This is a genomic window from Pseudohalioglobus lutimaris, from assembly GCF_002866825.1.
GTDB lineage: Bacteria > Pseudomonadota > Gammaproteobacteria > Pseudomonadales > Halieaceae > Halioglobus > Halioglobus lutimaris.
Map to the genome: position 1 here is coordinate 1 of NZ_PKUS01000013.1, position 57,671 is coordinate 57,671.

Sequence of the window (57,671 nt, forward strand, 5' to 3'; positions counted from 1 at the left end):
ATCGACAACACTCCTTCTCTGTACTAAGAGATTAGAATGTTGCGTCGACCGTTTGAATCCGCAGTCCAAATATGGTCCAACTGGTATTAATGTTAGTGCAAACTTACTGGGAAAAGCTTTGTAGAATGGCCCGCCCGAGAGGATTCGAACCTCTGACCTCTGCCTCCGGAGGGCAGCGCTCTATCCAGCTGAGCTACGGGCGGTGAAGGCGGGCGATGTTACCAGCGATGCAGGGTTTCGTCTATTCTGTGACCTTCGGGTTTTCCCACAATACCAGGCTTTTTGCCGGCCCCACGTCCAGCTCTTTTTACAGGGTTCCGTCACATAGTCACAATGGATGGCGTCGTGTAAGCCAGGTGATTGGGTACTACGTGGTACAGAAGAGGGCTCTGGCGTTCAGTTTCGCTGCGCATCGGACAATGCCGGGCGGCGTGTTCTTCGCGGTATTCTATGCTGCCGCGCGACGCCCTGAGATCACCCCTGCGGTGATTGCCCGGATTCGCAGTTTGTCGGGGCAGGTATATAAACGTTAAGGACCTACGCCCAGGGGTCCCCAGTACTGCTCCAGGAAAGCCTCGATGTCGGCATAGGCACGATCGCGTACCGGCTCGTCGAACCCTACGATGTAGCCGAAGCCCACACAATCTTTGAATTTGGGTGCACTGGTGAAACGCGACAGCATTTTCTCCGCGTGACTGGCGTCCGCGGTGTATTCGTTCAGGTACTCGCCGTTGAGCAGTGGCCTGCCGTTGTCGTCATAGACGAGCTCGCAGCCCGCCAGGTAGGGCGAGTCCTCGCTGAAGAACCTGGGCACGGAGGCCTCCCAGGCATGTCCTGCGCCCTCGTAGAGATGGGCGGTGACCTCGGTACCCAGGGCACGTAACGCATCCTCCCGCTGGCGGCATGCCACCAGGTCGTTGGAGGCGTCCTCGGTGCCGCGCAGGGTCAGCAGTGGGGCGTCTCCCACGTTGTCAGACTGCAGGTCCTGGTAGCAGGGGCCGTAGGCGTCTATATGCAGGTTGAACGGATACGCGTCGGGCGCGAGCGCCTGGTGGATGCGCCTGTCCATGGCCAGACGCGCCGCCATGCCGCCGTAAGAAAAGCCGATAATGCCGATGCGCCGGGAATCGATTGACGCGCTGGTCTGCAGCAGTTTAAGCGCCGCGTAGGCGTCGGCAATCAGGTCGAACTCAGTTACCGATGAGGTACGGATCACGTAGTTGGCGTCCCTGCTGAATCCCCGCGGTTCATAGTATTCAACCACGAAAGCGGCGATGCCGCGCTGGTTGAACCAGGCCGCGTACTCATGTTCGCGGCCCGGGGTGATGCCGCCGCTGCCGGGCACAATTACCATGGCGGGAACCGGGTTGTCAGTGCTGGCCTGCTGCGGGTAGCTGAGGAACCCTTTGCCGGTAGTGGGTCGGGACAGCGCCATATTTCCCAAAATGATCTCCAGGTCGTAGGGGCTGGTAGTGGCGTAGTAGACCGGGCCCTCGGTGCCTGGCTGTAATTGATCCTGGGGCGCCGGCCAGTCGGGGTGGTCCGGCAGAGTGAGGGCGATGAGTCTTGCTCGCACCGGCGGCAGCAGCAACAGGCCTATGATGAGCAGGATGACCAGGGCGGCCGTGATCAGGACTCTTTTCATTGGCTTCTCCCACGAGGCCAGGATGCCGCGCGCACCCGCAGCCTGACGCAATAAATAGTACTGCACAGAATAGGCATGGCGCTGTCCTGCGTCCACGGTTAATGCTGCGCCGGCAACCCTGGGCAGCGAGCAACACGGGTTTCAGGACAGGGCGTTATATCAAGCCTATAATGCGATGCAGATGACTTATCTGCTCGCCATGGTGTTTTTTTTCGCTCCCGCGCTGCTGCTTTGGACCGCCCACCATCAGGCCTGGGCGCGCAAGCTGGGCATTATTGCGCTTTGTTATATTGCTGGCTTACTCGTTGGTAATGCGAACGTGTTGCCAGAGGCATTCATTCCCGCGCAACAGATGCTGGTCGATGCGACTGTGCTGCTGGCGTTGCCGCTGCTTCTGTTCACGCTGGATGTGCGCCAGTGGCGCACCGTGGCGGGCAAAGCGATGCTTTCCATGGGCATTGCCACCACCTCCGTGGTCACGCTGGCAACCTGTCTGTTCTTTCTTTTCCGGGGCGGTGGTGCCGAGTCTGCGGCGCACTTTGCGGCGATGTCGGTTGGGGTTTATACCGGAGGTACACCCAACCTGGCGGCGATCAAGTCGGGCCTGGATATTCCCCACAGCGAGTATATTATTTTTCATAGCCTGGATACGCTGATCGGCGCAGCCTATCTGCTCTTCATGTTGACAATGGGCGTGGCCCTGTTTCGACGCTTACTCGGCGCCCCTGCGCCCCCGGTGGAGACCTCCGCCGTGACAGCGCCAGCAATCGGGGAGCCGGACGCACAGGCCAGCCATTACGACAGCGACGATTATTCCTCGTTGCTCACGGCAGGTAATCTGCCCGAGCAGATCAAAGCGCTGGCGCTGGCCGTGCTGGTGGTAGCCGCTGCCCTGGTGCTCGCAGAAGTGCACGCCATGGCGAAGGGTGCAGCGCGCAGCCCCGCTATCGTAATCATGGCGCTTACTACATTTGGAATCCTGCTCTCGCTAGTCCCCCGGGTAAGGCGCATGCACCTTGCCTATAAGCTGGGCATGTATCTTATCTACGTGTTTTGCTTTGCCGTGGCATCCATGGCCAGTCTGCAACGCCTCGCCCAGGTAGACGTTATCATCACGCTGTTTATCGCCGGAACGGTGCTGGGTAGCGTCGTCGTGCACGCGCTGCTATGTCGGCTTGCGCGCATCGACAGCGACACGTTTATGGTGACCTCGGTCGCCGCCGTCTGCAGCCCGCCCTTTGTACCGATGATGGCGCGGGCCCTGGGTAATCCGGGCACTATACTGTCGGGTATGACGGCAGGCATTATTGGCTACGCGCTAGGCAACTACATTGGCATCAGTCTCGGCCTGTACTTGCAGAGCCTGTAAACGAATTACCGGAGGTTTCGCCATGCATAAGGCAATGCCCGAACAGGGTCGTGACAGCGAACAGATATTGAGTGACCTTGACGCATTTAAAGACCAGGATCCCCATTACAAGGATGGCCGCGTCTGGAGCCTTGTTTATTATCTGGATGAGGACCACTCTGATTTTCTCAAACAAAGCTATCACAGCTATGCCTGCGAGAACGGCCTGAACCCGGGCGCTTTCAAGAGCCTTAAAAAAATTGAAACCGAGGTGATCAGCGCTACCGCCGATATTCTCAACGGCACCGAAGAGGTTTGCGGTGTGGTCACTTCCGGCGGCACCGAAAGCTGCCTGATGGCGGTTAAAACCTACCGCGATATGGCGCGAGACCAGCGCGGTGTAAAGAACCCGGAAATGATCATGCCGACCACCGCCCATGTGGCCTGGTTCAAGGCGTCGGAGTACTTTGGCGTAAAGATACGGCTGGTGCCGTTGACCAGGGATTTTACGCCCGACCTGAAAAAGCTGAAGCGGCTGATCAATCGCAACACGGTGATGATTCTGGGCAGCGCGCCGGAGTACCCGCACGGTACCATCGACCCCATCGAAGCGATGGGTGCGATAGCGCAGAAAAAGAAAATTCCACTGCATGTGGATGCCTGCGTGGGCGGTTTTATCCTGCCGTTCATGGCCATGAACGGGGAGCAGATACCGCCATGGGATTACCGCGTGCCCGGCGTGACGTCGATCTCTGCAGATATTCACAAGTACGGCTACGCCGCCAAGGGCGCCTCTACCATCACCTATCGCAACCTGGACTACCTGCGCTACCAGATGTTTGCGTATGAAAACTGGCCGGGTGGGGTGTTTGCATCGTCTGCCCTGCTCGGCACGCGTCCGGGGGGAGCCTATGCGGCTGCCTGGGGGGTGATTCAGTACTTTGGCAAGACGGGATACCGCAAGTTGGCCGAGGATACGCTATCGGCAGTGAACCAGTTGAAAGCGGGTATTGCCGCCATGCCTGAACTGGAGGTCATGGGCAATCCGCAGGGGCCGCTGTTTTCCTACCGCTCGGTCGACGCGGACGTCAATATCTATGCCGTGGGTGACCAGATGGACGCGCGCGGCTGGCAGGTCAACCGCAATCAGCAGCCAGCGGGCTTGCATGCCATGGTCACCGCGCAGCATTTGCGAGTGGTAGACGAATACCTTGAGGACCTGCGCTCGGCTGTGGCCGCGGTAAAGGCTGATCCATCCCTCGCGCAGCAGGGCGGGGCCGCAACCTACGGCATGATGGCCCACGTGCCCTTGCGCGGCATGGTGAAGAAGAAAGTACTGGAGATGTACTCTGAACAGTACCGCGCCGGCGGCGGGGAGCTTGACCTGGCTGCAGGCGCCGGCAATGACAGCAGCCTTGTCGACAGGCTGGTGACGCGCTACGTGAATTACAAGTCACGCAAGGCCGGTTCCTGACGCAGGTGCTCCCTGCCTGCTACTGCATCTCTATACAGATCTTGCCGAAATGCTGCTGTGTCTCCTGGTGGCGGAAGGCGTCGGCCAGCTGTGCCAGCGGGTAACGACTGTCGATGACCGGACGCAGGTCATTGGCTTCTACTGCGGCAATCATGTCGGCCTGGTGCCGTTGGCTGCCCACGGTGATGCCGTGGATGCGGGCGTTCTTCTGGAACAGTTCTGCGGTGGGCACTTCACCGGAGAACCCGGTCAGTACACCGATCATGCTGATGCAGCCGTCAAAAGCCACAGCGCGCACGGACTGCGCCACAGTACCCGAGCCACCCACTTCAACCACCAGGTCAGCGCCATGGCCGCCGGTGAGTTCCAGTACCTTGTCACCCCAATCGGGCGTGTCTTTATAGTTGATCAGGACCTCTGCCCCCAACTCCCCCAGACGTGCAAGCTTGGCGTCAGAAGAGGAGGTGGCGATGACCCGGCACCCCATAGTCCTGGCGAACTGCAGGGCAAAAATGGATACGCCGCCGCTGCCCTGTACCAGGACCCAGTCGCCGGGGCGCAGGTGCGTTTCTACCATCAGCGCCCGCCAGGCGGTCAGGCCCGCGCAGGTCAGTGTCGCCGCTTCGGCGAAGTCGAGGTTGGCGGGCATGCGGCTGAAGGCGTTGGCGGGCATGGTGACGCTGTCGGCGGCAAAGCCGTCCACGTTGTCGCCGGGAACACCCTGGAGGCGCTCGAAGGTAGGGCCACCGTCCTGCCACTGCGGGAAGAAGTGACTGAGTACCCTGTCGCCCACAGCGAACTGGCTGACCCCTTCGCCCACGGCAGTGACCACACCGGCGCCGTCTGACATGGGTATGCGGCCGTCCTCGGTCGGCAGCAGCCCGAGCACCACCACGTAGTCGTGGAAGTTTAACGAGCTGGCCTTGACCTCGACCTGGATTTCACCCGGTCCCGGCGCTTGGGGCTCGATTTCCTTGAGGGTGAGCTGGTCCAGTCCACATGGTGCCTTGAGAGTCATTGCCTGCATGGTGATTCCTTGATGTTTTTTGTTGGCCTTGTACGTCGGGTAGCGGATGCGTAGCCCGATGTCGTTATCGGTGTGTCCCACAGGATACTACGTGTTTTGCAGCGGTGCAGTTCATGCCGTGCCGGTACTGCCGGTACAATACGGCTTGATTGCGCGGCGTGGTCGACGGTAGTGATGCCATTGTGCTCAAGCACATTACCCGCCAGACAAGCTGCGGCTCGGGCTATACTGCTGGCTGCGCGCTGATGACAGCGTGGGCCACCAGTAAGGAGTAAGCCGATGAGTGAATCAAAGAGCGGTCGCGACGACCCGCGTTTTCGCCAGATTGATTCCTTCGACCAGTACCTGGGCACGGACCTGGCACGCACGCACGGCTTTACCCGCAGTGAGCAAGCGGCCGGGCTGGACCCGGCCCTGGTGCAGTCACAACATGAACAACTGATGCGCGACGGCTACATCATTCTCCAGGATATGGTGGACGCGGACACCCTGCAGGCGCTGCGCACAGAGGCCACACCGCAGCTGGAAAAAATGGGCCGCAATTCCTTTGAAGGGGAGCGTACGCAGCGCATCTACGCTGTTCCTGAGAAGCTGCGTTCGGCAGATCCGTTTATCGAGCACCCGCTGGTACTGGCGCACCTGGACCGGCTGTTTCAGCCCAACTACCTGCTGTCCCAGGCTCAGGTCATCAATATCCTGAGTGACTCTCCCGCCCAGCCCCTGCATATTGACGACGGCTTTTACGCCTGGCCACGCCCGCGGCCAGCCCTGTCGGCGGCAACGGTGTTCGCGGTGGATGATTTCACGGCAGAGAATGGCGCCACGGTGGCGATTCCCGGCAGCCACCTGTGGGCGGAGGAGCGTTCACCGCAGCCCGGGGACGCGCGCGTGACGGCGGTGATGCCGGCGGGGTCCTGCATTCTGTTTCTGGGTAACCTCTGGCACGGGGGCGGCGAAAACTTCAGTGGCAGCAGTCGGTTGGCTATCACCGCGCAATATTGCGAGCCCTGGCTGCGCACCCAGGAGAACTATTTCCTTTCCGTGTCAGCAGAGACCGCGGCTGCAGTCTCCGAGGATATCCGCCGCCTGCTGGGTTACTCCATCCATCCGCCGTTTATGGGCATGAGCGATGGCATGCACCCCAAGCGCAGGCTCCCCGGGGGCGACAGCTGAGCGCTACTCGGTGGTGACGCGGCGAATTTTTGCGCCCAGGCCGGCCAGTTTATTTTCCAGGTGCTCATAGCCGCGATCCAGGTGGTAGATACGGCTCACCTCGGTGTCGCCGCTGGCGACCAGTCCGGCCAGCACCAGGCTGGCACTGGCGCGCAGGTCTGTGGCCATGACGGGCGCCCCACTCAGGCCCTTGCGCTTGCCGCGCACCACCGCCACCTGGGTCATGGGCGTAATATCCGCCCCCAGTCGCACCAGTTCCTGTACGTGCATGAAGCGGTTTTCAAAAATGTGTTCGGTCACCACGGAGGTGCCCTCGGCCTGGGTCATCAGCGCCATGAACTGGGCCTGCAGATCTGTCGGGAAGCCGGGGTAGGGCGCGGTGGCAATATCCACGGCCTGCCAGCTATCGGTGCTTTGCACCGTGATCGCGTCGGCAGTGGTATCCACGCGGAAACCGGCGTCACGCATCTTGTCGACCAGTGACTGCAAGTGTTCGGGGATGCAGCAGTCCACCGTAACATTGCCACCGGTAATAGCGCCGGCGATCAGCAGCGTGCCAGCCTCTATGCGATCGGGCACGATACTGTGACGCGCCGGGGTCAACTTCTCGACACCCTCAACGGTAATCACACTGCTGCCTGCACCCTCTATCCGGGCGCCCATGGCGATCAGGTAGTTGGCCAGGTCGACGACCTCCGGCTCCTTGGCTGCGTTCTCAATCACGGTGGTGCCGCTGGCCAGGCTGGCGGCCATTAATGCGTTTTCGGTGCCGCCGACGGTGACTTTCTCAAACAGGATGCGATCACCCACCAGGCGTTGCGCGCGGGCCACCACGTAACCACCCTCGCTGGAAATATCGGCGCCCAGCCGACGCATGGTCTCGATATGCAGATCGATAGGGCGGGAGCCGATAGCGCAGCCCCCGGGCAGGCTGACCCTTGCCTCGCCGTAGCGAGCCAGTAGCGGTCCCAGGCAGAGAATACCCGCGCGCATCTTGCGTACCATGTCGTAGTCCGCAACGTGCGCCGCGGGCGCTTCCACGTCCACCAGCAGCGAGCCGCCCTGGCGTTCGCTGGTCGCGCCAAGGGACGCCAGCAGTTGCTGCGTCGACTCGATGTCCTTGAGCTCCGGCACATTGTCGAAGTGGTGACGTCCGTCCGCCAGCAATGAGGCGAACAGAATGGGCAGCGCCGCGTTCTTCGAGCCGCTGGTGCTGACGGTGCCATTGAGGCGCTGACCGCCGCTGACGATGATAGAATCCAAGGTTTACTCCGCTGAGGCCACTGCCGCGCGGGGGCGGCAAGGATTGGAAAGGGCGCTAGGGTACCAGTTCGCACCCTCCGGAGAAATAGTTGCCTCGCGCACAGTTCCCCCGTCGGGGCGCGCGCGGTATCGTGTACTTTCAATCGTACCTACCATGGAATGCTCCCGCCGGATGACAGCCGCAGAAAACCTGACTCTGGAACAGTGCGTCGCCCTGAAGTTGATGCTGGATATCCGCTTCTTCGACACCGGCAGCGGTGCGCAGCCGGTACTGCAGCTACCGCCCACCCTCGCCGAGGGGCTTGCGGCCTTGCAACCGGGCGGCATTATCCTGTTTCGGGAGAACCTGGCATCCGTGGAGCAGATCACCGCACTGACGGCGCAGATTCGCCAGTGCCTGTCACCGATGACGCTGATTGCCATCGACCAGGAAGGGGGCAGGGTGACCCGCCTGCCGCGGGAACAGGTGACCAGTTTCAGTGGCAATATGGCGCTGGCAGCCTGCCCCGCCGATGAGCGTACGGCGCTGGCGCGCGCCATGGGCGCCGCCCAGGGTGAAGAACTCGCTGCACTGGGGATCAACGTCAACTTCGCCCCCACGCTGGACGTCAACAGCAATCCGCAGAACCCGGTCATCAACGTACGCGCGTTCGGTGATGACCCCGTTGCGGTCGCGTCTCTGGGCGCTGAGGTTGTCAGTGGCCTGCAGGGCACCGGGGTGGCGGCCGCGGTAAAGCATTTTCCCGGACACGGTGACACCAGCCAGGACAGCCACACCCATTTACCCTGCGTAATGCGCGACGCGCAGAGCGCCGCGCGCGTTGACCTGGCGCCTTTTGCTGACGTTATTGCTGCGGTTTCCCCGGCCATGGTGATGACCGCGCACATCCAGTATCCGGCGCTGGACGCAGACACGCTTCCCGGTACCGGTATTGTCCGCCCGGCAACGCTCTCACACCGCATTGTCACCGGCCTGTTGCGCGAACAGATGAACTTCAAGGGAGTGGTGATCAGCGACGCGCTGGATATGCGCGCCATCAGTGAACTGATGACGCCGCTGGAGGCGGTACTCGCGTGTTTTCACGCGGGCGTGGACATTGCCCTGATGCCGCTGCTGGTGCGCAGTGGGGATGCTCTGGCGCAACTGCGTTTGCTGGTATCGGCGGTGGCGGAAGCGGTGCGCGCGGGTGAACTCGAGGAGAAACAACTGCGGGTTTCCGCGGAGCGTATTCTACAACTGCAGGCTCGCCACGCAGCCGGCGAACAGGACTGCGCAGCGGTCTCCTGTCTTGGCTGTGCTGCGCATCGCAGCCTCGAAGCGAACATTGCGCGCCACAGCATTACCCTGGTGAGCGGGACGCAACCACGACTGAACCAGGGGAGCGCAGTACATCTGCTGATGCCTGGCCGGGACAGCGCGGCGGCGCTTTGTCAGGCACTGGAATTTCTCGACCCTTCCCTGCGAATCACCTGGCAGAGCCTGGAAGACTTCGACGCTACCCGGGAGCGCGAACTGCTGGCGGCAGCCGATGTGTACCTGGTCGGCGTCAGTGAGCCTGCAGTCAGCGCCGTTGACCTGGGTGGTGCGGAGGACCTGGACGCGCTGGCCGACCACAGCCCGGCCTCGGTGCAGAAATGGTCCCTGGGCCAGGCCGGTGGAGTGCAGCGCGTCGTGGTGATGCTAAATTCACCCTACAGCTGCGCCGACTTCACTTCCCTGGCGGATACCGTGCTGGCGACCTATGACGGCGCTACGGTGGGTTACGGCGGAGAGCCAGGGCCCGCGTACCAGGCCCTGGCCGCAGTGCTCACTGGTATGGCGTCGCTGCGAGGGCAGCTTCCCGTCAGGCTTTCCTTGTAGGAGGACAAAGCAATTTTATAGCCCCCGGCAAGATGTCCACAGTCACCGGGGTTGTGCCCAGGTGTTCACCATCGGCTTCTATCTGGGCGGGGTCACCGTGATGTTCGATTTCCAGCCGTCGCGCCCGGTGGTAAGAAACTGCATGGTGGCGTATAAACTCGCTGCGCCGCAGGGCCCCGAGGTGGCGCAGGAAGTCAGCTGTGCTGGCGTCCGCCACCAGGGTCACCGACAGCTGGCCGTCGTCAATCCTCGCGTGCGGCGCGATGCACAGGCCAGAGCCGAAGTAGCGGCCGTTTGCGGCTACCACCGCGAGTGATCTTCCGCGCCAGCAGAGCCCCTGGTCAGAGCGCACGGTCAATTCCTTTCCGCGGAAGGTGAGAAAGGTGCGGGCGATCGATATCGGGTAGCGCAGGGGCCGTCCTATCACAAGTGGCATGGCCTGCATGCTCGACACCACTGCCGCACCAATCCCTATGTCGGCGGAGTTTAGAAAGTAACGTATGTCGCGTTGGTCTCCGGCACCGCGGTAGCGTATCCGCCCGGCGTCTACATAGCGGCAATCGCCGCTCTTCAATAGCCCGATTAGTTCCGCTGTGTCTCCCCGGAGGCCGACTGTGCGCGCGTAGTCGTTGGCGGTTCCGCGGGCCAGCAGCCCCAGCGCAGGAAGTGCCCGGCGTGCCAGGCCGTGTTGCAGGACGCCGTTCAGAACCTCGTGAAGTGTGCCGTCGCCACCCACTGCAATCAGGTAGTCGCTGCCTTCGCAGGCGCGGTTCGCCAGGTCCACGATAGACCCTGCCTCGCGACTTTCCAGCGCGGTTATCTGCGCCTGCGGCAGTGCCTGTCGCAGGCACTCCACATCCCTCCTGATGTGCTGCAGGTGGCCGAGATTGCCCTTGATAAGCAGTGCTATTTTCAATATCCAGGTGCTTCTGTCTGCTGGCTTGACTACACCTTACTCCGGTAGTGTAAAAATCGGCAGCATAAAAAACCCGGCCGCAGCCGGGTTGCAATTCAGGGCGCGATGATCACAGCGGTGGGAAGGTTCCCAGCACCAGCGCAGCCGCTTCATTGATCTCGCCGGGCTCATCTTCGTGCTTCTTGCCCTTGAGTTTTGACTGGGTCACGCTGCGCCATACGCTCTTGCCTAACTTCGGGTCGATCATATCGATGATGAACGTGCCCTCGGTGTAATTGCTTACGCTGACCTCGGTATTGCTGCAGTTCCAGCAGTTGTACATGCTGTAGCGATTGTAGCCACCGTAGCGCCCGTATCCCATGCCATAGGAAGGTGTCTCGTAGGTGCGCACATCTGTCTTGTGCTGGGTGCCCAGGTGCCAGCTCAGCAGCAGGTCGGCCTCGGCGTCGCTGTCTACTACTTCAAAACCACGATTGCGTAACTCCAGTGCCAGCGCATCATCAATACGTTCTTTCTGGAAGTCGCTGAGCTGCAGCGGGTTGTCGCCGGAGACCTGTCCGGAGCGGTCGTAGAAGCTGATTTTTCGGGCTTTACTGAAGTCGTAGTCCTGCTTGAAGTCGATACTGGGTTTGGGCGTGGTCGAACAGGCCACCATCAATAGCGCGGCGCTGAAGAGGGGAATGCTGGTGCAGAGACGTTTCAGTGTAGCGTTCATTATTAACTCCGGTAAGTAGTGATCGGGCTCGTTGGTCGTTGCTCACGGTTGCCTTCGCCGTGACGCGGGCCCGGCCCGGGGCACAGTGTAGCTAATTTCTCTGACTAATAGCAGGGTCAGGGGTTCCCCTCGCAGCTCTCCAATACTGATTGCAGTTGAATGACGTGTTCACGCGGCGCCTGCCCAAAATCCTGCAGGTCGCTATCGCGGCGAGCCTGCCAGTGTCGGTAGTCAGCTGGTAAAAAGTCTGCCAGCTGTTGTTCCAGCTCCAGCACTGGCGGCATAAGTTCATGCTGGCGCCGGCCTAATATCGCGGCCCGGGGCTGAATGCCGTCGATGAAAAACTTGCGAATCACGTTGGGCAGGATGTCTGCGGCGGCAGGGCGTATGCGTCCGGCGCACAGGGGGCCGCGTGTGGCCTGTGCCTGTAACACGCTGTTTGCGCGCTCCAGCCAGTGTGCCTGGTGGGCGAGTGCCCCCCACAGGGTGCCGCCGTCTCCCAGGCTCACTTCACTGAGCTGTAGTTCAAATGCCAGGTTGTCGGCCTGGTAGTCGCCCTGCAGCCAGCGAGTGGTGCTGGCGTTTATCTGTTCCAGCGCGGTGATCACCCTGCTGGATGTATCGTCGGGGTAACCGTGTTCCAGTGACCCGGGTCGCCACAGGTCGGCGAACTCCGCGCTACCCAGTGTGGCGTTGAAGATCAGTGCGGGTAATTGGCGTTGTTTCAATACCTGCGCGCGCTCAAGATCCCGCACCAGTTCTTCGTTGCCCTCATTCGTCAGCATGTCTACGCAGGCCGGCGCAAGGCGCAGGAATTCCAGCGCCAGCAGCAGGCGCTGGGAGTCGCGGGCCAGCATACCCAGGCTGCTGTTCTGCTTGCCTATGGTGACCTGCAGGTCACAGCCACGCAGGTCCAGGAAATCCAGGGCGCCCAGGCTGTCGCGCTCTATAGTGAGCCGCAACTGGCCCGCCCGTGGCAGCCTGGGTACAGATGCAGGCAGTGTGTTGTTGTTAGCGCTGACTGAGAGAGTGCGTTGCAGACGCTCGATATACGTGGTGAAAGGGGTATCTGCGCCGGTCCCGCCGCATGCGCTCAGCGTCTGTAGCAGCAACAGGGCCAGAAGCAGGTGGCGGACGGGTGTGGGCAGTTTTGCAGGCATTACCGTGTTATAGCGCAGTAAGGCGGGAAATGGATCATCGTTTTTTGCCGTCTCACCCCACCCGGGCGCTGCCTGCGCATCCCATGCCATCTGTGGGGCTTTTTGGTTACACTGATACGATGTAGCTTTGGAGAGTTCCGTATGCGCCAGGTCATTATGCTTTTGGGTCTGCTCTTTACCCTTCAGGCGGTCGCCGACGAGCCGCTCAGCGCCCAGGACATTATCCGTAAGGCCATGGATCACTACCGCGGCCAGACTTCCTATTCAGAGATGACCATGATCATTCATCGCCCCGACTGGGAGCGCAGTATGACCATGCGCGGTTGGAGCGAGGGCGACAAGCAAACCCTGGTGCGGGTAGTGGAGCCGAAAAAAGACGCCGGTAACGGCACGCTGTCCGTGGACGGCAATATGTGGACCTACGCACCGAAGATCAACCGGGTGATAAAGGTGCCATCGTCGATGATGAGCCAGAATTGGATGGGCTCGGACTTTTCCAACAAGGACGTCAGCAAAGACACGGCCATTATCGAGGACTATGAGCACACGCTGCTATCCTCGCGTGAGGAGGACGGCCACACGATATGGGTGATCCAGTCCGTGCCCCATGAAGAGGCTGCCGTGGTATGGGGCAAGGAAGTACTGGAGGTGCGCGATGACTGGGTGTTGCTTGAACAGCAGTTCTGGGACCAGGACGGCGAGTTGGTAAAAACGCTAAAGGCTGGCGAAATCAGGGAAATGGGCGGACGCATGGTGGCCACGGTTCTGCGTATGGGCAAGGTGGATACTCCAGACGAGTGGACCGAGGTGCGCACCGAGGCAGTAGAGTTTGACCTGACGCTCCCCGCCAATCTGTTCACCCTTGCAAACCTGAGAAACCCGCGACAATGAATGTGACCTGGCTGCTGGCCTGGCGCAACCTGTGGCGTCATGGGCGTCGTACCTGGCTGACGGTGGGTGCCATGGTGTTCTGCAACCTGCTGCTGGTATTCATGATTTCCCTGCAGCTGGGCTCCTACCAGATGATGATCAACAACAGCCTCGCCATGGTCAGTGGGCACCTGCAGGTGCAGCACGGTGATTTCATGGCCGACCAGCGCATGCGTGACACCGTGCCGGCGGTGGTCGCGTTGTCTGATTCAGTGCGCGCGGCCCTGGGCGTAGATGCAGTCGCGGCCCGCGGCCAGGCCTTCGCTCTGGCCTCCAGCGACGATCGCTCCTTCGGTGTACTGCTCACCGGCGTGCAGCCCACGCTTGAGCCACAGGTGTCGAGCTTTCCCGGGCTGGTCAATCGCGGCCGCTATCTGCGCGCCGATGACCGCGACGCCATCGTCATCGGTGCTGTGCTGGCCCGCAATCTGCAAGTAGACCTCGGCGGGGAGCTGACTTTTCTGGGCAGTGGCCGCGACGGGTCGTTTGCTGCCGGCATTGCGACCGTCGTCGGTATAGTCGATACCGGTATTGCCGACCTCGATCGCGTTGTCGCCCAGGTACCGCTGACCTGGTTTCAGGATGTGTTCACCATGGGCGATCATGGCCACGCGGTGGTGGTACGTTTGCCGGAACTGGATACCGTTCCCGCGGCGGTAAGCACCGTTCAGGGTCTGGTAGCCGATAACGACTCACTGCGGGTGCTCGACTGGGAAGCGTTGCAGCCGGGTCTGCGCCAGGCTATTCAGTCGGACATGGCGAGTAACTGGTTCATGTACGCTGTGCTGATCGTGCTGGTGGCGTTCAGTGTGCTCAATACCCAACTGATGTCGGTGCTGGAGCGCACCCGGGAGTTTGGTGTGATGCTGGCGCTGGGCATGGGCCCCGGCCGGTTGGCACGCCTGGTCGCCATGGAAACACTGTTAATGGCCGCACTGGGCCTGGGCCTGGGCCTGTTTTTTGGTGCCTTGCTGATCTGGTATCTCAGCGTTGCCGGGTTCACTTACCCGGGCATGGAGGAAATGGCGGCACGCTTCAATATGGGCGACCGTATGTATCCGGAGGTCAGCCTGTTGGCACTGGCCTGGGGGCCGACGACGGTATTTGTATTCACCCTGGTCGCGGCGATTTACCCGGCACTTCGCCTGTTCCGCCTGGAGCCGGTCGCGGCCATGAGGGCGGCCTGATGAGCGGTGCCTCGCGCGTTGTTGCAGTGTTGGCCTGGCGCAACCTGTGGCGCAATTACCGTCGCACGCTGGTGATGCTGCTGGCCATTGGTACCGGCGTGTGGGCGATGATCTTCATGTCATCCCTGATGCGCGGCATGACCGACCAGATGGTGCTCAATGGCCTGGCGGTGCTGCCGGGTGAAGTACAGATTCATCATCCCTCCTACCGCAACGACCCCAGCGTGGTGAACAGCATGTCGGCTCCCGGGGGCGATCTGCTGGCAGCGCTGGAGAAACCACCGGTCACTGCCTGGGCGGCCAGGGTGCGGGTGCCGGCAGTGATTGCCAGCGAGCGCGATAACCGTGGCGTCACGCTGCTGGGCGTGGACCCGTCGGCAGAGCAGCCACTGGGCTCCCTGCCCGATGAGATTGTGGAGGGGCGTTTTCTCGCTGATGCTGGCGACCGTGGGGTGGTGCTGGGTGCCAGCCTTGCCCGTAAACTCGACACCCAACTAGGCAAGCGCGTGGTGATTATGTCGCAGGACCCACAGAACAATGTGGCGGACCGCGGGTCGCGCGTTGTTGGTATCTATCGCGCGCGCCTGGCCAGTAACGAGGAACAGTTTGTCTATGCCGGCCGTGACGTGTTGCAGGAGATGCTCGGTATTGGCGACGCGGTGTCCGAAATCGCAATAAGTGCGGGGGATTATCGTCAGGTTGCCTTGTGGGCACCGGCGATCATCGCGGCCGCAGGGCCGGACCTGGAAGTACTCACCTGGATGGACCTGGATGCCTTTCTGGCCAGCATGCTTAACCTGCAGGACGGCTTTACCCTGATTCTCATGGTGGTTGTTTTTCTGGTGCTGTCATTCGGCCTGGTCAATACCCTGGCGATGGCTGTATTTGAGCGGGTGCGGGAGATCGGTTTGATGCAGGCGCTGGGCATGCGTCCCAGCCTGATCCTCTACCAATTGCTGCTGGAAAGCCTTTACCTGCTGTTGCTGGGCCTGGCTGCCGGCAACCTGCTGGCCTGGGTGACCATCAAGCCACTGGAATCAGGTATCGATATCTCCGGGGTCGCCCAGGGGATGGAGATGATGGGCATGGGCACCACGCTTTATCCGGCACTGGCCTACCAGGACATGCTCATGTCCACAGTGGTAGTCATTGTGCTGGGCCTGCTGGCAAGCCTGCTCCCGGCCTGGCGTGCAGCGCGCCTGGACCCGGTGCGGGCACTGAATAAAACCTGACGGAAGAACTGATGAGCGCGATTATCTGCAAGGACCTGTGCAAGACATTCAGGCAGGGAGAAGAAGTCATCACCGGCCTGGACAAGGTCAGCCTGTCTATCGATGCCGGTGAGTTTGTGTGCCTTTCCGGACCCTCAGGCTCGGGCAAGACAACCTTGCTCAATGCCATGGGCGGGCTGGACAGGCCAGATAGCGGCGAGATTACTGTGGGTGAGCAGCGCCTTGATACGCTGGGCAAGGGCGAGCTGGCGGATATCCGCCTGAACAGTATCGGCTTCGTATTCCAGGCCTACAATCTGATCCCGGTGCTGTCGGCGCGGGAAAACGTGGAATTCATCATGCAGGTACAGGGTGTGCCGGCGGCGCAGCGCCGGTTGTTGGCCGACCAGGTGCTGGCCGAGGTGGGCCTGGCAGGTATGGAAGGCCGGTTGCCCTCGGAGCTTTCCGGTGGTCAGCAGCAGCGGGTCGCCGTGGCCAGAGCCATCGCCAGCAAGCCCCGCCTGGTACTGGCAGACGAGCCCACGGCAAACCTGGATACGCACAGTGCCGCACAGCTTATGGATCTGTTTGTCGCCCTGAACCAGGAGAGGGGCGTGACCTTCGTTATCTCCACGCACGATACGCGGGTGATGGGCTACGCCCGCCGCCTGGTGCGCTTGCAGGATGGGCGCCTGATCAGTGACGAGCCCCAGCAGCCGCACACGATGGCGCAGGGATAGTGTCGTCTGTACGACCTCTGCTGCTTGGGCTGGCCCTGATATCGGCGCAGGCCAGTGGCGAGGTGCCGTTATTGAACGGGGGACATCTCAAAGCGGCCTGGCTGACTGCCGGTTATCCCGAGGACAGTGTTTTTCGCGACGCTGTTGGTGCAGTCACACATGACCAGGCCGCTGAACTGCGTCTGAAATTTCGAGCCCCCCGTCCGGGCCCTTTGCAGTTGCAGGCGGATTACCAGTGGCTCGCCCGGCATGGTGACACCGTCCCCCTGGCGGCGGATTTCGAGAACCTGTTCCTGTTGCCCCCTGTGCTGCCAGATGACGAGCGTCGCTGGTGGGACCTGACGCATGAGATTTCCAGCAGTGATAACTCAGCGGTGGTGCAGAGGTTAGATCGGTTGGCTGTGTCCTGGGCCGGCGAAAAAGCCTTTGCGCGATTCGGTCGCCAGGCCGTCAGTTGGGGTAACGGACTGATTTATAACCCGATGGACTTCTTCAACCCCTTTGACCCGGCGGCGGTGGATACGGAGTACAAGATTGGCGACGACATGTTTTACGGGCAGTACCTGCTGGACTCCGGTAACGACTGGCAGATGGTGAACGTGCAACGCCGTGACGAGGAAGGGGATGTAAGCCGTGCCGTCAGCTCTACGGCCCTGAAGTTTCATGGGTTTGGACTGAACCGTGAATTCGACCTGCTACTGGCGCAACACTTCGAACAGACCCTGGTAGGCGGTGGCGGTTTACTGAACGTCGGCGAGTCGGTGCTGCGCGGTGATGTGTTGTTTACCGATGCCCAGGAGGACTGGGTGGTCAGCGCTGTGGTGAACTGGTCTTACTCCTGGACATGGCGGGGCGTGAACATCAGCGGCGTGGCAGAGTATTTTTTCAACGGCTTTGGACTGCGGGAAGCGGACTACAGCCCGCAAAAAATAGCTGCTGCAGAGGATCTGGTGCAGCGGATTGAGCGGGGGGAACTGTTTACGCTGGGCCGGCACTACCTGGCCGGGTCATTAATGGTGGAAGTGACACCGCTGGTAAATGTCACTCCCAACCTGTTCTATAACATGGGTGACGGCTCCATGCTCGCGCAACTGGTGTTGCAATGGGACCTTGCCCAGAATTGGCAGGTACTGAGTGCGGTAAATGTGCCGATTGGCCCGGCCGGCACGGAATACGGGGGACTGGAGACCGGTGTGGATGATTTGACGCTCGGCTCAGGGCCGGGTTTCTTCGTGCAGGCAGCGTTCTATTTTTAGAGGGTTGGCAGGGGGCTGCTCTGGAAGAGGCGTCACCCCCGGCGATAACCGTGCCCGTCACTCCCACCCGCAGGGGAATGACGGTGGTCTTTGGCAGCGGCAGGGTACCCGTCTGGCTACTAAGCAGCCATCTGGGCCTGCGCGCGCGCCAGGTAGGCTTGCAGGTTGGCCAGTTCTTCTGGCGGGGAGCATTTAACCCAGCCGGAAAATCCGGCACAAACGGCCAGATCGATGTCGGCAAAGGAAAAATTATCCCCGGCGAGCCATTGGCGGCCATCTCCCAGCGCCCTGTCGAACTGCTCCCAGCCCCACATCAGACGTGTCTTGCCGCGCTCGGCCAGCGCCGGAATCTGTTCCACGTCCAGCTCGCCGGGCAGGGCGCGCCCCTTGAAGCCCGGGCTGCTGTTGCGCAGCGCTTCGGCGACGGCCATGAACAGCATGGTGACGACTTTGTAGTCCCAGCTGCTGACCAGCCCTTTCTCCAGCGGGGTGCTGCCGAACAGTGGTTTTTCCGGGTACAGCGCCTCCAGGTAGGTGCAAATGCCGATAACCTCCGCCAGCACGGTGCCGTCGTCCAGCACCAGTGCAGGGAGGGTGCGCTCGGGGACAATGGCCCGGTATTCGTCGCTGAGGTGCTTCCCCGTCATCATGTCTATCTGCTGGGTCTCAATCTCGATACCCTTGTACTTCATAAAGTGCGCCAGGCGCTGGGGGCTGGGGGCTGGATCGTAGGTGTAAAGCTTCATAAGGGCGTCCTTTGGAACGTTATTGAGACGGGAATACTAGGTCGAATTGACGGTGGGGACCAGTATCGGCTGGAGATGGCGAAATAATTCTCCACGTCTTAACGTTTTCCCTCACCCCAGAAGTGGCTATAATGCCCGCCGAACTCGTACAGGATCTCGCCGTTATGACCCGAATTGCATTTAGCCTTGTCGCCCTGGTTTTGGCCTTCAGCGCAGCCGCCGTCGACCTCACCGACGCCCAGCGCGCCGAAATCGAGGAACGTATCCATCCCGTGGGCGAGGTTTGCCTGCAGGGCGACACCGATTGCGGCGGTGCCGCCGCCTCCGTCGCCAGCGGCCCCCGCTCAGGGGAAGATGTTTACAACAGTGCCTGTATGGCCTGCCACGCCACCGGCGCAGGTGGGGCGCCCGTAGTTGGTGATATCGCCGCCTGGGCTGACCGTATCGCCAAGGGCACAGAGGCCCTGCACCTTGCTGGAGTCAACGGTGTTCCCGGCACAGGCATGATTGCCAAGGGTGGTTGTATGTCCTGCTCCGATGAAGAGATTCACGCCGCGGTAGACTACATGGTGGCAGGTAGCCAGTAAGACCCTGCGACCAGGTGAAAGCCGCGACCCGGAAGGTTCGCGGCTTTTTTTGTTTTTGGGTCCTGTTCACGGGAGTCTGCTAAGGTTAGCGGAACCCGCGAAGGAGAGACTATGCTTTTTAAAACAGGGTTATTTATATTCCCTCTGCTGTTGATTGCCTGCAGCGAGGAAGCTGTGCTTCCGCCAATGATAGAAGTCGTTGTAGACCAGGTCGTGCTGGAACCCTATCAGCCCAAGTCCGAGTATGTGGGTCGCCTGCAGGCAAGGGATGACGTGGCCATCCAGGCCAGGGTATCCGGATACGTGGTGAGTCGGGATTTCCGCGAGGGGCAGTTGGTAGAGGAGGGCGACATACTGTATCGCCTGGACGCTTCCGAGTTCGATGCGGCACTTGCCAAGGCCAAGGCTGACCTTGCCGCTGCCCAGGCCAATCAGGCCAACGCCGTGCGCAACTATTCGCGCGGTCGGGAACTGCTGCCCAGAGGGGCGATATCCGAGTCGGAGATGGACGATCTCACGGCAAAGAAACTTGACGCGGATGCGCGTATCGAATCGGCCTGGGCGCAGATGAAAAGTGCCGAGGTAAACTTGAGCTACACGACCATCATCGCCCCTATCACCGGCCGTATCGGTCGCAGTATCGCCAGCGTGGGAGACCTGGTCGGGCCGAATACCGGCAATCTCACCACCCTGGTCAGCATTGACCCGATCGAGGCGCTATTCAACGTCAGCGAGGCGGCCTATGTGGCGGCTATGAAGTCGCGTATGACCGAGGAGCCGGATATCAGCGCGCTGCGTGATGTCGAGGTGACGCTGGAGTTGACGACCGGCATGGTGTATCCCGAGGTAGGCCGCATTGATTATTTTTCCAACCGTGTGGACCAGGAGACGGGGACCCTGGAAGCCAGGGCCGCTATTCCCAACCCTCACTCGATCCTGGTGCCCGGCCAGTATGTGAAGGTGATTCTGCAGGATACCAACCTGCTTGAAGGTCTGTTTGTTCCCCAGGCTGCCGTGCAGGCGGACCAGCAGGGCAGTTTTGTGCTGGTGGTAGACAGTAACAGTACGGTACAGCGGCACAACGTGGAGCTGGACCAGCGTATCGATTTCATGGTCAGGGTGGTCAAGGGCGTTGAAGAGGGAGAGCAGGTTATCGTGCGTGGCCTGCAGCAGGTGCGCCCCGGCATGGTGGTGAAAGTACGCGAGCTGCCTGCGCCAGCCCAAGGGCAGGAGTAGACGGTGTTCAGCGCGTTCTTTATTCACCGGCCCAAACTGGCCATGGTGCTGGCGATTGTGCTCACCCTGATGGGCAGCCTGGCCATCTACAGTCTTCCCGTCAATGAGTACCCGGCGATCTCGCCGCCCAGCATTATCGTCTCCGGAGTCTATCCCGGTGCCAGTGCGGAAGTGGTGGAGACCACCGTGGGCACGCCGATAGAAGATGCCGTGAACGGCGTGGAGGGCATGATCTATATGTCCTCCAAGAGCGCCAATGATGGCAGCTATATGCTTACCGTGACCTTTGAGGTGGGCGCAGATTCGGACATGGCCCTGGTGCGCGTGCAGAACCGTGTGAAGCTGGCGGAGCCTTCATTGCCAACGGAAGTCACTGCGATGGGCCTCAGTATTGCCGAGCGCTCACCTGACATTCTCAAGATCATCAGCTTTACCTCACCGGATAACTCGCTGGACTATAAGTTCATTTCCAACTACGTGAAGATCAACGTGCAGGGTGCGGTTGCCCGCCTGGACGGCATTTCCTCGGCGAATATACTCGGTGAAGCTGCTTATTCCATGCGCCTCTGGCTGTATCCGGACAAGATGGCCAGTCTGGGTCTGTCTGTAAAGGATATCCATGGCGCACTCGGCGAACAGAATGTGCAGGTTGCGGCGGGCAAGATTGGTGCGCCGCCGTTTGACGGCGCCCTACAGACCGAATACACGCTGCAGACCAAGGGGCGGCTGCATGACGTGGACGAGTTCGAGAGCATCGTCTTGCGCGCGCGCTCCGACGGTTCCGCGATCTATCTCAAGGACGTTGCGCGCGTCGAACTTGGGCAGTCCGACTATAACTTCTACGGTGAGACCAACGGCACTCCGGCCGTCAGCATGGCGCTGTACCAGATGGCAGATGCCAATGCCCTGGCTGTGGGTGAAGCGGTGAATGAGTTGGTGGAAACGATGTCCGCCGGTTTTCCGCAAGGTCTGGACTACGTTATCAGTTACGACACCACACGCTATGTATCGACGGCGGTGCAGCAGGTAGTGATCTCATTGTTCCAGGCCGTTGCACTGGTGGTCCTGGTTACCTTTATTTTTCTCGGCAACTGGCGTGCCGCCCTGATACCAACGCTGGCGATACCGGTGTCCCTTATTGCCACCTTCTTCGTGTTGATGACCATGGGTATGAGCATCAATACGGTGACCCTGTTCGGACTCATCCTGGCCATCGGTATCGTTGTCGATGATGCCATCCTGGTTATCGAAAACTGCGACCGGCACTTGCGTGAAGATCCCACCCTGTCGTCCAGAGATGCCGCCCTGGTCACCATGCAGGAAGTGGGCGGTCCAATCATTGCCACCACCCTGGTGCTGTTGGCCGTGTTCATCCCGGTGGCCATGCTGCCGGGTATCAGTGGCGTGATGTACCGGCAGTTTGCGGTGACGATTTGTGTGGCGGTGTGTTTTTCCTCCCTGAACGCGTTAACCCTGAGTCCTGCACTTTGCAGCCTCCTGTTGAAGTCGGGGGAGCAAACGGAGGCAGGCTGGTACCAGCGTTTTCAGCAGGGTTTTAGTCGCCTCACTGGCTTCTATGATAGTGGTGTGCAGTGGGTGCTGCGCTCGCTGCGCCTGGTTGTGTTGATCTTCATTGCGTGGATGGCAGCCTTGGCCTTCAGTTTTATGAACACGCCCACTGGTTTTGTTCCCGATGAGGACAAGGGCATCATGATGGTGAATATGCAGTTGCCGGATGCCTCATCCATTAGCCGGAGCAAGGCCGCCATGGACAAGCTGGCGGGCCTGATCGCGGCTGACCCCGCTGTGGAAACGGTGACGGCAATTACTGGCTTTTCAGTGCTCAGTGGCGCCATGGCGAGTAACAGCGGAACTGTGTTTGTTGTGCTCAAGCACTGGGATGAGCGCGAGGATAAGCAGAACCTGGTCTTCAACGTAGCCCGGCGCATCAACGCACAGGCATTTGCGCAGATTCCAGAGGCCAGTATCTATGCTATTTCGCCACCTGCCGTTCCCGGCATGGGCGCGGTTGGTGGCCTGGAATTGATGTTGCAGGACACACTTTCCAGGCCCGCATCGGAACTGGCCGCGGCAATCAATACGCTGGTGGTGGAAGGTAACCTGCACCCTGATTTGCAGGGGGTTTTCAGCACCTACCGCGCGAACGTGCCCCAGTACTTCGTCGACATCAATCGCCTGAAGGCAAAAAACCTGGGTGTGTCGCTGGATGAAATCTTCATGACCCTGCAGGCGCAAATGGGTTCGCTGTACATCAATGATTTCAATAAATTCGGCCAGACCTACCGTGTGATCATGCAGGCGGCCGCGCCTTACCGGGCCGATCTTACTGATCTCGACCACTTCTACGTGAAGTCCTCCAGCGGCACTATGGTGCCGCTGAGTACCCTGGTGTCCACACGCCCCATACTCGGGCCGGACGTTTCCACCCGGTATAATCTTTACCGGGCCGCAAGCGTGCGCGCGGCAACACCGCCCGGTGTGAGTACCGGGCAGGCGATGACCTCTTTCGAGGAACTCGCCAGGCAAGTGCTGCCGGGCGGCTACACCTTCGAGTGGACCGGTCTCGCCTACCAGGAAAGGGAAGCGGGGCAGACGGCGATCTTTGCCTATGCACTGGCGCTGATCTTCGTCTACCTGTTCCTGGTGGCCCAGTATGAGAGCTGGTCCATTCCCGCCGCCATCATCCTGGTTGTGCCCATGGCCATTGGCGGTGCTATTGCCGCGCTGCTGCTCACAGGCACGGCGCTTAACCTCTATGCCCAGATCGGTGTTGTGCTGCTCATTGGTATGGCTGCGAAGACGGCGATACTGATCGTCGAGTTCGCAAGGCAGCGGCGAGAGCAGCAGGGAGAGGATATTCTGGTCGCCGCCCGGGATGCTGGCCGTCTGCGGTTTCGCGCCGTCTGTATGACGGCGATTTCCTTCATCCTCGGGATTCTGCCGTTGATGCTCGCCAGTGGGGCAGGTGCCTTTGGCCAGCAGTCTCTGGGTATCACCGTATTCGGCGGTATGGTCGCTGCACTGTTGGTGGGTGTGTATTTTGTGCCTGGCTTTTACGCTATCGTGCAGACCCTGCGCGAAAAGTTGAAGGGTGGATCAGGGCTGGCCGCGGTCCAGGAAGAACCCGGCGGTAAATGATGTTCGCCGGCGCAATGCGTCAGGCGAACAGATTCTTCAGTCCGGCCAGGGTTTCCTGCCCGCGCTCCTCGTTCGCTTTCTCATCTTTGATGTCTGCACCCTGCCAGTTGAGGTCGTCGGCCGGCAGTTCGTCGAGAAACCGACTGGGCTCGCAGTTGATGGTTTCACCAAACTGCCTGCGCTTTGCCGCCATGGTCATGGCCAGGGTCTGCTGGGCACGGGTAATGCCCACATAGGCCAGGCGTCGTTCTTCCTCGATATTGCCGTCTTCCACGCTGGCACGGTGCGGCAGCAGGTTTTCCTCCATACCGATAATAAAGACATGGGGGAACTCCAGGCCCTTGGAGGCGTGCATGGTCATCAGCTGCACGTTGTCCGGGCTGGCGTCCTCTTCCTCCTGTTGCTCCATCAGGTCGCGCAACACCAGGCGAGAGATGGCCTCGTCCAGTGCCACACCTTCGTCCGTCATCACCTTGTGCAGGCTGTCGACGAGGAAATGTACGTTGCCCATGCGTCGCTCCGCGACATCCTCGCTTGAGCTCAACTGGTTCAGCCATTCCTCGTATTCCATCTCGCGTATCATCTGGCGCACGGCAGTAATGCCGCCGCCACTTTCTACCTGTCGGCGTATGCGGTCCAGCCACAACCTGAACTCGCGCAATCGCTTCAGGCCAGCCTCGGGGAGGCTGCCACTGCCTATGCGGCCAATGGCCTGGCCAAGGCTGCAGTGTTGTTCGTTGGCGTAGTTGCCCAGGGATTCCAGGGTGGAAGCCCCCAGTTTGCGCCTGGGCACGTTGGCAATGCGCAGGAAGGCGTTGTCGTCATTCTCGTTCACCAACAGGCGCAGGTAAGCCATGATGTCCTTGACCTCGTTGCGGGCGAAGAACGAGGTGCCGCCGGAAAGATGGTAGGGGACTTGCTGCTGCTGCAGGGCGAGCTCGATCAGTCGCGACTGGTGATTGCCGCGGTAAAGGATGGCGTAGTCGCCAAACCGTGTACGTTTGCGCAGCTGGTGGTCAATGATCTCCGCCACCACCTGTTCCGCTTCGTGATTCTCGTCCGCGCAACGAATGACGCGCAGGGGGTCGCCGTAGCCGATCTCGCTCCACAGTTGCTTTTCGAAGACGTGGGCGTTGTTCGCAATCAGCGTATTGGCGGCCTTGAGAATACGCGAGGTGGAACGGTAGTTCTGTTCCAGCTTGACCAGCCTCAGCCCGGGAAAGTCATCCTGCAGCTGTACCAGGTTTTCCGGACGGGCGCCGCGCCAGGCGTAAATGGACTGGTCGTCGTCACCGACCACGGTCAGCGCTCCCCTTACTCCCACGAGTTGCTTGACCAGCAGGTACTGACTGGAGTTGGTGTCCTGGTACTCGTCCACCAAAAGATAGTGAATCTGGTTCTGCCATTTTTCCAGCACGTCCGGGTGGTGCTCGAACAATACGGTGGGCAGCAGGATGAGATCGTCAAAGTCCAGGGCGTTATAGGCTTTGAGTGCACGCTGGTAGCGGCGATAGGCCTGCGCACAGAGTACCTGCGCCGGCCCCTTGGCGCGGGCGATGGCTTCCTCGGGCAGCAGTCGGTCGTTTTTCCAGTTGGAGATCTGGTGCTGGATGGTTTGTGCCTGGTCGCCGTCGGAACCGTGCTCCTGGATCAGCAGGTCCTTGATCAGCGCCTGGCTGTCCTGGCCATCGAAGATGGAAAAGCCGTTCTTCAGGCCCAGCAGCTTGCGCTCGTTGCGGATTATCTTCAGTCCCAGTTGGTGGAAGGTGCTGACCGTGAGCCCCTCTGCCGAGTTGCCCCTGAGCAGCTTGCCCACGCGTTCCTTCATCTCCCGGGCGGCCTTGTTGGTGAACGTTACCGCCGCAATGCGGCTGGCACGAATACCGCAGGTGTCCACGAGATAGGCGATCTTGCTGGTGATCACGCTGGTTTTGCCGGAGCCGGCACCGGCCAGCACCAGCAGGGGGCCGTCGATGTAGCGCACAGCCTCGCGCTGTCGGGGATTGAGTTGGGTCACTGTGGCTCTGTAAGCGGGGGTTTTCCGGAGGCGCAGTCTAGCACTGACGGAGCAGACCGCGCACCCTGCTTTATCGGGTTGCGGCGCTAGGAGGTGGCGATGTCCAGTCTGGGCAGGGCCAGGCGGACCTTGTCATCATCGGCAAAAGCCGAAGACAGGGCTACCCACAGAGCGTCACGGGTGCCGAACCAGTCCTCATTGGCGACCCAGCAGAAGGCCACCATGCTCGCCCGCTCACCGGTCACGCCGGTGACGAAGACCGCCGGTGCCGGTTCTGCCAACACATTGGCATTGAGGTCCATGGTTTCCAGCAGCAGGCTGCGCGCACGCTCTATATCGTCTTCTGCGTAGACGTCCACGTCCATCTGGATTCTGCGGTGCGGTACTGCGCTGAAGTTGCGGATGGGCGATGCCATCACCAGAGCGGTGGGAATGAAGATCGTCTGGCCGTCAAAACTGCGCACCACTACCTGGTAGGCGGTGATCGCATCCACTATTCCCGTCACATCCCTGATCTGCACCATATCGCCGAGAACAAAGGGCAGGCGAGGCAGGAAAGGCACCAGGAAGAAGACAACGACGGAGATAACCATCACGATGAGAATCGCTGGCCCGGCCAGTCCCTGCACGGGCAGGCCGATTCGCTGCGCCGCAATCAATACAGCGATCACCAGTACCATGGCATAGATAGCGCCGAAGAAAACCTTGATTGCTCTTCCGTACTTGCCGCCGGGCTTGACGAACCGGCTGACCAGACGATAGAGCACGACAACGGCGACCATGCCGCCAAACAGCACGACCAGCACAGAGGCGATCAATTGCCCATAGCCGGCGAGCTGGCCTACCAGTGCTTTCATCTCGTTCATCGCAACGCTCCCGGTCTGGAAAATGGCATGGTTAAAAGTTGGTAAAAATAGCCTAGCACGAAAGAGATGGGTCCGCCGCGACGCGTGGCAGGAAATGTCAGCCCGATCTGGCCGAATGTCACAGGCCAAAGCATTGCCCAGTTCAAATCCGTATACAACCTTTCGCTAATGACGACAGCGGCTTGTGGCGTGTCATGCATCGGGTATGTTGTCGGCATCCAACTGCACCCATGATGAGGTTTTACATGAGCACTGACGCGTTTATTTATGACGCCATCCGCACGCCGCGCGGCAAGGGCAGGCCCGGAGGCGGACTCTATGAAGTCAAGCCGATTGACCTGGTGACCAACCTGCTGGAGGAAATGAAATCCCGCCACGATCTGGACACTACCCAGGTAGAGGATTTTATCTGCGCCACCGGTGAACCGGTCAAGGAGCAGGGCCAGGATATTGCCAAGACGGCGCTGGTCTACTCAAGCTGGGATGATGTCACCGTGGGTGCGCAGCTGCATCGCTATTGCGCCGGTGGCCTGGATGCGGTCAATACCGTGGCCATGAAGATTATGTCGGGCATGGAATCCATGGGCATTGCCGGTGGAGTGGAGAGTATGTCCCGCCTGGGCATTGGCGCTTCTGGCGCCGCTGCCGGCGACGCCTGGGTCGCGATGAAGAGTTACGGTATCTCTCAGGGACTGGCTGCCGACCTGATGGCCGGTCTCGATGGGTTCAGCCGCGAAGATGTGGACCGCTATGCTTGTGAGTCGCAGCGCCGGGCAGCCCACGCCCGCGACAACGGCTATTTCGACAGATCCATGGTGCCAGTGAAAGATCTCAATGGCGTTACGGTACTGGACCATGATGAATTGATCCGCCCAACCGACATGGAGGGGCTGGCGAAGCTCAAGCCCGCGTTCACCCTGTTCAACGACTTTGGTCATGGTGATTTTCTCAAGTTCAAGTACCCGCAAGTGGAACAGGTGGAATGCATTCATACCCCGGGCAACTCGTCGGGTGTGGTCGATGGCGCGTCACTGGTGCTACTCGGAAATAAAGCGGCAGGGCAGGCCCAGGGCCTGAAACCTAGAGCCCGTATTCGTGCCTGTGCCGTGACCGGCGCTGAGCCCACTATCATGCTTGCCGGGCCGGCGCCTGCCTCAGAGAAAGCACTGAAGCTGGCCGGTATGAGCAGCAGCGATATTGACCTGTTTGAACTGAACGAGGCGTTCGCCTCTGTGGTGCTGCGCTACCAGCGCTTGATGGACGTCGCCGACGATAAAATCAACGTCAACGGCGGCGCGATCGCCATGGGCCATCCCATCGGTGCCACCGGCGCGATAGTCCTGGGCACCCTGCTGGATGAGCTGGAACGTCGTGACCTCAGCACCGGCCTGGTCACCCTGTGTGCCGGCGGCGGCATCGGCATTGCCACCATCATTGAGCGCGTGTAGCGGATTGGAGAGAGACAGATGAGTTATATCAGACTGGAAAAAGATGCCGATGGCATTGTCGACCTGATCTTCGACCAGGCAGGCAAAGCGGTCAACGTGATGGGCGAGGAATATGCGGAAGCCATGCCCCGGGCGCTGGATGAGCTGGAGGCGATGAAAGATGAGATAAAAGGCGTCTACGTACGCTCCGGCAAGCCCGGCCAGTTCTTCGCCGGCGGGGATATCACCCAGATGCTGGAAATGGACCTCGACCCTGCCCCCGCAGAGCGGGAGGAGATGTACCGGAGCCTGCTGGAGTCAAAAGCGCCCCTGGCGCGACTGGAGCGCCTGGGCGTGCCCGTTGCAGTGGGTATTAACGGGCCTGCGCTGGGTGGCGGTTATGAGATCGCGCTGGCTTGCCACTATCGTATTGCCCTGGACAGCCCCAAAGTAAAAATCGGCCTGCCGGAGGCGATGCTGGGCTTGATGCCCGGCGCCGGGGGTGTGGTGCGCATGGTGCGTATGCTGGGCATGCAGGAGGCCCTGACCCTTGTTTCCCAGGGCAAACAGTTGGTGGCGACCCGGGCGCTGGATGCGGGCCTGGTGCACGCGCTGGCGACTGATGAAGAAGACATGGCGAAGAAGGCGCGGGCCTGGCTGTTGGACAACCCCGATGCGCAGCAGCCCTGGGAGGCGCCAGGTTACAGCATTCCCGGGGGTGGTCCCGAAGACGAGGCCACCCAGGGCCTGACCTATTTTGGCCCGGTGAACGTGATGAACCAGACCAAAGGCAATATGACCGCCCCTCAGGTGATCATCGCCGCGGTGATAGACACGGCCAGGGTCGATTATGATACTGCCCACAAGATTGAGGCGCGCTACTTCCAGCGTCTGCTGCTGGACCAGGTCTCGCGCAACATGATGACCACCTTCTTTGTGCAGATGAACCAGCTGGACGCCGGGGCCTCCCGTCCTGATGGCATCGACAAAACCGACGTAAAGAAGCTGGGTATTCTCGGTGCAGGGGTCATGGGTGCGGGAATCGCCTTTACCGCTGCCAAGGTTGGTATCGAGGTGATCCTCAAGGACATCAACCAGGAGAACGCCGAGCGGGGCAAGGCCTACGCCGCTGCGGCCTGCGAGAAGAACCGCCGCATTGACGCGCAGCAGGCAGAGCAAATCCTGGCGCGCATCCATCCCACTGCCGACGTGAATGACCTCGCCGGTTGTGACCTGGTCATCGAGGCGGTTTTCGAGAATCGCGATGTGAAGGCGACTGTCACCCGGGAAACCGAGGTTGTGCTTGGCGACAGTGCGATCTTTGCCAGTAACACCTCGGCCCTGCCGATCACCGACCTGGCGCGCGCCTCCGTGCGCCCGCAGAACTTCATTGGTATGCATTTTTTCTCTCCCGCTGAGCGCATGCCGCTGGTGGAGATCATCACTGGCGAGCATACCTCGGACGAATCCCTGGCCTGGGCATTCGACCTGGCACAGAAGCTTGGCAAGAAGCCCATTGTGGTCAGGGATGCCCCCGGCTTTTTCACCACACGGGTCATTGGCCAGACCATCACCCAGGGCCAGCGCATGCTTGCAGAAGGGGTTAATCCGGCCCTGATTGAGAACGGTGCGGCGTTCAACGGTTCCCCCATGGGTCCGCTGGAAACGCTGGACACCATTTCTCTGGAGACGGCCTACCATGGCGCTCAACAGCGCCAGGCGGATGCTGAAGCCGCGGGAGAGAAGTGGGAGCCCAGTCCCGAATCCGAGGTGATCCGGTATATGGTGGAAGACGCCAAACGGGTGGGCCAGGCCAAAGGTGCTGGCTTTTATGACTATGATGAAAAAGGCAAAAAGGTGCGTACCTGGGCCGGTCTCAAGGATAAATTCGCAGCGGGTGGCTATGTGGATTTGCCTTACCAGGATGTCAAAGACCGTTTGTTGTTCTCCCAGGTGCTAGAAGCCATCCGCATTATGGAAGAAGGGGTCCTGACCTCAGTGCCGGACGGTAATATCGGCTCAATTATGGGAATCGGATTCCCGCCTCACACCGGGGGTGTTTACCAGTGCGTTAATGCCTATGGCGTGCAGGCATTTGCCGAGCGCGCCGCAGAGCTGGAGGCGAAATACGGCGAGGAGTTCAAGCCGCCGCAGTTGCTGCTGGATATGGCTGCCCAGGGAAGTACGTTCGGCTAGGGACCAGCGGATGACCCATTGCGCCGGTCTCAATCATGTATTGAGACTGGCGCAGCTTTTTTCAGTTAGAATGTCCCCTCTCTCAGCTGACAAGGCCTGATACATCACCATGACCCTGCTGGTCATCTACCTCACGATTGCCATTGGCATTTCTTTCATGTGCTCGATACTCGAGGCCGTGCTGTTGTCGGTGACACCCGCATTCGTAGAGAGTGAGCTCAAGGATAAGCCGCGTCGGGCGCAGGTGCTGAAAAACGTGCGTGACGACCTGGATCAATCCATTTCCAGTATTCTCATACTCAATACCTTTGCCCATACCATGGGTGCGGCCGGTGTGGGGGCGCAGGCTGTTCGCGTATTTGGTGCGCAGTACGAAACGCTGGTGGCATTCGTATTGACCCTGGCCATTCTTTACTTTTCCGAGATTATTCCCAAGACGCTGGGTGCAACCTTCTGGAAGCAACTTGCTCTGCCCTCGGCCCTTGTTATCCGTGTCCTGATAAAGTTGCTGTACCCCTTCGTCTGGCTTTCGGCGTTGATCACACGCTCCTTTTCCAAAGGCGAGGCCGCCAGTATCAGCCGTGACGAACTGGCCGCCCTCGCTCGACTGGGCCGCAGGGAAGGCGCATTGGGAACACATGAGAGTGAATTGCTAGAGAATATCCTGTTACTGCGCGAGACCACCACCGGTGTGATTCTCACCCCGCGTACGGTGGTAACGGCGCTCGATGGCTCCCTGAGCCTGGCACAGGCCCTTGATCTTTTAGGGGACTCTCCTTTTACCCGCATCCCGGTGTTTGAGGGTGATATTGATAACGTCATCGGGCTGGTACTGCGGCATCGCATGCTTGCTGCGGAGTACGAGGGGCGCAAAGACGAACCCCTGCGTGAATTCACCTCGCCAATCTACCGGGTGCGTCAGGAATTGCCCGTGTTGCAGTTGCTGGACCAGTTTATCAAGCGCCGCGAGCATTTGTTCCTGGTGGAAGATGAATATGGACAGACCGCCGGAATTGTCACCCTGGAGGACGCGGTGGAAACCATGCTGGGTCGTGAAATTATGGACGAAAGTGACACGGTTGAAGACATGCAGCAACTTGCCCGCAGCCGCTATCGGGGGCGCCTGCGCGACTCCAAGGACTGAAAGCGGCGCCTGTGCACCCTAGTCCGGGGTATCCAGCCTGGCCTCGATAACTTTGATCCAGGGTTCGAACAGCTGCAGTCGCGACAGCACCAGTTTGATGCAGACCAGCAACGGGACCGCAATCAGTACACCGGCCGCCCCCCATAGCCAGCCCCACAGCATCAGCCAGAGCATGGTGAACAGAGGATTGATGCTGACCGTGCGACCCAGCACCACGGGCGTGACCAGTTGTGACTCGATAGCGTTGATGGCGAAGTAAACCGCCGCCGGAACCAGCGAAGCCCAGGCAAACCCATACTGGTCCAGGCCTGCCACGGCGATGGCCGTGGCACTCAGCACTGGACCCACATAGGGTGCGAAGTTGAGCAGCGCGACCACTGCGCCCCAGAATAGTGGATCTTCGAACTGCATTGCCCATAGCGCTGCCGTGGTAACCACGCCAAGGCCAAGGTTGATTATGGAAACCGTGAAAATGTAGCGCGACAGCTCCCGCTGCGTCTCAACGACCAGGGCCCTTGCGTCCTCCTTATCTTTGATCCGGGGTAGTGCCTCAATAGCGGTGTAATAGATGCCCGGGCCGTAAACCAGGAGGAACAGCACCAGGATGATCACCGCCACACCCTGGGCGAGAAACACCGGCATCTCGGCGACGATATCCAGCAGCACTTGCAGTCCACGGAGGCCGATCTGCCGGGAGAGTTCATTGTTGGGCTGCTCAGCGCTGGCCTTTACCACCTCCTGTTCATCGCTGTCGCCAAACCAACTGAATAGCCGCCCCAGTGTTGATTGCTCTTCCTTCAACTGTGCCGCCTGCGCTGTGTTTTCTGTGGCAGTCGGTGCCAGGGCGTCGGTGATGCTGTCCAGTTTCTCGTTGACCTTCAGGGTGATCTCGGGAACCCGGTCAAGCCAGCGCTTTGCCGGCTCTGCCAGTTCCATGCCCAGTAATGTGAACGGCACACCCAGCGCGATCAGCAGTGCCACGCCGGAGACTGCACGCGGGATGTAGAACCGGCGTAAATACTGCACCAAGGGATACAGCGGCAGGGCGAGCATCGCTGCCAGAACCAGCGGTATCAGCAGTGAAGAGGCAAAATAAAGGGTATAGATCACGGCGAGGAACAGCAGCGCGATCACCGCTCTTTGCATGGCGCGGCTGCGGTTGTCGCCTGGTTGTTCTGTTGAGTCCACATTGCTCCCCTGTCGTTTCGCAGCAGGGCGCTATGGTCTCCCACTCGCGCCACTGTGTACAGGTTTGGCCTGAAGGGTTGCACCTGCCGCCAGCGGACGTTGCTGCGCTAGCGTACGCCTGCGCGGGCCATTCCCTTGGGGGTGAAATACTGGCCGCTGCTGTCGAACCCATGCCGGTACTTCCCCGGTTTGGGCTTGCCGTTGAGGTTGTAGATATCCTGCAGCAGGTCATATACGCCATTGGCGCCGGCACTGGCGTGGCCGTCGTAAAGCCGCGCGCTGTAATTGAATTGAACGCGCCACAGGTTCCCACGCGCGTCATAGGTTTCTCCGGCAACCGCTGACCAACTGTCCTCGTCTATATAGAGGCGGCGCTTGCCGTAGAGGTGACGCTGTCCCGGTTTCAGTGTGGCCTCGATCACCCAAACCCGGTGCTTCTCCCAGCGCACGAATTCAGGTTTCAGGAAGCGTTCGCCCAGCATGTTCTCCACCTCATGCTTGAAAATGAAGTCGTAGTTGGAATAGGGGACGATCATCTCTCGCTTGCCCAGTAGTTTCCAATCGAAGCGCTCGGGAGAGCCGTTAAAAATGAATGCGTCGTCATACGTAGAGGTGCCGGCCACCGCCGGATTGGGCGTATCAAAGGCCACCGCCGGTGCCAGCCGCACCCGGCGCTGGCCGGTGAGGTATTGCCATGCCCGCCGGCCCTGCCCGGCGCTGTAGTCAGCGCCCGGCTCATGCACCAGCAGGATTTCCCCGGCGCGTCGGGCGGGTGCCTTGTAGTTTATGCGCAGTTTCAGCCAGGCCTTGTCGCCCACCGGCTCATCGGGTGTTTCGTACATGGGATAGACGAGTGCGGAGGTGGCGGTGGTAGACAGAATCGGCTTGCCATTGGAATTAACATAGTAGACGTCGTAGTCCTGGGTCGAGGGCTCCGCGTAGCGAATCATGTGATTCCACAGGACTTCCAGCGCCGACTGTGGAATAGGGAAGGGCGTGCCCGGGAGGCTATTCTCAATTTTCTGGCCGCCGGCGACCAGCTTGGCGTTAACCGCATTCTTCAGCGTGTTGGCGTAGAACCAGTCCGGGGCACTGTGGGAACGTTTGCTCGGGTAGACTCGCAGCATGAAACCATCATGCCCCAGCTTCTCGAGCATGGCCTTGCTGCCCTCGGTCAGCTGCTGTGCATGATCCTGCCAGTTGCCGGCGTCGATGGTGCACAGGGGCTTTTCGTTGGGGAAGGGATTGATATAGTTGTTGGAGCCGGGCTCGTAGTCTTCGGGTATTGGTGTCATGGCCGGGTCCCATGGCGGGATGCTGCCATCGGCATTGCCTGCTCTCTCTGCTCCCAGTGGCGTCAGCTCTGTACCCAGGCGGGATGCCTCCTCAGGGCTGGCGGCAGCAACTGCTTCGGTAAAAACGGGATGCAGCCCCGCGACCAGGCAAAGCCATATCAGGTGTCGTGCAGGCATGTTCTGTCCCCGTTTGAAGGTGAGTGCCGACATCGCGGCGCCAGCAACGCATTATGACGCCGCTGTTGTCACCCTGGCAACGTGGGGCTGGCCCACTCAGTGTCTACCCCTGTTCCTGCGGCTCAGGCAGCGTCGGTGTCCTGTGCTGCCGGGTCAAAGCGGATATTCATTTCCTTCATGGCGTTGACGAAGAAAGAGCGAACGTACTTTGGCTGGTCCACAAACCGGGGTTGTCGCAGGCGGGGAATGATCTCGTCGAACATCACATTCAGTTCCAGGCGGGCGAGGTGGGTGCCAATGCAGAAGTGCTGGCCGATGCCGAAGGAGCGGAGCTGGTTGTACAGGTCGGGCATGCGCTCTGCGCGGGTAACGTCGAATTCCATGGCGTCGTCACCGAACACGTCTTCGTCGTGATTGGCGGTATGGTAGTGCAAAATAACCTTGTCGCCAGCTTTAATCAGCTGGCCACCCACTTCCACGTCCTCCGTGGCGGTGCGGCGCATGGAGATGAAAGCGGTGTTGTAGCGCAGCATCTCTTCCACTGCATTGGATATCTTGTCCGGGTTGTCGACCAGATACTGCAGCTGCTCAGGGTTCTCCATTAGCAGGCGCATGCCCTGCGCCATTACCGTGCGGGTGGACTCGTTGCCGCCGACCAGGATGAGGATAAACATCCAGCCAAACATTTCGGGTGACACCGGCTCCCCTTCCAGCTCGGCGTCCAGCAATGCGCCGGTGATGTTGTCCATGGGCTCATCGCGGTGTTTCTCAGCGAGCTGCATGGCATAGCCAATCACCTCCATCGCCGCCAGCTGTGCTTCTTCCTCGGAGACGGCCATATCAGGGTCGTCGGCAAAGATCATGGTGTTGGTCCAGGTGAAAAATTGTTTCCGGTCCTCCAGCGGCACCCCCAGCAGTTCAAGTATGGAAATCAGTGGCAGTTCCGCCGCAACCTCCTCAACAAATTCACACTCTCCTTTTGCTGCGACCGCGTCGACGATACGCCGGGCGTGTTCGCGAAACGATGGCTCATAGGAGTCAACCCGCTTGGGGGTGAAGGCATTGCGCACAATACGGCGTACCTTCTGGTGGCGTGGTGGGTCCATGTTGATAATGGTGTTCTGCTGCATCTCCACAGTGAATTCATCCATTTCCATGGGAAAGGCCGAGCGCGCTGCGGAAGAGAACAGTTTGGGGTTCTTGGATACAAAGTCCATTTCCTTGATCCGGGTGACTACCCAATACGGTATGCCGGTCAGCGGGTCATCCATTTTTACCACGGGGCCTGCGTGCCGGATCTCGCGCAACATTTCGTAGGGCATGCCCTCTTTGTAGGTGTCGGGATCCAACAGGTTGGAAAAGGGGCACTGGCTCATGTTTATCTCCTGCTTGCCGCTGCCGGACCGGCATCAGACTAATGGTTGTTAGTTAACGTCTGATTCTGGCACGGAGGGCATAGCGGGTAAAGCCGTCGCGGTATTGCCAGTTGCACCGGGTCCTGCCCGATCAACCAGGACGGTAGGCGAGTGCTTCACTGAGGTGGTTTTCTTCCACCACATCTGCGCAGTCCAGGTCGGCGATGCTGCGGGCTACCCGCAAGGTACGGTGCAGTGCTCGACCGGACAAATGCAGGCGCTGCGCCGCGGTTTCCAGCAGTTGGCGTTGTGCTTCGCCCAGTTGGCAGACGTCAAGCAGGGGCTCGCTATGTAAATTAGCGTTGGTGCACTGCTGTCTCGCCAGCTGGCGCGCCCGGCACTGGATAACCCGGCTTCTCACGGCAGCGGAGGGTTCACCTCCGGCGCCTTTTTCCAGCAGCATGGCCGCGGGGAGCCGGGGCACGGGAACGTGCATGTCGATACGGTCCAGCAATGGCCCGGAAACCCGACCTGCATAGCGCTGCACTTGCTCAGGTGTGCAACGACAGGCTCGTTCGGCGTCGCCTAGATAGCCGCAAGGGCAGGGGTTCATGGCGGCGACCAGCTGGAAACTGGCGGGGTAAGTGAGCTTGTGCCGGGCGCGCGACAGGGTGACCTGGCCGGATTCCAGTGGCTCCCTCAGGGCCTCCAGGCAGTGTCGATTGAACTCTGGTAACTCGTCGAGAAACAGTACACCGCCGTGGGCGAGGGAGACTTCCCCCGGCCGCGGATGGCTGCCTCCGCCGATCAACGCCGCTGCGCTGGCACTGTGGTGCGGCGAGCGGAAGGGACGGCGCAGTGCACTGTCCGTGGTCTGTGCATCCTGAAAGTCGCGCAGGGCCAGGGCAACCAGGGCTTCTTCTTTGGAGGGCGGAGGCAGTATCCCGGGCAGGCGACTGGCGAGTAGTGTCTTGCCGGTGCCGGGTGGCCCGCTCAGAAGCAGGTTATGTGCGCCGCAGGCGGCGACCTCCAGTGCCCGGCGAGCGGATGTCTGTCCCACCACGTCGCTCAGGTCCGGGTAGCTCGCCGGGACCCGGTGTTCGGCGGTTCTGCTGGGAGGCAGCGCAGCGGAGCCATTGATGTGGGCACACAGGGTGAGCAGGTCGGGGGCCGCGAGGATGTTGGCGTCGGGCACCTGGCTCGCATTGTGCTCGCAGGCGGTTGGTACGAACAGGGTGTTGCCGCAGGCACTGGCCGCCAGTGCAGCACAAACCACGCCGGGTACCGCTCTGAGGCTGCCATCCAGGGCAAGTTCGCCGAGGAATTCGTCATGTTCACCCCGCCGGTTTTCCAGCTGTCCGGAAGCAATGAGGATGCCCAGGGCAATGGGAAGGTCAAAGCGACCCCCGACTTTGGGCAGGTCTGCGGGTGCCAGGTTGATGGTGATGCGCCGGTCGGGAAACTCAAAGTGGGAGTTGAGCAGGGCGCTGCGGACTCTTTCCTTGCTCTCGCGAACAGCGGTTTCAGGCAGGCCGACTATATTGAAGGCGGGAAGCCCATTGGAGAGATGGGCCTCAACGCGCACCATTGGCGCAGACAGGCCGGACAGTGCCCGGCTGTGTATAACAGACAGTTCCATGGCTCTTCCCTGAGCGCTGTAGCCGATGTCCTGTGGGGCACCGGGCTTTACATGGCTAGTTTGAGAGGGTTTCCAGTTCCCTCGTCAGTGTCTCCAGTTCCGCCTCCAGGGCGACAACGCGTTCCCGGGTGCGCTTGAGGATTTCAGTCTGCGCATCAAATTCCTCCCGGCTCACCACGTCCAGTCGTGTCAGCGCAGACTGGGCTAATGCGCGCACGCCCTTGTCCACTTCGCCCTTGAGGCCGGAGCTGCCAACCATCTCGTTTACTTGCTGCAGTACTTCCCAGGGAGGAGGGGGTGGTTTGATTGCCATTTCTTGCGGCCTTATGCCTGGAGGATTCGCATAAATTCTAGTCTATTTGCGATGCCGAACACAGATCATAAATCACCACCGTGGTGAACAAATGAGCGCCATAGCGCTCACTTCGGTGCCCTGTTTCGGTGCGCCACGCCAGTGCACAGGCGATCGATGGTGCGAATCCGTGAGCGCTTTTGGTGCGCGGCACTCGGCTTCGTCCCCTGCTTAATGCGCTAACTTATTGAAAAAAAAGATAAATCCCGGGCCTGGCACATGCTCTGCAATCTACCGGGCAGATTGGTAGAGCGCACAGTGTGCCCGAGAACGAGATGACGCATACACAATCTGAAACCTGGACACATCCCTTTTGGAGAATGAAACATGTTGAAAAAATTACTTCCCGCTGCAATCGCCGCTTCAGTTCTGGCCGGTGCTACCGCAACCACCGCACAGGCTGCTGAAATCAGCGCTAACGTTGCCCTGGTGAGTGACTACCGCTTCCGCGGTATTTCCCAGTCGGACGAAGACATCGCAATCCAGGGCGGTTTCGACCTGGGTTTTGATAACGGCATCTACATCGGTACTTGGGGCTCGTCGGTCGACTTCGACAGTATTGACGGCTTCGACGGTTCTCTGGAACTGGACTACTACGTCGGCTGGGGTATGGACGTGGGTGAGAACTCCGCCATCGATGTGGGCTATCTGTACTACGACTACCCCGGCGATGATGGTGATGCCGGTGACTACCAGGAAATCTACGGGAGTTTCTCCTGGCACGACCTGACACTGGGCATGGCCTACTCCGACGACTACTACGGTGACACCGACAAGTTCTTCTATTACTACGCGGACTACAGCTGGGGCTTCGCCGAGAACTGGTCGCTGGACTTCCACGTTGGCTATAACGACCTCGACGAGGACGGCGGCTTCCTGTCGGATGACGAGGACACCTACACAGACTACTCCGTGGGCGTGACCTGGTCCGTGCTGGGCGTGGACCTGGGAGCAACCTACGTTGGCACAACCCTGGACGAGGACGAAGTGTTTGGCACCGATTGGGGTGATGACACAGTCGTGGTTTCCATCTCCAAGAGCATGTAAGCGCGGCTTATCCGTTACACAGGCGCCTCGCGGCGCCTTGATCCAAACACCAGGAGAGAAACATGAAATTAATCACGGCTGTAGTGAAGCCCTTCAAGCTGGACGACGTGCGTGAGGCGCTGTCAGAAATCGGCGTGCAGGGCATCACCGTGACAGAAGTAAAAGGTTTTGGCCGGCAGAAAGGCCACACCGAGTTGTACCGCGGTGCTGAGTACGTTGTCGACTTCCTGCCCAAGGTGAAAATCGACGTTGCGGTAGCCGATAGCCTGGTCGACCAGACCATTGAGGCCATCACCACGGCTGCCAACACCGGCAAGATCGGTGACGGCAAGGTGTTTGTCGCGCAACTGGAGCAAGTGGTTCGCATCCGCACCGGTGAGACTGGCGAAGACGCTATCTAAACCCTGAACTGATCACGAGAGAGCTTTTCCAATGGAAGACAATATATTTCAACTGCAGTACGCGCTGGACACTTTCTATTTCTTGATTTGTGGCGCGCTGGTAATGTGGATGGCTGCCGGGTTCGCAATGCTCGAAGCCGGTCTGGTCCGCTCCAAAAACACGACAGAGATCCTCTTGAAGAACGTCGCGCTGTATGCGGTGGCGTGCACCATGTATATGATTTGCGGGTACATGATCATGTATGGCGGGGACATGTTCCTTTCAACTATCACGGGTGACGGCGTGGCCGGCGCAGAAGAAGCGGCTACCTATGCGCCTTCCGCCGACTTCTTCTTCCAGGTGGTGTTCGTGGCGACTGCCATGTCCATTGTCTCGGGTGCTGTTGCCGAGCGCATGAAGCTGTGGGCCTTCCTGGCCTTCGCTGTGGTCATGACCGGGTTTATCTATCCGATGGAAGGCTCCTGGACATGGGGTGGCAATGCGGTATTTGGCATGTATACCCTCAGTGACCTTGGCTTCTCTGACTTTGCCGGCTCCGGTATTGTGCACATGGCAGGCGCCGCAGCGGCCCTGGCGGGTGTGCTGCTGCTGGGCGCTCGCAAGGGCAAATACGGACCCAACGGCCAGATCAACGCCATCCCCGGCTCGAATCTGCCGCTGGCGACGCTGGGCACCTTTATCCTCTGGATGGGCTGGTTCGGCTTTAACGGTGGCTCGGTACTGGCAACCGCCAGCGTCGAAAGCGCCAATAGCGTGGCTATCGTGTTTATGAACACCAACGCAGCGGCGGCCGGTGGCCTGATTGTTGCGCTGATTGTCGCCAGAACCCTGTTTGGCAAGGCTGACCTGACCATGGCGCTCAATGGCGCATTGGCTGGCCTGGTTGCCATTACTGCTGAGCCCTCCACACCCACAGCCCTGCAGGCAACCCTGTTTGGCGGGGTTGGCGGCGCGCTGGTCGTGTTCTCCATCATTGCTCTGGACAAGATGAAGATCGACGATCCCGTCGGCGCCATCTCTGTTCACGGTGTTGTGGGTCTGCTCGGCCTGTTGCTGGTGCCTGTTACCAACGACGCATCATCCTTCAGCGGCCAGATTATTGGCGCAGCCACTATCTTCGCCTGGGTCTTCGTCTGCAGCTTGATCGTCTGGGGCGCCCTGAAGGCTGTTATGGGTATCCGCGTCAGCCAGGAAGAAGAGTATGAGGGTGTGGACGTTGCCGAATGCGGCATGGAAGCTTACCCGGAATTCGTTGGCGCCAAAGGCAGCGGAATCTAAACATCTGCTGGCGCATGTGGATAATGCGTGCACCCGGGGGCCTTCGCGCCCCCTTTTTTATGTACAGGATGTACGGTACGTCCGCGAGAGGCAGGACGCCGGAGCGGACGCGGCCGGGATAAAGCCCCGGATCTGCCGTGGCCGTCCGCGAGAGGCAGGTACGCCTCCACTTGACCCGCCTCAATTTACAGGCGCCCCTATAGCACCTATCATTGCCGCGTCTACTTCAATGAGGTTTAGCGCATGAAACTGATCACCGCCGTCATCAAGCCGTTCAAATTGGACGATGTGCGCGCCGCGCTATCGCAGATTGGCGTACAAGGGATTACTGTTACCGATGTAAAGGGCTTCGGCCGCCAGAAGGGGCACACCGAACTCTATCGCGGTGCAGAATATGTGGTGGATTTTCTACCCAAAGTGAAACTGGAAATAGCGCTTGCCGATGACGAGGTCGAGAAGGCCGTCGAGGCGATAACCAGTACCGCTAACAGCGGCAAAATTGGCGACGGCAAGATTTTCGTTTCGCCGCTGGAGCAGGTCATCCGAATCCGCACCGGCGAAACCGGTGAGGATGCTATCTAGGCCACATCCGCATTCCCGGGCGGTTGCTATCAGGACCGCTCCCCTGGCGCTTCGGTGGCAATGCTGTCAATCGCCGCCGGGAGATCCTTGAGGCTGATCACTTCACGGTGCGCTCGCTCCCCTCCTGGCCACTTCTGTCCCAGCGTGTTCACCCATACCGTATACATACCCACCGCCCGTGCGCCCTGGATGTCGTGCTCGGGATTATCACCCACGTGGATGATATTTGTAGCGGTGGCACCTGAGCTCGCCATTGCAGCGTGAAACATATCGGGCGCAGGCTTGCTTGCACCTACGTCTTCTGCCAAAAAGGCGAAGTCGAAATATTCACCGGCATCGGTTTTGAAGATATCCGCGTTGCCGTTGGTGAGTGCGCCAAGGGTGAAGTCACGGGAGAGCGCCTCCAGTATCTCCAGGGCTTCCTCGTAAAGTTCAACCTGGTGACGCTGCTGCAAAAATACAGCAAATGCCTGCTCAGCCCCGACACGTGCTTCTTTCTCGGCATAGCCGGCCGCCAATTGCAGTTCCAGCAGCATCTGTTCGCGCATTGCACTGACGTTGTGCAGTAGCTCCGGGTGGCGTTGCCAAACGCGCTTCTTGAACTCCCAGAGTCTGGCGTGATCATATTGTTCCATCGTCCCCGGGCGATGCTCCAGAAGCCATGCACGCTGTGCCTCTTCGGCGCGAATCAGGGCGGGCTCCACATCCCACAGGGTGTTGTCCAGGTCGAAGGTGATGACTTTAATCGGCAAGTGGTCAGTCCCGCTTGCGTCGTTTCGCCCTTGGGTGGGCGGCATCATAAACTTTGGCCAGGTGTTGAAAGTCCAGATGGGTGTAGATCTGCGTTGTGGAAATATTGGCATGACCCAGTAGTTCCTGAACCGCGCGCAGGTCGCCGGATGACTCCAGCATATGGCTGGCGAAGGAGTGCCGCAGCATGTGTGGGTGCACGTCCTGTCGCATCCCCGCCTTGCGACCCTGCAACTTCAATCGCGCCTGGATATTACGCACGCTGATGCGCTGACCCCGATTGCTGGTGAACAGCGCGCGGGCCGCGTCGGCATCTGTTGCGGTGTGTGGGCGTGTTTCCAGCCAGTGATCAATGGCGGCAATGGCCGCGCTGCCCACGGGTACGGTGCGGGTCTTGTTGCCCTTGCCTGTTACCGTAAGCAGGCGCGAATGGCGGTCGATGTCGTCAATGTTCACAGCCACCAGTTCTGCCAGTCGCAGGCCCGAAGAATAGAACAGTTCGGCAATGGCGCGGTCGCGTCGGGCCGTGGCACCGTCGTCCTCGAATGACAGGTAGTGGTCTACCTGGTCCGCGTCCAGCGTCTTTGGCAGGCGTCGTGGTTTTCGCGGTGCCTGCACACTGGCCGCCGGATTGCGCGGAAAACCGTTGACCCGTCCCAGGTAGTTGAACAGGGAGCGCGCTGCAGAAAGACTGCGCTGGATGCTGCTGCCCGCGAGTCCGCGACGGTGCATCTGGCTTACCCAGGCGCGAATGTCAGCTTCTTGCAGGTCCTGGGCACTGTGCTTTTCATGGCTGGCGCAATAGCCCTGCAGGGAATCGAGATCGCGGCTGTAGTTGCTCAGGGTGTGGGGCGAGAGCTGGCGTACGTCCCGCAGGTAGTCGATGAACTGCCCGCAGCTGTCAGCCAGGGAAGTGTTCAAGCGCGGCTACCGCAGCCCGGGCAGCAGGCGCACAATCACGTCGGCAATATGGGTCAGGAACAGTGTGCCCATGTTGCCAGCGTAGCGATTGGCATCGGCGCTACCGACGGCGATGAGCCCCAGTTCCTCGCCGTTGGCCAGAGGCATTAGCGCCGCAGAGCCCACTGCGCCGGCTTCCGGGAACAGGTAGGCCAGTTCTTCCTTGCGTAAAACACCGCATACGGGTTTGTTGCTCTTGAGCAATGCCCCTATCTCCCGCTCTGCCGCTGCGGCGTCCTCAACGCGACACGCGCCTTCGTGGGCGGCTTCACCGAACAGGATCATGCTGGCGTAGTCGACCTTGAAATCCTTGCTCATCGCGTCCATGAATGCAGTGTAGAGCGCGTCCACGTTGTCGGCTTCCAACAGGGACAGTACCAGCTTGCGGGTTCGCTCATAAATCTGGTCGTTGTCGCGGGCATTGGCGGTAAGCGCCTTGAGCCGGTGGCGCATTTCGATATTGCGCTCGCGCAGGATGCCCACCTGTTTTTCCACCAGCGACACAGCGCTGCCGGAGGCGTGGGAAATGTGCAGGTGGTCCAGCATATCAGGGTTGCGCTGCAGAAAGTCTCCATTCTCCTGCAGGTACTGCCGTACCAGCTCATCGTTCAATGCTATTTCCGGTGTCGTATTCTGTGCCGGTTTATTCCCTGCTGCCATTGCTGGTCCCCTGGTTGGTGAGGCGCGGTATAGCGCGGCCTCAAAGTCTTATGGTGCCTTCAAAGACGACCGCTGTCGGGCCGGTCATGATCACGGGCTGGCCCGGTCCTTGCCAGGACACAGACAGCTTACCGCCCGGGAGATTTACTGTCACGGTATCCTGCAGCCAGTTGCGCGTTATGCCGTAGACCACGGCAGCACAGGCCCCGGTGCCACAGGCCAGGGTCTCGCCCACGCCCCGTTCGTAAACCCGCAGGTTGATTTCGCTGTCGGATAACACCTGCATGAAGCCGGCGTTCACACGCTGGGGAAACTCCGGGTGGTTTTCTACTAGTGGTCCCAGGTGCGCCAGATCGACCGCTTGCACATCTTCTTCCACCCGGTGTACTGCGTGCGGGTTGCCCATGGACAGAGCGCCGATTTCCAGGCTCCCCCCTTCTATTTCCAGCGAGTAGCTCTGGGCTGCTTCTGTGCGCTCAAAAGGTATCTTACCCGGTTCAAATACCGGAGCCCCCATGTCGACCTCTACACGGTGATTATCGCGCACCCGTAAGACGATCATGCCTGACGCGGTCTCTACCGTAATGACGCGCTTGCTGGTCAGCCGCCTGTCGCGGACGAAACGGGCAAAGCAGCGCGCACCGTTGCCGCACTGCTCCACCTCACCGCCATCTGCATTGAAGATGCGGTAGCGAAAGTCGGCCTCGGGGTTGCCCGGTGCCTCGACCAGCAAAACCTGGTCACAGCCCACGCCAAAGCGGCGGTCCGCCAGCTTGCGAATATCCCGCGGGCGCAGCTTGCAGCGTTGACTGATCAGGTCAACAACCACAAAGTCATTCCCTGCGCCGTGCATTTTAGTGAACTTCAGAAGCATGCGTTAGGCCTGTTGGTAACCGTCATTCAGCCCTGGTCGGGCAGGCGGTGTTCGCCACGAATGATATCAGCAAAGCGCTCCCGTTCACGCACCAGGTGAACGCTGTCGCCGTCGACCATGACTTCTGCTGCCCGCGGCCGACTGTTGTAATTGGAGCTCATGGTGAAGCCGTAGGCGCCTGCGCCAAAAATGGCCAGCAGGTCCCCCTGGTGCAGTGTCAGGTCGCGGTCCTTGCCGAGAAAGTCGCCGGTTTCGCAAACCGGCCCGACAATGTCCCAGCTGGCGCGATGCCCGTCGCTGCGCTCGTTGACGTTGCGAATATCCAGCCAGGCCTGGTAGAGCGCCGGGCGGATCATATCGTTCATTGCCGCGTCCACCAGGGCAAAGTTGTGCTCTGACGTGGGTTTCAGGTACTCCACCCGGGTGATCAGCAGGCCTGCGTTGGCGACGATAGAACGCCCGGGCTCGAATACCAGCTGCAATGGGCGGTCACCCAGAACCTCGCGCACGGCACCGATGTAGTCCCCGATAGAGGGGGGCTGCTCATCCCGGTAGCACACGCCAAGCCCGCCGCCCAGGTCCAGGTGATGCAGGACAATACCCTCGTCGGCCAGTTGGTCTATGAGGTCAAGCAGGCGCTTGAGGGCGTCGATGAACGGGCTGATCTGGGTGAGTTGGGAGCCGATATGACAATCCACGCCGACGACTTCGATGCTCTGCAGCTCTGCAGCGCGGCGATAAACACGCAGCGCCTCCTCGGTGGTGACGCCGAACTTGTTCTCGCGCAGGCCGGTGGAAATGTAGGGATGGGTCTGCGCATCCACGTCCGGGTTGACGCGCACAGACACTTTCGCGACCCGGCCCGCGCTGGCTGCGACGCTGGCCAGAACCTCCAGTTCCGCGGCGGATTCCAGGTTGAAGCAGGCGATGCCCAGCTCCAGCGCGAGCGCCATCTCCTCGGGCTTCTTGGCCACACCGGAGAAAACGACCCTGGCAGGATCACCGCCGGCGGCGATGACCCGCTCCAGTTCCCCGGCGGACACGATGTCGAAACCGGCACCCAGGCGGGCCAGGGCATCCAGCACCGCCAGGTTGGAATTGGCCTTCACTGCATAGCAGACCATATGATCGCAGCCGGAGAGTGCCTGCTGGTACTCGCGAAACGCGCCTTCCAGTGCCTGGCGTGAGTATATGTAGCAGGGCGTGCCATGGCGCGCGGCAATCTCACTGACCGGCGTATTCTCGGCGTATAGCTGTCCATCCCGATAGGGGAAGTATTTCATCGTCTGTCTCATGTTCCAGGCCTGGGTTTACGGAGCGCTATCTTCCTGCATTATCCCGGTGTTTTCCTGGGGACCCTGCGCAGGTGCTTCTCCCGGCAGGTACAGCGGACCGGTCTGGCCGCAGCCGCCCAGGAAAACCAGTAGTGCCAGTAAAACGAGGTGGCGCATGGGTGCTCCAGCAGTGCAAAAGCGGCGATTATACCTGCCGGTAGTAAGCGGCGCGAGCAGCCCTTATCATGTGCGGGTGTTTAATTTTGAGTAAGCAATAGTGATATCGGAAGCAGAATACGGTGAACTGGTGGATGAGACCTTTGAGGCGGTGGAACTGGCCCTGGATGAGGTGGACTCCGACCTTGATTATGAGGCCGGAGGCGGGGTGCTGACGGTAAAGTTCGAGAATGGCACCACTATGGTATTCAGTCGCCAGCCCCCGGTGCGGCAGTTGTGGCTGGCAGCGCGGTCTGGCGGTTTCCATTTTGAGTTTGACGCTGACGCCGGTGACTGGCGCAATACCCGTGACGGTTCACTGCTGCGACCCTTTGTGGTGGCGCAGATGCGTGAGCAGGGCGAGATCGATTTTGCATGGCTATGAGCACAGCAGCTCGCCCCGTCCTTGCTCAGGCTGGCTGCGCAGCCAGCCCCGGGCATCGTCGTCTGTCTCGGCACGCGTTGACGGTGCTCGCGGCCGCGATACTGTCCAGCGGCGCGCAGGCGCAGGAGCCGCTCTATGTGAAAAACTTGAGTCCCGTTGCCGGCTTGTTCGGCCTGCCTTCACAGCGCAACGCAGACATTGGCCCGGCGGGCAGTTTCGGCCTGGCGGCGCATACCAGTATCGCCAGCCATTATGTCTCTGAGGTGCGTGGGAACGAGGCGCTCAACCTGGACGGTGAAACCCTGCGTGTTGCGCTTGAGCTGCGCTACGCCCTGACAGATAACTGGGATCTTCAGCTGGAACTGCCCTGGCTGGATCACAGCGGCGGCGACCTGGACTCGCTGATTGATAACTGGCACGACTTCTGGGGCATGTCAGATGGGGGGCGCTCCAGGGCGGCGCAGGACCTGCTGGACTATCGTTATCAAGGCAGCGATACCTTTGACCTGCGGGATGCAAGCTCAGGTATGGGTGACAGCACGCTCTCGCTGAGCTATCGGCTCTACCATGACAAAGCCGCGTCGGCGGCCCTTGTTGCGGGTTATAAATTCTCCACCGGGGATGAAGATGAGTTCACTGGCAGTGGCAGCGATGACGCGTTTGTCGCCCTGCGCTTTTCGGGAGACCACCTTGCGGACCTGCCCCTGCGCTGGCACGGTCAGATGGGCTACCTGCGCGCGGGGCAAAGTGAGCTGATTGCCCATATGCAGGAGCGCGACCTCTGGTTTGCGGGCCTGACGGTCGACTGGCTGATAACGCCGGCGTGGTCACTGATAGGCCAGCTTGATGCGCATGCCGCGCCAACGGACAGCGGTATCGACGGCCTTGGCGAGGACGCCATCATGCTAACCGTCGGCGGTCGCTGGCGCTTCGCCGAGCGCTGGACGGTCGATATCAGCGTGGTGGAGGACGTGCAGGTGGAAACCGCTCCGGACGTGGCCTTCCAGGCGAGTCTGCGCTACCGCGCAAACTAGCCGGATTTCAGGCAGGGCCCGGGTTTGTTTACTGGCGTTCAGCCAGGCGCTGCTGTGCCCGCTGAGCGGCCGCGGCTACCTGGTTCGGTGCCGTACCGCCAAGATGGTCGCGAGCGCCGATCGAACCCTCCAGCGTGAGCACCTCGAATACGTCGTCGCCGATGTCCGCACAGAAACCCTGCAGGGTGGCCAGCTCCATTTCGGCCAGGTCCATACCCGTCGCTACACCATGGGCTACAGCCTTGCCGACGACCTCATGCGCGTCGCGAAAGGGCAGTCCCAGTCCCACCAGGTAGTCCGCGAGGTCGGTGGCAGTGGAAAAGCCGCTGCGCGCGGCCTCGCGCATCTGCTCCCGGCGCGGCTTGATGGCCGGCAGCATGTCGCCGAACGCGCGCAGGCAGTCCAACACGGTGTCCACGGTGTCAAACAACGGTTCCTTGTCCTCCTGGTTGTCCTTGTTATAGGCCAGGGGCTGGCTCTTCATCAATGTAAGCAGCGCAACCAGGTGTCCGTTTACGCGACCCACTTTGCCGCGCACCAGTTCCGGCACATCGGGATTCTTTTTTTGCGGCATGATAGATGAGCCCGTGCAGAAGCGGTCGGGCAGTTCGATAAAGTTGAACTGTGCTGATGCCCACACCACCAGCTCTTCCGACATGCGCGAGAGGTGCGTCAACAGCAGGGCGGCGAATGAGCAGAACTCAATGGCGAAGTCGCGGTCGGAGACAGAATCCAGCGAGTTCTCCGTGGGTTTATCGAACCCCAGCGCCGCTGCCGTCTGCGCACGATCGATGGGGTAGGTGGTGCCGGCGAGCGCCGCTGCGCCAAGGGGGGACTGGTTCATCCTCGCCCGGCAGTCCATCAGTCGCCCGTAGTCCCGTTCAAGCATTTCATTCCAGGCCAGCAGGTGATGGCCAAAAGAAACCGGCTGTGCTGTTTGCAAATGGGTGAAGCCCGGCATGATGGTGTCTGCGTTGGCAGCCGCCAGGGTAATGGTTCCCGCTTGCAGGCGCGTGAGTTCGCTGGCGATACGGTCGATGGCGCTGCGCAGAAAGAGGCGGATATCTGTAGCAACCTGGTCGTTGCGCGAGCGGCCGGTGTGCAGCTTTTTGCCGGTCACGCCTATCAATTCAGTGAGACGCGCCTCGATGTTCATGTGTACATCTTCCAGCTCTACCGACCACTGGAAGCTGCCTTCATCTATCTCCCGTTGCACCGTGGCCAGACCTTCCTGGATCTGTTGCAACTCTGGCGCAGAGAGCACGCCGACACTGCATAACATCTGCGCGTGGGCGAGGGAGCCGGCGATGTCTTCCGCGGCCATACGTTGATCGAAGTTAACCGACGCGGTGAAGCGCTGCACAAAGCTGTCCGTGGGCTCGCTGAAGCGTCCACCCCAGAGTTTGCTGGTGTCCTGTTCCTTGCTCATCATAAATCCTGTTACTGAACTGACGGTTGCGGCGTGACTTTTTACCTTGTTCGCGCCACAAAGGGATGCAAGTATATCAGCTAAGATCAGGGCTGTTTGGTCCTGTTGGGGCACTAATCGTTGCCGGGGCGGCCAACAGGCCAGCTGCGGTGCCAGGGAGCGAAAGCATGCAGTCAGCCCAGGCTGATCGCGAAAAAGAAACCGTCGCCGCGGAGCTGGGGGAGTTTTTTATTCCTGACCTGTGCGCCTCGCGCCCCGTGCTGATGATGGTGCTGGTCGCTCAGCTGCTGGTGATGGTTTACGCACTCGCCAGTAGCGCCCTGCCTGATTTCGACTGGGAACTGCTGGCGATCTGCTCTCTTTTCGTGCAGTGGGTCGTGCTGGCCAGTGCGTTGCTACTGTGTCTCAGTCGCGGCCCGCTGAGTCGTCTCAGCCTGGTGTTGGCGACAACCATCAGTCTCTCTCTTATTGCCCTGGTTACCGCTGCTTCCAGCGTTCTTGCGCTGACGGCGTTCCCCTGGCTGACGGGTGAAACGCAGGGTGGCTGGTGGGTGCTGCGCAACCTCCTGGTGTCACTGGTGATAGGCGGTATTATCCTGCGCTATTTTTTCCTTCAGCAGCAGTTGTTACGACAGGAGCAAATGGAGCTGCAATCCCGGCTTGACTCCTTGCGAGCACGTATCCGGCCGCACTTCCTGTTCAATACCCTCAATAGCATTGCCAGCCTGATCATGTCGCGCCCGGAGTCAGCGGAGCAGGCCGTGGAGGACCTGGCCGAGCTGTTTCGCGCCAGTCTCAAGGAAAGCCGCGGGGTAACCACGGTGGCGGATGAACTGAGACTTTGCGAGCTCTACCTGGGAATTGAGCAATTGCGCCTGGGTGACCGCCTGCACATCGACTGGCAGGTCGACCCGACGCTGCTGGATGAGCCCATGCCCAGCCTGGTATTGCAGCCATTGGTGGAAAATGCGGTTTACCACGGGATTGCGCGCTTGCCGGAGGGCGGCTCGATTATTGTTGTCCTGGACCGGGAGGGAGAGACGATTCGGGCGATGGTGGAAAACCCGGTCCCGCCCGGCATTCAGAACTCCGGCGGAAACCAGATGGCGCTCACCAATGTGGAGCAGCGGCTGCAAGTGATATATGGCCCCGATGCAGGTTTGCAGGTTGAACCAGCGGCACAGAGCTTCAGGGTCGCGTTGCGCTACAGCCCGGGGCAGTTACGTTGAAGGTCCTGGTTGTTGACGACGAGCAACTGGCTCGCGAACGACTACTGCGTTTGTTGGGGAGTATCCGTCCTGGCGCAGAGTGCTTGCAGGCCGCCGGCGGCGCTGAGGCCATGCAGATAGTCGCCGCCCGGGAGCCTGACGTGGTGTTGCTGGATATTCGGATGCCGGGGATGGACGGCATTGAAGTGGCGGCGGAACTGGATAAGCTGCAGTCCCCACCCGCGGTGATTTTCTGTACCGCTTACGATGAGTATGCTCTGCAGGCCCTGCAGCATCAGGCGATGGCCTACCTGCTTAAACCGGTGCGTGAGGCAGAACTGGACCGCGCGCTAGAGGGCGCCGGGCGCGTCAATCGTGTACAGCTGGCCAGCCTGCAGCAAGGCGAGGGCGCAGCTGCGGCCCGCAGTACAATCAGCAGCCAGACTCATCGTGGTTTTGAGTCCATGCCGGTGACCGAGGTGCGCTGTTTCATTGCCGGGCAAAAGTACGTAACCGCGGTGGCGCCGGAGATGGAGCTGCTTATCCCGGATACGCTGAAGGATCTCGAGCAGGAGTTTGGAGGCCGCTTTCTGCGTGTCCACCGCAATGCGCTGGTGGCGCTTGACCACGTGGAGCGACTCGAGAAAATCGAGGATGGCAGTTGGCGGGTGATTCTACACGATCTGGAGCAGGCTCCAGCCATCAGTCGTCGTCATCTCAGCGAGGTCAAGCAACGGCTATCGCAACGCTGAACGATCGCAGCTGAAATGGTATGATTGCGCGCTTCCAGCAGTACCGTTCATAAGGAACTTACTCCATGTCCACCCGCTCTCTGACTATCGCTACCAGGGAAAGTCCGCTGGCCCTTTGGCAGGCGGAAACCGTACGCGACGCCCTGATGAGTGCCCACCCCGGCCTGGAGGTGAGGTTGCTGGGCATGACGTCGCGTGGAGACCAGTTACTGGATGTACCGCTGGCCAAAGTCGGCGGCAAGGGGCTTTTCGTCAAGGAATTGGAAACCGCACTGCTTGAGGGCAGCGCAGATATTGCGGTGCACTCGATGAAGGACGTGCCCATGGATTTTCCTGATGGCCTCGGTCTGGGTGTGATTTGTGAGCGTGAAGACCCATCTGATGCCTTTGTGAGCAACAATTTCAAGTCGTTGTCAGCGCTGCCGGCCGGCAGCGTGGTGGGAACGTCCAGCCTGCGTCGGGAGTGCCAGTTGCGCGCGCGGCGCCCGGACCTGGAGGTGAAGTTCCTGCGAGGAAATGTGAATACCCGCCTGCGCAAGCTTGACGAGGGCGAGTATGACGCCATCATTCTTGCCAGCGCCGGCCTCATTCGCCTGGGTTTTGCCAGCCGTATCGCTGACAGGATTGCCGTGGAGGACTCGCTGCCAGCGGGCGGCCAGGGCGCTGTGGGTGTTGAATTGCGCAGCGCCGACGAGCAGACCTTGGCTTTGCTGCAGGCGGTGCACCATGAACCGACCGCGCGACGCGTGCTGGCAGAGCGCGCCATGAACCGGCACCTCAATGGTGGTTGCCAGGTGCCTATCGCCTGTTTCGCTGAATACCTGGATGATGGCCGCCTGCACCTGCGTGGTCTTGTGGGTCGACCCGATGGCTCCCAGCTGTTGCGTGCCGAGTCCTGGGCAGAGCCGGCTCAGGCCGAGCAGCTGGGTATCGAGGTGGCACAGGACCTGTTGCAGCAGGGCGCGGGAGAAATTCTGGCCGAGGTTTATGCACAGTAGCCCAACCATCCTGGTGACCCGGCCTGCCGGGCAGGCGGGTGGCCTGCTGGCCTCGCTGGCGCAACACGGCGTGTGCGGTATCCACCAGCCGATGATGGTACTGCAACCACTTGCCGAGCTGCCACCCGGTCTGCGTCAATGCCTCATCGATCTGGATCAGTATCAGCACGTGATCTTTATCAGCGTCAACGCCGTGCGTTTCGGCCTGGACTGTATCGATGATTACTGGCCGCAGCTGCCGACCGGGATTAACTGGTATGCGGTAGGCGTAAGCACTGCGGCGCTGCTGGCGCAGCGTGGGCTGCAGCCGCTGTCTCCGGAAGCACAAATGGACAGTGAAGGTCTGCTTGTCCTGCCGGAGTTAGCTCAGGTGGAGAGCCAGAAGGTACTGATTATCAAGGGAGAAGGCGGCAGGCAGGCGCTGAAAAAGGTACTGACCGCTCGCGGGGCACAGGTGGACGAGCTGGCCTGCTACCAGCGTAGATGCCCGGATCTGGCCCCGGGAAAGCTGGCGCAGATTCTGGAGACCCGACAGGTGGATACGGTGCTGATCAGCAGCGGTGAGGGCTTGAATAATATGCTGACGTTGCTTAGCGACAAAGAAAACACTAAGTTTAGGGATATAGGTTTGGTTGTGCCCTCGTCGCGTGTTGCGACATTGGCGCAGCAGGCGGGTTTTACTGACATCACTACTGCGGCGAATGCTTCGGACGATGCCATGTTGGAAGCCCTGCTAACAAGGCGAGGCGGAGAGTAACGAGTGAGTGAGAAAAATGATAAGCCCAGCGAGGAAAGCGCTGTTGATGCTGTGCAGGAGCCTGCCGGCGAGAAACCCGGTAGCGAGGAGAGCGCTGTGAGCCCGGCTACGCAGCCCGATTCCGGGCCTTCGCGGCCGCCATCGCCGCCACCTCCGGCAGCGGCAAAGAAGGGCGGGTCGTCCATTGTAGGCTGGCTGGCCCTGTTGCTGGTATTAGCGCTGGGTGGCGCCGCTGGCTGGACGGTAATGCAGGGGCTGGAGCGTGAAAAGGCCCTGCAGCAACGTGTTGTCGAGCTGGAATCAGTCACCGGTAGCGAGGGTGATGAACTGCGGGCGCTGGAACGCAAGCTGCAGGCGGAGGTGAACAGCGGTGTGCAGGAAGCCCGGGCAGAGCTTGCCAGCCAGGCCGAAGCCATGGGTTCGCTGCGCTCCCAGATAGAGCGCCAGGGCGAACAGTTAGCCGCTTACAGCGCCAATGATCATGAGAGCTGGTTGCGGGCAGAGGCGCAGTATCTGCTGCGCCTGGCCAGCCAGCGCGTCATTATGGCTCGCGACACCGAATCCGCGTTGGCCTTGCTCAATAGCGCCGACGCTATTCTCCGTGAGCTGGACGACTCCAGCCTGCATGCGGTGCGTGCAGCCATAGCCGCAGAGCAAGCTGCGCTGCGTGCTGTACCCAGTGTCGATGTGGAAGGTATTTACCTGCGCCTGACCGCGCTTATCGAGCAGGCCGGCGAACTGCGAATCTTCCAGCTTCAGGACCAGGTTGCGCAGCCAGAGGCTGAGCCGGCCGACGAATGGCAGGTGCGCCTGGAGCGGGGCTATGAAGAAGCCGCGCGAAAACTTTCGGACTACATCGTTATTCGCCGACGTGATGTGCCCATGCAGGCGCTGATGGACCCACAGTGGGAGGGACTGGTGCGCCAGAATCTGCGTATGCTGTTGGAGCAGGCGCAGGTGGCCCTGCTCTCCGGTAACCAGACACTGTATGTCGAAAGCTTGCAGCGCGCCCAGCACTGGGTGGACCAGTTCCTTGATACGGACGAGGCTGCAGCGCGCGCAATGGCAAGGGAGATTACCCAGCTGGAAGGGCAGATAATCCAGGTGAATATGCCGAATATGGATCGCTCTCTGCAGGCACTGGACGAGGCAATGAAACGACGCCTGCAACAGGGAGGCGCAGAGTAAGCCATGCGCAAGCTATTTATTCTGGTACTCGTCGCCCTGCTGTTGGGGGTGGGCATAGTCGCAGTGATCGAGACCGATCCCGGCTACGTGTTGGTGGCCTATGGCAATTACACTGTTGAGACCAGCCTCTGGGTAGGCGTACTGTTGCTTGTCGTCTTTACGTTTCTGGTCTACCTGGCTGTGCGATTGCTGCGTCGCCTGGTGGGTGGCCAGGCCTCCCTGGTCAGTTGGGTAGGCGGGCGCCGGGCGAGGGCAGCTTCACGATTGACCACGCGCGGGTTGATCAGTTTCATCGAAGGCAACTGGACGCGTGCGCGTCGACAGCTGTTGCGCGGCGCAAAGAACAGTGAAGCGCCGTTGATCAACTACCTGATGGCGGCCCGTTCCAGTTACCGCCTCAACGAACCGGACAAGATGCGTGAGTACCTCGGCGCAGCCGAAGACGCGGAATCCGAGGCGGGAATAGCCGTCGAGCTCACCCAGGCCGAGCTGCGCCTGCATTCAGGCCAGTATGAGCAGGCCCTGGCCACGCTGGTGCGGGCACGTCGCAACGCCGGGCGCCACCCGTATGTGCTGGACCTGCTGCGTCGCGCCTATTACGGGCTAAAGGACTGGAGTGAGTTGGCTGAACTGTTGCCTGAGCTGAAGAAGTACAAGGTGATGCCTGCCGATGCCTTGGAATCGCTGGAGCGTGAAGTCTACCTGCAGAAACTGTCTGCCAGCGCCACCGTCGCCGATGACACCGGCGATGCACTGCGCGCAGCCTGGAACAAAATTCCCGGGCACCTGAAGAACGATCCGGCCGTGCTGTATGAGTATGTCGCCCTGCTGGTCAAAGGCGAGCAACATGCCGCTGCTGAAAAAGTGATCCTGCGCGCATTGAAGCAGCACTGGGACAGCAAGCTCGTACGCGAGTATGGATTGGTTGTTGGCCAGGACAGCGCCAGGCAATTGGCACACGCTGAAGCGTGGCTCCCACAGCACACCGATGATCCACAACTGCTGCTGACCCTGGGTCGGCTTTCTGCGCGGGAGTCGCTTTGGGGCAAGGCGCGGGATTACTTCGAAAACAGTTATCGCCTGGAACGCACTCCCGAGGTTTGCGCCGAGCTGGGTCGTTTGCTGGTTGCGCTGGAAGAGCCCAAGGTGGCCGGCGCCTACTATCGCGAGGGTCTGTTGCTGAGTGAGCCCGCGCTGCCTGAGCTACCTGTGCCGGAGCGCCCTTCGACTTTAGCTGCCAGCTGATTTCCTGGCTTGTTCTTTCTGCGCTGGTCTTTCTTTCTAGACGGCGCGGAAATGGATCTCCACGCCTCGGTGCCGTCATCCAAAAATAATAAATTAAGCCTTTAAAGAACGGCAAGAACGTTAAGAACGTTAAGAGGTGCGAGAGCCAACAGCGCCGCCCGAAAATGTCTGAGGCCACGGACGGCCGAAGCCAAGCCTGTCAGGGATGACGCTTTTTGGCGGTTTTCGGGCGGCGCTGTTGGCTGTCGCCCCGGCGAACATCGAACAGCGAACATCGAACAGCGAACAGCGAACAGCGAGCAGCGAGCGGCGAACGGATAATGCACCAACTTTTACCCAAAAACAGCCGCCGAGCAAGTGGTAGTCAGCAAGCTTAATTTAAGCAGGTGTCGAGAGGGCCGAGGTCAATCGAGCGCGATCCCCAACTCATCCCAGATCTCGTCAACCCGACTCTTAACCGCCGCATCCATCACAATCGGTTCACCCCACTCGCGATCAGTCTCACCCGGCCACTTGTTGGTGGCATCAAGCCCGACCTTGGAGCCCAGGCCGGCAACCGGTGAGGCAAAGTCCAGGTAGTCGATGGGGGTGTTGTCGACAAACACACAGTCCCGGCGGGGGTCCATGCGCGTGGTCATCGCCCAGATTACATCCTGCCAGTCGCGGGCATTGATGTCCTCGTCCGTCACTACAACGAACTTGGTGTACATGAACTGGCGCAGGAACGACCAGACCCCCAGCATTACCCGCTTGGCGTGCCCGGGGTACTCCTTACGGATAGTCACCACCGCCATACGATAAGAGCAGCCTTCCGGAGGAAGGTAGAAATCAACAATCTCCGGGAACTGCTTCTGCAACAGCGGCACGAACACCTCGTTCAGGGCCACGCCCAATACGGCCGGCTCGTCCGGTGGGCGGCCGGTATAGGTGCTGTGGTAGATGGGGTCTTCGCGGTGGGTGATCGCTTCCACCGTGAATACGGGGAAGCTTTCAACTTCATTGTAGTAACCTGTGTGGTCACCGAATGGGCCCTCGTCAGCGACTTCCCCCGGCTCCAGGTAGCCCTCGAGGATGTACTCTGCCGACGCAGGCACCTGCAGGCCGTGTTCCCGGCACAGCGGAGTGAAACATTCAGCTATCTCGGTCTTGCTGCCGCGCAGCAGCCCGGCGAAGGCGTACTCGGAGAGTCCGTCGGGGACGGGCGTTACCGCCCCCAGCGTTGTCGCCGGGTCTGCACCCAGTGCGATAGCAACCGGGTAGCGCTTGCCGGGGTGTTTAAGTTGCCAGTCGCGGTAGTCCAGGGCCCCGCCGCGGTGGGACAGCCAGCGCATGATCAGTTTGTTCTTGCCGATCAGTTGCATGCGGTAGATACCGAGGTTCTGGCGCTCCTTCTCGGGCCCGCGGGTAATCACCAGGGGCCAGGTCACCAGGGGACCCGCATCGCCAGGCCAGCAGGTCTGGATGGGCAACTGGTAGAGATCAACATCGTCGCCCTGTTTGGCATGGTACTGACAGGGAGGATTGCGCACGCTCTTCGGTCCCATGTTGAGCACCTGCTTGAGCACCGGCGCTTTATCCGCGAGATCTCGCATGTCTTTGGGGGGATCCGGCTGACGCAAATAGGCCAGCAGCTCACCGATTTCGCGCAGCGCACTCACATCTTCCGCGCCCATGCCCAGGGCTACCCGCTGCTCCGTACCGAACAGGTTTGCCAACACTGGAGTGCTGAACCCCCTGGGGTTTTCAAACAGCAGGGCGGGCCCACGGGCGCGCAGGGTGCGGTCGGCGATTTCGGTCATCTCGAGATGGGGATCTACTTCGGTGCTGATGCGAACCAGCTCGCCGCGCTGTTCCAGTTCGGCGATGAATTCGCGGAGATCTTTGTACTTCACTGTCGGTATAGTCCGCTGCGGTGTCGGGGCTGACACTACACTTTAGCTGGATAGCGTGCAATGGCATGGGTTTTAGTTAATGCGTTGTACGGTTGGTTTGGGACTACCGCAGCCGGGGGACAAGACAGGTATGTCGTGGGACGCAAAAGCGCCGTCCATGGCAGCTCGACTTCGGCCATCCATGGGCTCAGACGCCCACGCCATACCCGCCTTGCCCCCCGCAGCTCTATCGCGCTACATGTACGCACAACAGCGTGTTTTCAGAATTAGTTAATGGAGGAAGGAGCCGCAGGGTGGAGGGGTAGGTTTACCGGGGACGTGCGAGCACAGGGATGTGCCGGCCGGCGCTCCGGGAGCCCGAGCTGCCAGGGATGGCGCTTTACGCGGTCCCCGGTTGGCCTGTATCACCACCCTGTGGCGGTAGGTCTAAAACAACAAAGCGGCGGGCACCAAAGCAGTGTCGCCAGAGAAACCAGAGTACGACTACTTCCGCCGCATCGACTTGAAGAACTCGTCGTTGGTCTTGGTGTCCTTGAGCTTGTCGATCAGGAACTCGATGGCAGGCGTGTCTTCCATGCCGTGCAGCAGCTTGCGCAGAATCCACATGCGTTGCAGTTCCTCGTCGCCGGTGAGCAGTTCCTCGCGACGTGTGCCCGAGGAGCGGATGTTGATGGCCGGGTACACTCGCTTCTCTGCAATCTTGCGGTCCAGGTGCAGTTCCATGTTGCCCGTACCCTTGAACTCCTCGTAGATCACCTCGTCCATCTTCGAGCCGGTGGCGATCAATGCGGTGGCGATGATGGACAGGCTGCCGCCTTCCTCAATGTTCCGGGCGGCGCCGAAGAAACGCTTCGGGCGTTCCAGTGCGTGGGCGTCCACACCACCGGTCAGTACCTTGCCGGAAGAGGGGATGACCGTGTTGTAGGCGCGGGCCAGGCGGGTGATGGAGTCCAGCAGGATGACAACGTCCTTCTTGTGCTCGACCAGGCGCTTGGCTTTCTCGATGACCATGTCCGCTACTTGTACGTGGCGCGAGGGCGGTTCATCGAAGGTAGAGGCAACCACTTCAGCGCCGCGTGCGCCCACCGAGCGCTGCATCTCGGTCACTTCTTCCGGACGCTCGTCGATGAGCAGGACGATGATGTAGCACTCGGGATTGTTGCTGATAATCGCCTGGGCGATGTTCTGCATCATGATGGTCTTACCCGCCTTGGGCGGTGCAACCAACAGGCCACGCTGGCCCTTGCCGATGGGGGCGACCAGGTCGATGATGCGACCGGTGAGATCCTCGGAGCTGCCGTTGCCCTTTTCCAGGGTGAGGCGCTCGTCGGGGAACAGCGGGGTGAGGTTTTCGAAGAGGATTTTATGCTTGGCGCTTTCGGGCTTGCTGAAATTAATCTCGCCGACCTTGAGCAGGGCAAAGTACCGCTCGCTGTCCTTGGGCGGTCGA

Annotated in this window: 50 protein-coding genes and 1 tRNA gene (1 of these 51 running past the window's edge); 27 read left to right on the forward strand and 24 right to left on the reverse strand. The window is 60.3% G+C overall.

Translation table 11 applies throughout. The features are described from left to right. Positions 1-126: 126 nt before the first annotated feature. Positions 127-203 (reverse strand) — tRNA-Arg (locus C0039_RS11815). A 326-nt stretch (positions 204-529) separates the two neighbouring features. Beyond that, complete coding sequence (locus tag C0039_RS11825) at positions 530-1,645, reverse strand: dienelactone hydrolase family protein (RefSeq protein ID WP_133125988.1); 1,116 nt, start codon at positions 1,643-1,645, stop codon at positions 530-532. Between the two features lie 181 nt (positions 1,646-1,826). On the opposite strand from C0039_RS11825, the gene C0039_RS11830 reads away from it, so the two are divergent. Both C0039_RS11830 and C0039_RS11835 read left to right on the forward strand, forming a co-directional pair. After that, positions 1,827-3,014 (forward strand): DUF819 family protein, encoded by a 1,188-nt coding sequence (locus C0039_RS11830; RefSeq protein WP_165787112.1) that lies wholly within the window; start codon positions 1,827-1,829, stop codon positions 3,012-3,014. A 22-nt stretch (positions 3,015-3,036) separates the two neighbouring features. After that, positions 3,037-4,467: a pyridoxal phosphate-dependent decarboxylase family protein gene (locus tag C0039_RS11835; protein ID WP_076000209.1), complete on the forward strand. Its 1,431-nt coding sequence runs from the start codon at positions 3,037-3,039 to the stop codon at positions 4,465-4,467. Positions 4,468-4,486: 19 nt separating this feature from the next. On the opposite strand, the gene C0039_RS11840 is transcribed toward C0039_RS11835, so the two are convergent. After that, positions 4,487-5,494: a zinc-dependent alcohol dehydrogenase family protein gene (locus C0039_RS11840; RefSeq protein ID WP_076000210.1), complete on the reverse strand. Its 1,008-nt coding sequence runs from the start codon at positions 5,492-5,494 to the stop codon at positions 4,487-4,489. 279 nt (positions 5,495-5,773) lie between these two features. On the opposite strand from C0039_RS11840, the gene C0039_RS11845 reads away from it, so the two are divergent. After that, the gene (locus C0039_RS11845) at positions 5,774-6,667 is read left to right on the forward strand and encodes a phytanoyl-CoA dioxygenase family protein (protein WP_084179573.1); all 894 of its coding nucleotides are present in this window, start codon (positions 5,774-5,776) and stop codon (positions 6,665-6,667) included. A 3-nt stretch (positions 6,668-6,670) separates the two neighbouring features. Here the strand turns inward: C0039_RS11845 and murA are convergent, their stop codons facing one another. Continuing rightward, positions 6,671-7,930, reverse strand: a complete 1,260-nt coding sequence (gene murA / locus C0039_RS11850; protein ID WP_076000211.1) for a UDP-N-acetylglucosamine 1-carboxyvinyltransferase — start codon at positions 7,928-7,930, stop codon at positions 6,671-6,673. Positions 7,931-8,102: 172 nt separating this feature from the next. Here murA and C0039_RS11855 point away from each other — a divergent pair, with 172 nt between their 5' ends. Further along, complete coding sequence (locus tag C0039_RS11855; RefSeq protein WP_165787113.1) at positions 8,103-9,791, forward strand: glycoside hydrolase family 3 protein; 1,689 nt, start codon at positions 8,103-8,105, stop codon at positions 9,789-9,791. Here the strand turns inward: C0039_RS11855 and C0039_RS11860 are convergent. The 3 genes from C0039_RS11860 to C0039_RS11870 form a co-directional block, all read right to left on the reverse strand. Then, on the reverse strand, positions 9,775-10,707 hold the full coding sequence (locus C0039_RS11860; protein ID WP_076000213.1) for a diacylglycerol/lipid kinase family protein: 933 nt from the start codon (positions 10,705-10,707) through the stop codon (positions 9,775-9,777). The genes C0039_RS11855 and C0039_RS11860 overlap by 17 nt on opposite strands. A gap of 109 nt (positions 10,708-10,816) precedes the next feature. Then, on the reverse strand, positions 10,817-11,422 hold the full coding sequence (locus C0039_RS11865; protein WP_076000214.1) for a DUF4136 domain-containing protein: 606 nt from the start codon (positions 11,420-11,422) through the stop codon (positions 10,817-10,819). A 116-nt stretch (positions 11,423-11,538) separates the two neighbouring features. Further along, positions 11,539-12,672 (reverse strand): DUF3080 family protein, encoded by a 1,134-nt coding sequence (locus C0039_RS11870; protein ID WP_243391604.1) that lies wholly within the window; start codon positions 12,670-12,672, stop codon positions 11,539-11,541. Between the two features lie 51 nt (positions 12,673-12,723). Between C0039_RS11870 and C0039_RS11875 the strand changes: the two genes are divergently transcribed. Genes C0039_RS11875 through C0039_RS11895 form a run of 5 tightly spaced genes read left to right on the forward strand, consistent with a single transcriptional unit; the run spans position 12,724 to position 17,906 of the window. Then, entirely contained in the window at positions 12,724-13,473 is a 750-nt protein-coding gene (locus C0039_RS11875) for an outer membrane lipoprotein-sorting protein (RefSeq protein WP_076000215.1), read from the forward strand. Then, complete coding sequence (locus tag C0039_RS11880; RefSeq protein ID WP_076000216.1) at positions 13,470-14,699, forward strand: ABC transporter permease; 1,230 nt, start codon at positions 13,470-13,472, stop codon at positions 14,697-14,699. Before C0039_RS11875 ends, C0039_RS11880 begins: the two co-directional genes overlap by 4 nt. Beyond that, positions 14,699-15,931: an ABC transporter permease gene (locus C0039_RS11885; protein ID WP_101518168.1), complete on the forward strand. Its 1,233-nt coding sequence runs from the start codon at positions 14,699-14,701 to the stop codon at positions 15,929-15,931. The genes C0039_RS11880 and C0039_RS11885 overlap by 1 nt, the downstream gene beginning before the upstream one ends. 11 nt (positions 15,932-15,942) lie before the next feature. Then, positions 15,943-16,650, forward strand: a complete 708-nt coding sequence (locus tag C0039_RS11890) for an ABC transporter ATP-binding protein (protein ID WP_101518169.1) — start codon at positions 15,943-15,945, stop codon at positions 16,648-16,650. Beyond that, complete coding sequence (locus tag C0039_RS11895; protein WP_101518170.1) at positions 16,650-17,906, forward strand: hypothetical protein; 1,257 nt, start codon at positions 16,650-16,652, stop codon at positions 17,904-17,906. The genes C0039_RS11890 and C0039_RS11895 overlap by 1 nt, the downstream gene beginning before the upstream one ends. Before the next feature lie 119 nt (positions 17,907-18,025). Here the strand turns inward: C0039_RS11895 and C0039_RS11900 are convergent, their stop codons facing one another. Continuing rightward, complete coding sequence (locus C0039_RS11900) at positions 18,026-18,652, reverse strand: glutathione S-transferase family protein (protein ID WP_076000219.1); 627 nt, start codon at positions 18,650-18,652, stop codon at positions 18,026-18,028. Between the two features lie 164 nt (positions 18,653-18,816). Between C0039_RS11900 and C0039_RS11905 the strand changes: the two genes are divergently transcribed. The 3 genes from C0039_RS11905 to C0039_RS11915 all read left to right on the forward strand — a co-directional run bounded on the left by C0039_RS11905 (position 18,817) and on the right by C0039_RS11915 (position 23,634). Then, entirely contained in the window at positions 18,817-19,239 is a 423-nt protein-coding gene (locus C0039_RS11905) for a c-type cytochrome (RefSeq protein WP_076002259.1), read from the forward strand. Positions 19,240-19,350: 111 nt separating this feature from the next. Next, positions 19,351-20,475 carry an efflux RND transporter periplasmic adaptor subunit gene (locus C0039_RS11910; protein WP_076000220.1) on the forward strand — a complete coding sequence of 375 codons (1,125 nt, stop codon included), beginning with the start codon at positions 19,351-19,353 and terminating at the stop codon, positions 20,473-20,475. A gap of 3 nt (positions 20,476-20,478) precedes the next feature. Beyond that, on the forward strand, positions 20,479-23,634 hold the full coding sequence (locus tag C0039_RS11915) for an efflux RND transporter permease subunit (protein WP_076000221.1): 3,156 nt from the start codon (positions 20,479-20,481) through the stop codon (positions 23,632-23,634). A 19-nt stretch (positions 23,635-23,653) separates the two neighbouring features. On the opposite strand, the gene rep is transcribed toward C0039_RS11915, so the two are convergent. Beyond that, positions 23,654-25,651: a DNA helicase Rep gene (gene rep, locus C0039_RS11920; RefSeq protein WP_101518171.1), complete on the reverse strand. Its 1,998-nt coding sequence runs from the start codon at positions 25,649-25,651 to the stop codon at positions 23,654-23,656. Between the two features lie 86 nt (positions 25,652-25,737). Beyond that, the gene (locus C0039_RS11925) at positions 25,738-26,517 is read right to left on the reverse strand and encodes a mechanosensitive ion channel family protein (protein WP_076000222.1); all 780 of its coding nucleotides are present in this window, start codon (positions 26,515-26,517) and stop codon (positions 25,738-25,740) included. 245 nt (positions 26,518-26,762) lie between these two features. Here C0039_RS11925 and C0039_RS11930 point away from each other — a divergent pair, with 245 nt between their 5' ends. The 3 genes from C0039_RS11930 to C0039_RS11940 all read left to right on the forward strand — a co-directional run bounded on the left by C0039_RS11930 (position 26,763) and on the right by C0039_RS11940 (position 31,284). Beyond that, the gene (locus C0039_RS11930) at positions 26,763-27,965 is read left to right on the forward strand and encodes an acetyl-CoA C-acetyltransferase (RefSeq protein WP_101518217.1); all 1,203 of its coding nucleotides are present in this window, start codon (positions 26,763-26,765) and stop codon (positions 27,963-27,965) included. 18 nt (positions 27,966-27,983) lie between these two features. Beyond that, entirely contained in the window at positions 27,984-30,140 is a 2,157-nt protein-coding gene (locus C0039_RS11935) for a 3-hydroxyacyl-CoA dehydrogenase NAD-binding domain-containing protein (protein WP_076000223.1), read from the forward strand. A gap of 109 nt (positions 30,141-30,249) precedes the next feature. Then, positions 30,250-31,284 (forward strand): CNNM domain-containing protein, encoded by a 1,035-nt coding sequence (locus C0039_RS11940; RefSeq protein WP_076000224.1) that lies wholly within the window; start codon positions 30,250-30,252, stop codon positions 31,282-31,284. 18 nt (positions 31,285-31,302) lie between these two features. On the opposite strand, the gene C0039_RS11945 is transcribed toward C0039_RS11940, so the two are convergent. The 5 genes from C0039_RS11945 to C0039_RS11965 form a co-directional block, all read right to left on the reverse strand. Next, positions 31,303-32,472 (reverse strand): AI-2E family transporter, encoded by a 1,170-nt coding sequence (locus C0039_RS11945; RefSeq protein ID WP_198171939.1) that lies wholly within the window; start codon positions 32,470-32,472, stop codon positions 31,303-31,305. Between the two features lie 107 nt (positions 32,473-32,579). Beyond that, positions 32,580-33,944: a DUF1329 domain-containing protein gene (locus C0039_RS11950; RefSeq protein WP_165787114.1), complete on the reverse strand. Its 1,365-nt coding sequence runs from the start codon at positions 33,942-33,944 to the stop codon at positions 32,580-32,582. 122 nt (positions 33,945-34,066) lie between these two features. After that, positions 34,067-35,320: a cytochrome P450 gene (locus C0039_RS11955; RefSeq protein WP_076000225.1), complete on the reverse strand. Its 1,254-nt coding sequence runs from the start codon at positions 35,318-35,320 to the stop codon at positions 34,067-34,069. A 130-nt stretch (positions 35,321-35,450) separates the two neighbouring features. After that, on the reverse strand, positions 35,451-36,938 hold the full coding sequence (locus C0039_RS11960; protein WP_076000226.1) for a YifB family Mg chelatase-like AAA ATPase: 1,488 nt from the start codon (positions 36,936-36,938) through the stop codon (positions 35,451-35,453). Between the two features lie 55 nt (positions 36,939-36,993). Beyond that, positions 36,994-37,251 (reverse strand): accessory factor UbiK family protein, encoded by a 258-nt coding sequence (locus C0039_RS11965; protein WP_076000227.1) that lies wholly within the window; start codon positions 37,249-37,251, stop codon positions 36,994-36,996. Positions 37,252-37,617: 366 nt separating this feature from the next. Here C0039_RS11965 and C0039_RS11970 point away from each other — a divergent pair, with 366 nt between their 5' ends. The 4 genes from C0039_RS11970 to C0039_RS11985 all read left to right on the forward strand — a co-directional run bounded on the left by C0039_RS11970 (position 37,618) and on the right by C0039_RS11985 (position 40,599). Beyond that, on the forward strand, positions 37,618-38,337 hold the full coding sequence (locus tag C0039_RS11970) for a TorF family putative porin (RefSeq protein ID WP_076000228.1): 720 nt from the start codon (positions 37,618-37,620) through the stop codon (positions 38,335-38,337). A gap of 62 nt (positions 38,338-38,399) precedes the next feature. Next, complete coding sequence (gene glnK / locus C0039_RS11975; RefSeq protein WP_076000229.1) at positions 38,400-38,738, forward strand: P-II family nitrogen regulator; 339 nt, start codon at positions 38,400-38,402, stop codon at positions 38,736-38,738. A 31-nt stretch (positions 38,739-38,769) separates the two neighbouring features. Continuing rightward, complete coding sequence (locus tag C0039_RS11980) at positions 38,770-40,017, forward strand: ammonium transporter (protein ID WP_101518173.1); 1,248 nt, start codon at positions 38,770-38,772, stop codon at positions 40,015-40,017. A gap of 243 nt (positions 40,018-40,260) precedes the next feature. After that, positions 40,261-40,599, forward strand: coding sequence for a P-II family nitrogen regulator (locus tag C0039_RS11985; protein WP_076000231.1), 339 nt, complete (start codon positions 40,261-40,263; stop codon positions 40,597-40,599). Between the two features lie 29 nt (positions 40,600-40,628). Here the strand turns inward: C0039_RS11985 and C0039_RS11990 are convergent, their stop codons facing one another. The 6 genes from C0039_RS11990 to lptM are packed head-to-tail and all read right to left on the reverse strand — an operon-like array spanning position 40,629 to position 45,294. Further along, positions 40,629-41,351, reverse strand: a complete 723-nt coding sequence (locus C0039_RS11990; RefSeq protein WP_076002263.1) for an HAD family hydrolase — start codon at positions 41,349-41,351, stop codon at positions 40,629-40,631. Positions 41,352-41,355: 4 nt separating this feature from the next. Further along, complete coding sequence (xerC, locus tag C0039_RS11995) at positions 41,356-42,270, reverse strand: tyrosine recombinase XerC (RefSeq protein WP_101518174.1); 915 nt, start codon at positions 42,268-42,270, stop codon at positions 41,356-41,358. Positions 42,271-42,276: 6 nt separating this feature from the next. Beyond that, positions 42,277-42,969 carry a DUF484 family protein gene (locus C0039_RS12000; RefSeq protein WP_101518175.1) on the reverse strand — a complete coding sequence of 231 codons (693 nt, stop codon included), beginning with the start codon at positions 42,967-42,969 and terminating at the stop codon, positions 42,277-42,279. 40 nt (positions 42,970-43,009) lie between these two features. Next, positions 43,010-43,843 carry a diaminopimelate epimerase gene (dapF, locus tag C0039_RS12005; protein ID WP_076000234.1) on the reverse strand — a complete coding sequence of 278 codons (834 nt, stop codon included), beginning with the start codon at positions 43,841-43,843 and terminating at the stop codon, positions 43,010-43,012. A gap of 26 nt (positions 43,844-43,869) precedes the next feature. Then, positions 43,870-45,126 (reverse strand): diaminopimelate decarboxylase, encoded by a 1,257-nt coding sequence (lysA, locus tag C0039_RS12010; protein ID WP_101518176.1) that lies wholly within the window; start codon positions 45,124-45,126, stop codon positions 43,870-43,872. Positions 45,127-45,153: 27 nt separating this feature from the next. Beyond that, positions 45,154-45,294 carry an LPS translocon maturation chaperone LptM gene (gene lptM / locus C0039_RS12015; protein WP_101518177.1) on the reverse strand — a complete coding sequence of 47 codons (141 nt, stop codon included), beginning with the start codon at positions 45,292-45,294 and terminating at the stop codon, positions 45,154-45,156. Between the two features lie 100 nt (positions 45,295-45,394). On the opposite strand from lptM, the gene cyaY reads away from it, so the two are divergent. Both cyaY and C0039_RS12025 read left to right on the forward strand, forming a co-directional pair. Beyond that, entirely contained in the window at positions 45,395-45,718 is a 324-nt protein-coding gene (cyaY, locus tag C0039_RS12020; protein ID WP_084179585.1) for an iron donor protein CyaY, read from the forward strand. Continuing rightward, entirely contained in the window at positions 45,715-46,752 is a 1,038-nt protein-coding gene (locus C0039_RS12025) for a DUF3187 family protein (protein ID WP_207796432.1), read from the forward strand. Before cyaY ends, C0039_RS12025 begins: the two co-directional genes overlap by 4 nt. Before the next feature lie 28 nt (positions 46,753-46,780). On the opposite strand, the gene argH is transcribed toward C0039_RS12025, so the two are convergent. After that, on the reverse strand, positions 46,781-48,181 hold the full coding sequence (argH, locus tag C0039_RS12030) for an argininosuccinate lyase (protein ID WP_101518179.1): 1,401 nt from the start codon (positions 48,179-48,181) through the stop codon (positions 46,781-46,783). 167 nt (positions 48,182-48,348) lie between these two features. On the opposite strand from argH, the gene C0039_RS12035 reads away from it, so the two are divergent. The 6 genes from C0039_RS12035 to C0039_RS12060 all read left to right on the forward strand — a co-directional run bounded on the left by C0039_RS12035 (position 48,349) and on the right by C0039_RS12060 (position 54,329). Further along, positions 48,349-49,410: a sensor histidine kinase gene (locus C0039_RS12035; protein WP_165787115.1), complete on the forward strand. Its 1,062-nt coding sequence runs from the start codon at positions 48,349-48,351 to the stop codon at positions 49,408-49,410. Then, entirely contained in the window at positions 49,407-50,141 is a 735-nt protein-coding gene (locus C0039_RS12040; protein ID WP_101518181.1) for a LytR/AlgR family response regulator transcription factor, read from the forward strand. Before C0039_RS12035 ends, C0039_RS12040 begins: the two co-directional genes overlap by 4 nt. A 65-nt stretch (positions 50,142-50,206) precedes the next feature. Further along, positions 50,207-51,139 carry a hydroxymethylbilane synthase gene (hemC, locus tag C0039_RS12045; protein ID WP_101518182.1) on the forward strand — a complete coding sequence of 311 codons (933 nt, stop codon included), beginning with the start codon at positions 50,207-50,209 and terminating at the stop codon, positions 51,137-51,139. After that, positions 51,129-51,896 carry a uroporphyrinogen-III synthase gene (locus C0039_RS12050; protein ID WP_101518183.1) on the forward strand — a complete coding sequence of 256 codons (768 nt, stop codon included), beginning with the start codon at positions 51,129-51,131 and terminating at the stop codon, positions 51,894-51,896. Before hemC ends, C0039_RS12050 begins: the two co-directional genes overlap by 11 nt. A 3-nt stretch (positions 51,897-51,899) precedes the next feature. Beyond that, positions 51,900-53,084, forward strand: coding sequence for a uroporphyrinogen-III C-methyltransferase (locus C0039_RS12055; RefSeq protein WP_076000243.1), 1,185 nt, complete (start codon positions 51,900-51,902; stop codon positions 53,082-53,084). A gap of 3 nt (positions 53,085-53,087) precedes the next feature. After that, positions 53,088-54,329 (forward strand): heme biosynthesis HemY N-terminal domain-containing protein, encoded by a 1,242-nt coding sequence (locus tag C0039_RS12060; RefSeq protein ID WP_101518184.1) that lies wholly within the window; start codon positions 53,088-53,090, stop codon positions 54,327-54,329. A 404-nt stretch (positions 54,330-54,733) separates the two neighbouring features. Here the strand turns inward: C0039_RS12060 and ubiD are convergent, their stop codons facing one another. After that, on the reverse strand, positions 54,734-56,221 hold the full coding sequence (ubiD, locus tag C0039_RS12065) for a 4-hydroxy-3-polyprenylbenzoate decarboxylase (protein WP_101518185.1): 1,488 nt from the start codon (positions 56,219-56,221) through the stop codon (positions 54,734-54,736). Between the two features lie 483 nt (positions 56,222-56,704). Continuing rightward, a protein-coding gene (gene rho, locus C0039_RS12070; RefSeq protein WP_076000245.1) for a transcription termination factor Rho crosses the window boundary here: on the reverse strand, positions 56,705-57,671 show its 3' portion. 302 nt of this gene lie beyond the right edge of the window; only the last 967 of its 1,269 coding nucleotides appear in the window; the start codon falls outside the window, past its right edge; the stop codon is at positions 56,705-56,707.

Coding starts and splice junctions, on each gene's coding strand:
- C0039_RS11825 (WP_133125988.1), bottom strand. CDS start 1,645: ATGAAAAGAGTCCTGATCACGGCCGCCCTGGTCATCCTGCTCATCATA.
- C0039_RS11830 (WP_165787112.1), top strand. CDS start 1,827: ATGACTTATCTGCTCGCCATGGTGTTTTTTTTCGCTCCCGCGCTGCTG.
- C0039_RS11835 (WP_076000209.1), top strand. CDS start 3,037: ATGCATAAGGCAATGCCCGAACAGGGTCGTGACAGCGAACAGATATTG.
- C0039_RS11840 (WP_076000210.1), bottom strand. CDS start 5,494: ATGCAGGCAATGACTCTCAAGGCACCATGTGGACTGGACCAGCTCACC.
- C0039_RS11845 (WP_084179573.1), top strand. CDS start 5,774: ATGAGTGAATCAAAGAGCGGTCGCGACGACCCGCGTTTTCGCCAGATT.
- C0039_RS11855 (WP_165787113.1), top strand. CDS start 8,103: ATGACAGCCGCAGAAAACCTGACTCTGGAACAGTGCGTCGCCCTGAAG.
- C0039_RS11865 (WP_076000214.1), bottom strand. CDS start 11,422: ATGAACGCTACACTGAAACGTCTCTGCACCAGCATTCCCCTCTTCAGC.
- C0039_RS11870 (WP_243391604.1), bottom strand. CDS start 12,672: ATGGCATGGGATGCGCAGGCAGCGCCCGGGTGGGGTGAGACGGCAAAA.
- C0039_RS11875 (WP_076000215.1), top strand. CDS start 12,724: ATGCGCCAGGTCATTATGCTTTTGGGTCTGCTCTTTACCCTTCAGGCG.
- C0039_RS11880 (WP_076000216.1), top strand. CDS start 13,470: ATGAATGTGACCTGGCTGCTGGCCTGGCGCAACCTGTGGCGTCATGGG.
- C0039_RS11885 (WP_101518168.1), top strand. CDS start 14,699: ATGAGCGGTGCCTCGCGCGTTGTTGCAGTGTTGGCCTGGCGCAACCTG.
- C0039_RS11890 (WP_101518169.1), top strand. CDS start 15,943: ATGAGCGCGATTATCTGCAAGGACCTGTGCAAGACATTCAGGCAGGGA.
- C0039_RS11900 (WP_076000219.1), bottom strand. CDS start 18,652: ATGAAGCTTTACACCTACGATCCAGCCCCCAGCCCCCAGCGCCTGGCG.
- C0039_RS11905 (WP_076002259.1), top strand. CDS start 18,817: ATGACCCGAATTGCATTTAGCCTTGTCGCCCTGGTTTTGGCCTTCAGC.
- C0039_RS11910 (WP_076000220.1), top strand. CDS start 19,351: ATGCTTTTTAAAACAGGGTTATTTATATTCCCTCTGCTGTTGATTGCC.
- C0039_RS11925 (WP_076000222.1), bottom strand. CDS start 26,517: ATGAACGAGATGAAAGCACTGGTAGGCCAGCTCGCCGGCTATGGGCAA.
- C0039_RS11930 (WP_101518217.1), top strand. CDS start 26,763: ATGAGCACTGACGCGTTTATTTATGACGCCATCCGCACGCCGCGCGGC.
- C0039_RS11935 (WP_076000223.1), top strand. CDS start 27,984: ATGAGTTATATCAGACTGGAAAAAGATGCCGATGGCATTGTCGACCTG.
- C0039_RS11940 (WP_076000224.1), top strand. CDS start 30,250: ATGACCCTGCTGGTCATCTACCTCACGATTGCCATTGGCATTTCTTTC.
- C0039_RS11950 (WP_165787114.1), bottom strand. CDS start 33,944: ATGCCTGCACGACACCTGATATGGCTTTGCCTGGTCGCGGGGCTGCAT.
- C0039_RS11955 (WP_076000225.1), bottom strand. CDS start 35,320: ATGAGCCAGTGCCCCTTTTCCAACCTGTTGGATCCCGACACCTACAAA.
- C0039_RS11960 (WP_076000226.1), bottom strand. CDS start 36,938: ATGGAACTGTCTGTTATACACAGCCGGGCACTGTCCGGCCTGTCTGCG.
- C0039_RS11965 (WP_076000227.1), bottom strand. CDS start 37,251: ATGGCAATCAAACCACCCCCTCCTCCCTGGGAAGTACTGCAGCAAGTA.
- C0039_RS11970 (WP_076000228.1), top strand. CDS start 37,618: ATGTTGAAAAAATTACTTCCCGCTGCAATCGCCGCTTCAGTTCTGGCC.
- glnK (WP_076000229.1), top strand. CDS start 38,400: ATGAAATTAATCACGGCTGTAGTGAAGCCCTTCAAGCTGGACGACGTG.
- C0039_RS11980 (WP_101518173.1), top strand. CDS start 38,770: ATGGAAGACAATATATTTCAACTGCAGTACGCGCTGGACACTTTCTAT.
- C0039_RS11985 (WP_076000231.1), top strand. CDS start 40,261: ATGAAACTGATCACCGCCGTCATCAAGCCGTTCAAATTGGACGATGTG.
- C0039_RS12000 (WP_101518175.1), bottom strand. CDS start 42,969: ATGGCAGCAGGGAATAAACCGGCACAGAATACGACACCGGAAATAGCA.
- dapF (WP_076000234.1), bottom strand. CDS start 43,843: ATGCTTCTGAAGTTCACTAAAATGCACGGCGCAGGGAATGACTTTGTG.
- lysA (WP_101518176.1), bottom strand. CDS start 45,126: ATGAAATACTTCCCCTATCGGGATGGACAGCTATACGCCGAGAATACG.
- lptM (WP_101518177.1), bottom strand. CDS start 45,294: ATGCGCCACCTCGTTTTACTGGCACTACTGGTTTTCCTGGGCGGCTGC.
- C0039_RS12025 (WP_207796432.1), top strand. CDS start 45,715: ATGAGCACAGCAGCTCGCCCCGTCCTTGCTCAGGCTGGCTGCGCAGCC.
- argH (WP_101518179.1), bottom strand. CDS start 48,181: ATGAGCAAGGAACAGGACACCAGCAAACTCTGGGGTGGACGCTTCAGC.
- C0039_RS12035 (WP_165787115.1), top strand. CDS start 48,349: ATGCAGTCAGCCCAGGCTGATCGCGAAAAAGAAACCGTCGCCGCGGAG.
- hemC (WP_101518182.1), top strand. CDS start 50,207: ATGTCCACCCGCTCTCTGACTATCGCTACCAGGGAAAGTCCGCTGGCC.
- C0039_RS12050 (WP_101518183.1), top strand. CDS start 51,129: ATGCACAGTAGCCCAACCATCCTGGTGACCCGGCCTGCCGGGCAGGCG.
- C0039_RS12060 (WP_101518184.1), top strand. CDS start 53,088: ATGCGCAAGCTATTTATTCTGGTACTCGTCGCCCTGCTGTTGGGGGTG.